Raw genomic sequence first — 56,493 nt, 5'->3', positions numbered from 1 at the left:
CGCTCGCGGAGATCAAGGCCCTGCTGGCGCAGAACAACCAGATGCTCGCCTTCGAGCCCCCGGACCTCGGCCCTCTGCTCGGCGAAGCACCCGAGCGGGGCAGCATTGGCGGCGTGTTCGCCTGCAACCTCGCCGGCCCCCGCCGCCTGAGCCATGGCGCGGTGCGCGACCATGCGCTGGGTGCCCGGGCGGTGTCCGGGCGGGGCGAAGTGTTCAAGAGCGGCGGACGGGTGGTGAAGAATGTCACCGGCTATGATCTTCCGCGCTTCCTCTGCGGTTCCTTCGGCACCCTCGCTGTCCTCACCGAAGTGACGTTGAAGGTTCTCCCCCAGCCTTCCACGCAGGAGACCCTGCTCCTGTTCCTGCCGGAAGACGGAACGACGGCGCGCCTGATGAGCCAGGCGCTCAGCGCCGCCATGGGCTCCTCCTGCGAGGTCTCCGGCGCCGCGGCGCTCGCAGGACCCGTCATGAAACGCCTCGCCCTCAACGGCTTCCACCAGCCGGTCGCGGCCTTTCGGCTGGAGGGGTTTCCCCCCTCGGTGCGGGCGCGGCGCGGCATGCTGATCTCCGTTCTGGCCCCGTTCGGCGGGGTGGAAGTTCTGGAGGGCAACGAGTCCGAGCTTTTCTGGGCAGGGGTGCGGGACGTGACCCCCTTCGTGGGCACCGGGGACCGTGCGGTATGGCGCCTCTCCACCGCCCCGACCGCCGGCCCGCTGCTGGCCGAAGAACTCACCCGGACGCTGGGCGCCGAAGCCTTCTGCGACTGGGGCGGCGGCCTCGTCTGGGTGCTCATGCCCCGTGAGGCGGCGCAGGCGGAGGCGGTGCGCGCGGCGCTCGCCCCCCATGGCGGGCATGCCACCCTGGTCCGCGCCAGTGCTGCCGAGCGGGCGGGAGCCGTCTTCCAGCCGCTGGAAGGCGCCCATGCGGCCCTGAGTCGCCGGGTGAAGGAGAGCTTCGATCCAGCCGGCATCCTCAATCCCGGCCGCATGTATGCGGGGATGTGAGCGCGCCATGGCCTCCTCCCTCCCCCGCCCCTTCGCCGCAGGAGCGATCCGCGCATGAAGACCGAATTCTCCCTGGCCCAGCTGGCCGATCCCCGCATCGCGGAAGCGGACAAGATCCTGCGAACCTGCGTCCATTGCGGCTTCTGCACCGCCACTTGCCCCACCTTCGCCCTCCTGGGGGACGAGTTGGATTCGCCGCGCGGGCGCATCTATCTCATCAAGGACATGCTGGAGAATGAGCGGCCGGCGACGCAGGAAGTGGTCAAGCATGTGGACCGCTGCCTCTCGTGCCTGTCCTGCATGACCACCTGCCCCTCGGGCGTGCACTACATGCACCTGGTCGACCATGCGCGGGAACACATCGAGCAAACCTATCGCCGGCCCTTCTTCGACCGTCTGAACCGCGCCATGCTGGCGGCCATCCTGCCCTATCGCCAGCGCTTCCGCCTGGCGCTGCTGGCGGGCGTGGTGGCCAAGCCCCTTGCGCCCCTTTTTGCGGTCATCCCGCCTCTGAAGCCCGTCGCCGCCATGCTGCGACTTGCCCAGCCGCCCCATGGCCGCGGTGCCTCCGAGGAGCCTGGGAGCCATCCCCCGCAGGGCGAGCGGACGGGGCGCGTGGCGCTGCTGGCTGGATGCGCCCAGCCCGCCCTGCGCCCGGAGATCGACGAGGCGGCCATCCGCCTGCTGACCCGCCACGGCGTAGAGGTGGTGCGCGTGAAGGGCGAGGGCTGCTGCGGCTCACTGGTGCACCATCTGGGCCGCGAGGAACAGGCCAACGCCCTCGCCAAGGCCAATATCGACGCCTGGATCGCGGAGATGGACGGCCCCGGCCTCGACGCCATCGTGGTGACCGTGTCGGGCTGCGGCACCTCCATCAAGGATTACGGCCACGTCTTCCGCCTCGACCCCGCTTATGCGGAGAAGGCGGCGCGGGTCTCCGCCATTGCCATGGACATCACCGAATATGTGGCGGGCCTCGGCCTGCCCGCCGCGCCCGCGCCTATGGGGCTGAAGGTGGCCTATCATGCCGCTTGTTCGCTCCAGCACGGCCAGAAGATCAAGGGGCCGCCGGTGGCGCTGCTGAAGGCAGCAGGATTTACCGTGGTGGAGCCGTTCGAGAGCCATTTGTGCTGCGGCTCGGCGGGCACCTACAACATGCTGCAATCGGATCTCGCCGTCCGGCTGCGGGACCGCAAGGTGGGGCATCTGGAAAGCCTCTCACCCGACCTCATCGCGGCCGGTAATATCGGCTGCATGACGCAGATCGGATCGGGCACGCAGGTGCCCGTGGTCCATACAGTGGAGCTGCTGGACTGGGCCCATGGTGGTCCCCGACCTGCCGCCCTCGCCCATGTGAAGGCGGCGGCCTGATGCGCCGTCCCCATCGACCGACCCGGATCTGACCCATGGCCCGCCCCTTTGATCTCTCGCTCTATCTCGTCACCGATCCCAAGCTCACCGCCCGGCGCGGGCTGGTAGAGACGGTGTCCCAAGCGGTGGCGGGCGGAGTGACCATCGTTCAGTTGCGCGATCCCGAAGCCAAGGGGCGCGCGCTGGTGGAGGCGGCGCGGGCGCTGATTGCGCTGCTGCGGCCGCTGGGCATCCCCCTCATCGTGAATGACCGGGTGGACGTGGCCCTGGCGGCGGATGCGGACGGCGTGCATCTGGGCCAGGACGACATGGAGCCCGCCCCCGCCCGCGCCCAATTGGGGCCGGACCGCATTCTCGGCCTGTCCGTGGGCACGCCGCAGGAGCTTGCGGTGTCCGACCTCACCAGCGTGGACTATGTGGGCGTGGGCCCTGTGCGCGCCACCGGCACCAAGGCGGATGCGGGCAGCGCCATAGGCATTGAAGGCCTCGCCGACATGCGCGGGCGCATCTCGCTGCCTTTGGTGGGCATTGGAGGCCTTGACACCAGCCTCGCAGCGGACGTGATCCGGGCGGGCGCGGAAGGGATTGCGGTGGTCTCGGCGCTCTGCGCCGCATCGGACATAAACGCTGCCGCGCGCCGTCTCAGGGCAGAGGTGGACGGCGCGCGCCGCTGACGGCTCGCCGAGCCTGACGTAACGTTAAGAAAATTTCATGTGGGGCGCCCTTCCGCTGCCTCACGGGCGTTCTCATATGCAGACCGGATCGCAAGACGCTGACCGCCATCGCGGGAGCCTGCGGCCACGGAACGTCAGCCGGCGGATGACCCGTCGGCCCCATGGCGAGCCGGAGTGGTGACCAACCGGAGGCAAGGATGACCCCCGAAGAACGCGCCCTCATCGACGGCCTGTTCAACCGCATGCGCGAGGTGTCCAACCAGCCGCGCGACGCGGAGGCCGAGGCCCTGATCGCGCGCAATGTGTCCCAAATGCCCTACGCGCCTTATGCCTTGGCGCAGACCGTGCTCGTGCAGGAGCATGCGTTGCAGCAGGCCAGCGCACGGATCGAGGAATTGGAGGCGCAGGTGCGCCAGTCTCAGCCGGCCCAGAGTTCCGGCGGCTTCCTCGGCGGCCTTCTGGGTGGACGCGGCACGTCTGTGCCGTCCGCTGGAGGCCGCGTTTCCTCCATGAGCGGCGGAATGGGGGGCACCGCGGGCGGCGCCATGCCCCTCCCGTCCCAGGGGCAGCCTTATGGCCAGCCTTATGGGCAGCCCGCCAACATGACCCCGCCCGCCAGCGGCCCGTGGGGCGGCCAGCCCGCGCAGCCCTCACGCTTTGGCGGCGGCTTCGGCGGCGGCGGCTTCCTGCAGGGCGCCATGGCTACCGCGGCGGGTGTTGCGGGCGGCATGCTGCTGGCGGACGGAATTCGCAACCTGATGTCGAGCGGCACCGGCCCGCTGGCAGAGCAAGCGGCCTTGCTTGATCCTGCCACTCCGGCAGCGGCCGTTGAGGATCTGGGCAACCAGGCGCAGGACGCGCTGGGCGGGGCCCCGGCAGCCGATCCCTGGGCGCCCGAACCCCAGGATGCCAGCTTCGATCCCGGCGGCAATGGCTGGGACGGCGATGCCGGCTGGGATCCGGGCGGCGGCGACGATGGCGGCGGCGACTGGACCTGATTTGTCGGCCGGAGCGCACCCGCGCTTCGGTTGACCTTTATTCCTCCCCGGAACCCCTGGTGGGCGCAGCCTTTGGCTCGCGCCCTTTTTTTTGCTGCCGAGAGGCGCTTCAATCGCCCAGGCAGGCGTGCCCGGCAATGCGGTAGGTGCGCTCTGCCCCCAGAAGGTGCGCCTCGAACCTGGCGCCGAACAGACCCTGGAATGCACGATCCCGCACATTGAGCCCGCCCGTATAGGCGCCGAGCGCCGGCAGGATCATGCGCGTGCCGTCGCCCGCGAAGCAGCGGCGACGGAGAGACCGGCCGCGCACCACCAAGCGCGCGACGGGGTGGAGATGGCCGGCCACTTCCCCTTCATGGCCTGCCCGCGCAGGCTCATGCCGGAACAGGAGGGGGCCCGTGCGCCATTCGCGCGCCCATTCCCCGGCAAGAGTGTGCGCCGGCTCGGGATCATGGTTGCCGGCGATCCAGATGAAGGTGCGGCCCGCCTGGAGGGCGCGCAGGCGCGCGCGGGCATGGGCATCGAGACGCTCGCTCGCCCAGCGATCATGGAGGCTATCGCCGAGGGAGACCAGGATGCGGGGGCGCCAGCGTTCCACCACGCGTTCCAGGTGGGTCAGGGTTTCCGCTGTGTCGTAGGGAGGCAGCATCTGGCCGCGCCGGGCGAAGGCGGAGCCCTTTTCCAAGTGCAGGTCCGCCACGGCCAGCAGGCGCTCCTGCGGCCAATAGAGGGCACCCGCCGGGTCGAGCACGACCTCGGCTCCGTTCAGGTCCACGGCTGAGAGCGGAACAGAATCAGAACGCGCGAGCATGAGCCCATATGGCCCATCCCGCATTTTCCCACAAGCACCCGGCCGGAGACGGACTCCGGCCGGGCTCGTCCTCACTTGAAGAGCTGGCGCAGGCCCGAGGGCTGGCAGCGCAGATACTGGGGCGCCGCCTGCACGGACGCGCCGAGCGCCGCCGCCGCATGCCAGGGCCAGCGGGGATCATAGAGCGCGCCGCGGGCGATGCCGATGGCATCCGCCTTGCCGGCCACCAGCAATTCCTCTGCAAAGGCCGGCTCGGTGATGAGGCCGACCGCGATCGTGGGCACGCCGGTCTCCGCCTTGATGCGCTCGGCGAACGGCACCTGGTAGCCCGCCGAGAGCGGGATTTTCTGCTCCATGGACAGGCCGCCGCTCGACACATGGATGGCGTCGAGGCCGCGCGCCTTCAGCGCGTTCACGAAGGCCACCGACTGCTCCACGTCCCAGCCGCCCTCGACCCAGTCGGAGGCGGAGATGCGCACCACGACCGGCTTGTCATCCGGGAAGGCCGCGCGCACCACGTCGAACACTTCCAGCGGGAAGCGCATGCGGTTTTCCAGGCTGCCGCCATAATCATCGGTGCGCTGGTTGGAGAGCGGGGAGAGAAACTGGTGGAGCAGATAGCCGTGGGCGGCGTGCACCTCCACCATGTCGAAGCCCGCCCGCGCGGCCCGCGCCGCAGCCGCGCCGAAGGCGGCACGCACCCGGTCGAGGCCGGAGGCATCCAGCGCCAGAGGCGCGCGGTCCTTCGGATTGAAGGGCACGTCCGAGGCCGAGACGGTGGTCCAGCCGCCATCCTCAACGGAAAGCTGCGCCCCGCCCTTCCACGGCACCGCCGAGGACGCCTTGCGGCCGGCATGGGCCAGTTGCACGCCGAGGGGCATGGGCGACCAGGCCCGCACGCGGGAGACCACGTCGGCCAGCACGCCTTCGGTCTCCTCGTCCCAGATGCCGAGGTCGCCGGGCGAGATGCGGCCCGCCGGCTCCACGGCGGTGGCTTCCAGAATCAGGAGGCCGGCGCCGGACAAGGCCAGGTTGCCCAGATGAATGAGATGCCAGTCGCTGGCCCGGCCATCCTTGGCCGAATACTGGCACATGGGCGCAATGATGATGCGGTTGTCGAGGGTGAGAGAGCGCAGCGCAAGCGGCGTGAAGAGAGCGGACATGAGATGATCCGGTGAAGGGATAATATGGCTCCCTTCATATCCCAGGGTTTTCCTCCCGGCGAGCCGCCCCAGGTGAAGGCGAGGTCACGTTTCCGACAAGGATACCGCCACAACCACCTGAAGCCGTGAGTAATTTTCTGCCTGACCCGCTTTTGGCGTGGCGCGCTGCGCCAAGTTCGCACAGATTGCGGTCTCGTTCGCCCTCAGCCCGCGGAAGCCTACGTGCCGACGAGCAGCCCGACCCTGCGCCTGCCCCCGACCGGCTTCAGCTTCAGTCGCCTCGCGCCCCTTCCCGCCTCCATCCTGTTTGCGGTGCGCACCTCGCTCACCGCGCTCCTCGCCTTGCATATCGCCTTCGCCGCCGGGCTGGAGCGTCCCGCCTGGGCCATGGTGACGGTCTTCATCCTGTCGCAGCCCATTTCCGGCGGGGTGATCGCAAAGAGCCTTTATCGCGCCTGCGGCACTCTGGTGGGCGCGCTCTTCACCGTGCTGATGGTGCCGGCACTGGTCTCCATGCCCGGCCTGCTCATCCTGGCCTTTTCGCTCTGGATGGGCCTGTGCCTTTATCTGGCGGTGCGCGACCGCTCGCCACGCGCCTATGCCTTCACGCTGGCGGGCTATACCTCGGCCATCATCGGCTTCGGCGACCTGGACACGCCCTACCACGTCTTCGACACCGCGCTCTCGCGCATCGAGGAAATCGGCGTGGGCCTCACCTGCGCCACACTGGCGTCGGCGCTTCTCCTGCCCCAGACCGCCCAGGCCGCCGCCCTGGCCCGGCTGGACACCTGGCTGGGCACCGCTGACGCCCATCTGGCGCGGCTGCTGGCGCAGGATAACGACCGCAATGGCTTCGACCGAAAATCCATCGCTCGCGACGAGCGCAAGCTCGCCGCCGAGATCGCCGCGCTCCATGGCCTGATGATCTTCGTGTCCTACGAACCCGCGGCCTCCAAGGCCATGCGCGAGACCCTGCGGCAGGTCTTCGACCGCATGCTGATCCTGCTGGAGGCCATGGCGGAGGTGCGCGATCGGCTGGTCGTCCTGCGAGCGGACGGCGGGCTCGACCCCGCCCTTGCGGCGCTCAGTTCCCAGATGGCCCGATGGCTCCAGACGATGCCGGGGCGGGACTCGGCCGACGGGCGGTCGCTGGCGCTGGCGCTGGACGCCTATACGCCCAGCGCCAGCGACCCCGTCGGCGCCACCTCGCTGAACCTGGCTGTGCGGCTGCGTGAAATCGTCGACCTGAGAACCGATTTCGCAACCCTTTGGCAGGCGCTCGCAGAGGACGTGCCTGTGGCCGAGGGGGACCTGCTGGTGGCCGCCCCCCGTAGCAACCGGGCGCTGCCCGCCATCGACTTCTCCTATGCCTTGCGAACCGCCGCCGCGCTGGTTTTGGGGCTATGGCTCATCGGCGCGTTCTGGATCTTCTCCGCCTGGCCCGCGGGCGCGCAGGCCATGACCATGGTGTCGATTATCACCTGCGTCACCGCCGCCCAGCAGGATCAAGTGCAGGCCACGCTGGGCTTCGTGCGCGACACGCTCATCGCCATGGTGGGCGTCTTCATCTACCAGTTCGCACTGCTGCCGCTGGCCACCGACTTCCTCCAGGGCGCGCTCCTGGTGCTGCCGGCCTTGCTGACCATCGGGCTGATGGTGGGCACCCCCGCCTGGAACGCCCAGGGCGTGCGCGTCGCCATTACCTTCACGGCCTTGCTGGGGCTGGAGAACATCTTCTCCACAGACCTTTCGGCCTTTCTCAACAACAACCTCGCCGTCCTGATCGGCATGGGCGTGGTGGCCGCCATGTCAAGCCTGCTGCGACCCCGCTCACCCAGGGATGCCGCAGCGCGGCTGCTGCGCGCCGGATGGTCGGATGTCTCCGCCATGGCCACTGCGAGCGAGGGGACGGCGCGCGACGGCCTGATGCGGCGGATGGTGGACCGGCTCGGCTTGATGGCGCCGGTGAAGGATCCCAGCCACGCAGACGAGGCGGAAGCGGCCTTCGCCGCTGCCTTCGCCGCCCGCGCCGTGCTGGACCTCTCACGCCTGGCGCCGCGCCTTGGGGAGGCAGACCGGGCGCGGATCGAGGCCGTGCTGGGCGACGTGAGGACATATTACCGCCAGCTCGCAACCCGAGCGCTTGCGGACGAGGCGCCGCTCCTCTCGCGCCTGGACGGCTTGCGGGCATCCTCCCCGCCTTCGCCGGGCAGCGCGGAGCGGGAGACCTTGGTGGCGCTCGTCACTTTGCGCCGGGGGGTGTCTCTGGGGGCACAGACCCTGCGGGCAGCGCGGGAGAGCGCGTAATGGGCACCATCGACATTCTCGGGATCTATGTCCCCACTTTGCTTGTCGAGGCGCTCGCCGCCCTGCTGGCGACCCTCCTTCTGACGCGGCTGCTTCAGCGCATCGGCTTCTACCGCCTCGCCTGGCACCCTGCGCTTGTGAACATTTCGCTGTTCGTGCTCCTGCTGGCGGCGATCTCCCTTTCCGGCGGCTTCAGGGGGTGGTGGCCATGACGTCCGTGTTCGCAAATATGGGTCGCGTCCTGCTGACGCTGGTCATCGTGGCTGCAGCCGGCGGCGCAGGCCTCGCCCTGTGGCGCTATTACATGGACGCGCCCTGGACCCGCGATGGCCTTGTCCATGCGGACGTCGTGACGCTCGCACCGGATGTGTCCGGGCTGGTGACGCAGGTCCTGGTGCGCGAAAATCAGGCGGTGAAGAAGGGCGACGTGCTGTTCCACATCGACCCCTCGCGCTTCGAAATCGCGCTGCGCCTCGCGGAAGCTCAGGTGCAGAGCCGCCAGGCCGCGAGCGAAGAGGCTGCCTCCATCCTCGCCCGCTTCGTGGGAGCGGGCGACCTTGCGGTGACCGAGGAGGCGGTGGCCAACCAGCGCTACGCCACCGCCATCGCGAAAGCGGCCTATGACGAGGCCGTGGCGGATCGCGACCTCGCCAAGCTCAATCTCGACCGCACCCAGGTGCGCGCATCGGTGAATGGCGTCGTCACCAATTTCGACCTGAAGCCAGGGGATTATGTGGCCGCAGGCAAGGGGGTGTTCCCGCTGGTGGACACCGACAGTCTCGCCGTGGACGGGTTTTTTGAGGAGACCAAGCTCGCCCGCATCAAGGTCGGGGATACGGCCCGCGTGACGCTCATGGGCGGCGGCACCTATGGCGGCACCGTCCAGGGGATTTCCGCCGCCATCTCCGGCAATATCCCGCAGGATGCGCGGCTGCTTCAGAACGTTAACCCCGTCTTCAACTGGGTCCGCCTCGCCCGACGCATTCCGGTGCGCATCACGCTGGATCCCCCCGTCGACCGGACGCAGCTGATTGCGGGACGGACCGCCACCGTTGAGATCCTCGGCACGAAATAGCCCTACCCCACCTGGGGGAGGAGAACGGGGTCGTCATCCCGGAAGATCCGGCCCCGCCCGAGCAGCTTGGCCGCATAGAGCGCCCGGTCCGCCCGCGCATAGAGCGAGATCACCGTGTCGTCGGGCAGCGCCGCGGTGACGCCGGCGGAAAAGGCATAGGTAAAATCCGGCCGCTCCGGCAGCGGGCGGGAATGGCGGATGACGGCGAGAATGCGTTCCGCCACCAATGCGGCTTCCTGCGGCCCGGTACGGGGCAACACGAGCAGGAATTCCTCTCCACCCACCCGGCCGAAGCTGTCGCCTCGCCGCAGGAGGGGCAGCACCCGCACGGCGAAGTCCCTGAGCACCGCATCGCCCGCCATGTGGCCGAAGCGGTCATTCACCACCTTGAAATGGTCGAGGTCCATCACGCAGATGCAGCCTCCGGACCGGCCAGCGGCAGCCGAGGCGAGCACCAGGTCCTCCATGCGCTCGGTCACGAACCGCCGGTTCGCGATGCCCGTCAGCGTATCCGTCTGAGCCGCGCGGATGGCGAAGTCGCGATCCTGCCGGATGGAGCGCTCGTCCGCCCGCATGGCGGTGATGTCGCTGGCCACGCACAGCATCCATCCGTCCGCCTCCACGGTCTCGGTCATCCAGAGCCACCGGCCATCATGGAGATCGGTTTCAAATGCCCGGAAGGGTGTCTTGCCGCGCCTGGCCTGGGTGGAGACGAGCCAGGCTTCCAGGTCCGGCGCGCGAATCACCGTGCCCCGCTTCAGTTCATGGTTGCGGCGCATGATGTCCGCCCATGTGGGGTTCTCGGTCTGGGATAAAAAGAAGGCCGAGCGGAACGCGCCGTTGGCATAGCGCAGCCGGTCATGGCCATCATAAGCAGCCATAAGGACGGGGGTTTGCTGACAAAGTCCGGCAAGCCGCTGCGCGACTTGTTTCATTCGGGCTGCCCTCCAGGCGGTCCGAGATGTATCGAGCCCGGCATTGCCCCCGCGAGCGCCACCGGACGCATTCAAATTATGACATCGCCCGATCGCGCGGAAGCAGGAAGGGCAAGAATTTGAAAGGGGGGCGCATGCCTATTCCATCGCCTCGCGCACCAATTCCTCCTCCGCCTCGGCGAGCAGCGCTTCATTGGTCTCGACGCCCCCGACGGTCTCCCGCCCGATCTCCAGCAGCACCGGAACGGAGAGGGGCGACACGCGCTCCAGAGGCTGATGGACGATATGGCCCCGGATGCGGGTCAGCAGGTCTGAAAGGCGGCGAACGTCCAAGAGGCCGGTGGCGGCATCGGCCCGGGCGGCGCGCAGCAGCAGATGGTCCGGCTGATGCCGGCGCAGCACGTCATAGATGAGGTCGGTGGAGACAGTGACCTGCCGCGAGGTTTTCTCCTTGCCTGGAAAGCGTCGCTCGATCAGCCCAGCCACCACCGCGCAATAGCGGAACGTGCGCTTCATCAGCGCGCTTTCTGCGAGCCACGCCTCCAGATCGTCGCCCAGCATGTCCGCATCGAACAGCGCTTCGAGCGAAAGGCGCCCGCCCGAGACCGCCGCGCCCATGTCGCCGGCGGCGAAGACGGCGATGGCATAATCATTGGCGACGAAGCCCAGCGGCTTCAGCCGCGCCCGCTCCAGCCGACGGGTGAGCAGCATGCCCAATGTCTGGTGGGCGAGGCGCCCCTCAAAGGGATAGGCCACCAGATAATGACGTCCGGCGCGGGCGAAGGTCTCCACCAGGAGGTCGGACCGCCCCGGCAGGCGGGAGCGGGCCTGCTGCAATTCCAGCCAGTGCCGCACCTGCCCCGGCAGATGCGCCCAGCGCGCGGGCTCGGCCAAGAGCGCCCGCACGCCCGCCGCCAGGAAGGTGGAGAGGGGAAACTTGCCGCCCTCATAGGAGGGCACCTTGGGCTCGGTGGCGGTGGAGCGGGAGACATAAATCTCGTCCTCCACCATGGCCTCGTAGCGCAGGATTTCTCCCGCGAAGACAAAGGTGTCGCCGGGCACCATGGTCTCGACGAAATATTCCTCCACCTCGCCAAGCACCCGCCCGCCGAAGCGCACCCGCCCCGCCGGGCCGGACTTGGCCCCGCCGCGGGAGGTGACGAGGCGCACCTTGATCATGGTGGCTTCCACGATGGTGCCCACATTCAGCCGGTAGGCCTGGGCGATGGCGGGATTGGCCACCCGCCACAGCCCGTCCTTGGTGCGGCGGATCTTGGCGTAGCGCTCATAGGCGCGCAGCGCGTAGCCGCCGGTGGCGACGAAGTCCACCACCGCGTCGAAATCCTCGCGGCTGAGGTCACGATAGGGCGCGGCCGAGCGCACTTCCGCATGGAGGGCGTCCGCGCAGAATGGATCGGCGCAGGCCATGCCCAACACATGCTGGGCGAGCACATCGAGGGCGCCGGTGCGCTCGGGCGGGGTGTCCTGCGCCCCCGCCCGCACCGCCTCCAGCGCCGCGCGGCATTCCAGCACCTCGAACCGGTTGGCGGGCACGAGGACCGCATGGGAGCTTTCGTCCAGGCGATGATTGGCGCGGCCGATGCGCTGCATGAGGCGGGAGGAGCCCTTGGGCGCGCCCACATTGATGACCTGGTCCACATCACCCCAGTCGATGCCGAGATCGAGCGAGGACGTGCACACCACCGCCTTCAGCCGTCCCGCCGCCATGGCCGCTTCCACCTTGCGGCGCTGCTCCACGTCGAGCGAACCATGATGGAGAGCGATGGGGAGATTGTCGTCGTTGATGCGCCAGAGCTCCTGGAACAGGAATTCCGCCTGCCAGCGCGTATTGACGAAGACGAGGCTCATGCGCCGCGCCTTGATGAGGGCATAGACCTCCGGCAGCGCATGGAGCGCCGTATGGGTGGCCCAGGGCATGGCGACCTGGGTCTCCAGCATGGACAAATCGGGCGCCGCGCCCCCTTCGGCGACCACCAGGTCCGCCAGCGGGCCGGTGCCGTCCTGCGCCACCAGATAGCGGCGCAAATCATCCGGCTCGGCCACGGTGGCGGAGAGGCCGACGCATTGCAGGCCCGGCGCCAGGGTGCGCAGCCGAGCCAAGGCCAACGCCAGCAGGTCGCCGCGCTTGGAGGTGACGAGGGCGTGCAATTCGTCGAGCACCACCCGCTTGAGCCCCGAGAACAGGTGCGCGCCGTCCTTGGAGGCGAGCAGCAGCGAGAGCTGCTCGGGCGTGGTGAGGAGAATGTCCGGCGGATCGCGCCGCTGGCGCTGGCGGCGGGAGGACGGCGTGTCGCCGGTGCGGGTCTCCACCCGGATGGGCAGGCCCATCTCGCCAATGGGGGTTTCGAGGTTCCGTGCGATGTCCACCGCCAGCGCCTTGAGCGGCGAGATATAGAGCGTGTGGAGGGGTGAGAGCTTGTCGGGGGGCGCGCGGTCCGCCGCCTCGCTCTTTCGCTTGTGTTTCCGGCCGGCGCTCAGTTCCACAAGGCTCGGCAGGAAGCCCGCCAGCGTCTTTCCGGCGCCGGTGGGAGCGATGAGCAAGGTGGAGCGGCCGAGCCGGGCGCGCTCCAGGAGCGCCAATTGGTGGGCGCGCGCCTGCCAGCCGCGCGCGGCGAACCAATGGTGAAAGGCCTCCGGGAGTGCCTCGGCGATGAGGGCGGTGCGATCGGACACCGCCCTTTATAGCATGGCCCTGCGGGATTTGAGCGGGCGGGCCACGGCCTCAATCGGCCGCATCCGGCGCAACACGCGCGACATAAAGGGCCTCCAGCTCCTCGAAAAACGGCCAGAAATCCACCGTCCGCCGTTCCGCCAACACATCGGCGAGCACCGCCAGATGAGTGTGCCAGCCAGACGACACCATGACGGTCTCGCGCGCATCGGGCAGCCGCTCATGGGTGACTGTGAGCCTCGTGCCCGCCCCTGCGGCTTCAAGCTCGAAGGTCACGCGGGACCGGGGCTCCCGCCGCCCGCCCCAGGAGAAAGCGAGTCGCCGGGGCGGGTCGATCTCGAGAAGAACGTGGGAAGAGGAGATCGGGCCATCGAAGGCCTTGAGGCGGCCCTGGCGGGGCGGCGTGCCTTGCGTCAGCGTGCCGTTGGCGAAGCGCAATTCGAAGGCGGCCCCCGGTTCCGTGGGCATGTCCCCGGCGGCGAGCCACAAAGCGCGCTTGTCGGACTGCGTCAGAAAAGCCCAGACGCGCTCGGGCGGAGCTGGCAGGAAACGGTCGAACCGCACGGCGCGGGGACCGGCAAAACGTCCAGGTTCGTTATCCAGACCCTGGCCGAGGCCCTCCAGCATGCGCGTCCAGCCGCCTTCGGTGCGCTCCACATAGGCCTCGAAGCCGGCACCAAGGGCGTGGGTCACGCACACCAGCGTGCCGCCCTTATGGGGCGCGAAGTCGAGGCTCACCTGGCTGGTCCCGCCGGCGCCCTCCACCTGCCAGGTGAAGACCAGTTCGCGCGGCCGGTCGATGACCTCGTAGGTGCCAAAATGAGCGGCCACGCCACTCTCACGGCGCTGGTCGAGATGGAACCGACCACCTGGCCGGGCATCCACTTCGACCCGCGTCATAGGCCCGAGGCCGGGGGCGAACCACAGGGGAATGAGAGCGGGATCGAGGAAGGCATCGAACACGCGCTCCGGCGGGGCGAGGATCAGGCGATCCACGCGCGCGCAGACATCGTCGGCGTCGATCGGGGTGGCAAGGCTCATGGCGTTTCTCCCTTTTGGTGGGTGTCGGACGGGTCAGGCTCTGCGCCCTCCCCTTCCGCTTCGGCGCGCAGCGCGGCGTCCAGGGCATCGAGGCTGTGGTCCCAGAAGCGCTCGTAGAAGCGCAGCCACGTGCCGATCTCCGCCAGCGGCGCCGGGTCTAGCCGGCACAGATGGGTGCGGCCGGAAATGCGCCGCCGCACGAGGCCGGCCCCCTCCAGCACCTTCACATGCTTGGAGGCCGCCGCCAGCGACATGCGCAAGGGCGCGGCCAGGGCGCCGACACTGTGCTCGCCCGCCGCGAGGCGGTGGACCATGTCCCGGCGGGTGGGATCGGCGAGGGCGTGGAAGACGCGATCGAGGGCTTGATATTCAACCATTCGGTTAAATTACTCGAACACGAATGACAGTCAACCATCTGGTTGAATATTTCGCCTTAATGGCCCGTCAACCAAGCTGGGCGAAGCTGCACGCCTGACTGGATGCCGCCCCTGGCCGGAGTTTGCCCCGATGATGTCGCGCGCCGATCGCACCGTGCTCAGCGAGTGGTGGTGGACGGTTGACCGCCTGCTGCTGGGTGCCCTTTTCACCCTCATGGTGATCGGGGTGGTGCTCTGCCTTGCCGCCAGCCCGCCGGTCGCCGCACGCCTCGGGATCAACGACCCCTTCCACTTCGTGAACCGGCAGGTCTTCTTCCTCATCCCGGCCGCCATCGTCATGGTGGTGACGTCATTCCTGACGCCGCGCACCATCCGGCGGGTGTGCGTGGTCATCTTCGCGGTCTTTCTGGCGCTGCTGTTCGCCACCCTGGTGCTCGGGCCGGAGGTGAAGGGTGCCCGGCGCTGGCTGGTGCTGGCGGGCGTGACGGTCCAGCCCTCCGAATTCATCAAGCCGGCCTTCGTGGTGCTGGCGGCCTGGCTGTTCTCCGAGAGCGGCAAGCGGCCGGAAATGCCGGCGCAGACGCTGGCCATCGGGCTGCTGGGCATTGTGCTGCTGCCGCTGGTGCTCCAGCCCGACTTCGGACAGACCATGCTCGTCTGCCTCGTCTGGGGTGCTCTCTTCTTCCTGGCGGGCCTGCGCTGGATCTGGATGGTGGGCTTGGTGGGCCTCGGCGTCAGTGGCCTCCTGGTGGCCTACCAGGTGGTGCCGCATGTGAGGAAGCGCATCGACCGCTTCCTGGACCCGGCCTCCGGCGACACTTACCAGATCGACACGGCGCTGGAGAGCTTCCGCCATGGCGGCTGGTTCGGCCAGGGGCCGGGCGAGGGCACGGTGAAGCGCATCCTCCCCGACGGCCACACCGACTTCGTCTTCGCCGTGGCTGCGGAGGAGTTCGGCATCATCTTGTGCCTCATCCTCCTGTCGCTGTTCGCCTTCATCATCCTGCGCAGCCTCACCCGCGCGCTGGACGAGCAGGACCCCTTCGCCCGCTTCGCCGCTACCGGCCTTGCGCTGCTGTTCGGCCTGCAGGCCTGCATCAATATGGCGGTGAACGTGCACCTCATGCCCGCCAAGGGCATGACGCTGCCCTTCATCTCCTATGGCGGCTCCTCACTCATCTCCATCGCCTTCGGCATGGGCATGCTGCTGGCCCTGTCCCGCCGCCGTCCCGGCGCCGCCGCGCTGGCGGCGCTCAGCGAAGGCTCCCATGAGACAGCCCAGCCCCGTGGCGCCAGCCCGGCGGGCGCGGCATGAGCGCAGGTCCCGTTCTGCTGGCCGCCGGGGGCACCGGCGGCCATCTCTTCCCCGCCGAGGCGCTGGCCGCCGCGCTCGCCGCGCGCGGCTTGGCCGTGGATCTCGTCACCGATACCCGCGCGGCCAAATATGCCGGGCATTTCCCCGCCCGCGCGCTCCATGTGCTGCCCGCCGATACGGTGCGCGGGCGCTCGCCCATCGCGCTCGCCCGCACCGCCTTCACCCTGGCGTCCGGCTTCCTGGCGGGCCTTGCCTTGCTGCGGAAGGTGCGCCCCGCAGTGGTGGTGGGCTTCGGCGGCTATCCGACCCTGCCCCCCGTGCTGGCCGCCACCGTCCTGCGCATTCCCACCCTCATTCATGAGGCGAACGGGGTGATGGGCCGGGCCAACCGGCTGCTGGCCGGCCGGGTGACCGCCATCGCCACCGGCTTCGACGGGGTGACGGACGCCGATCCAACGCTCGCCGCGAAGACCGTGCGCACCGGCAATCCGCTGCGCCCAGCCGCCATCGCCGCCGCGTCCATCCCCTATGTGGCGCCGGAAGCGGGCGGCCCCATCCATCTCCTGGTGTTCGGCGGTAGCCAGGGTGCCCGCGTCATGTCCGACGTGGTGCCGCCGGCGCTGGAAATGCTCGACCCGGCCCTGCGGGCGCGCCTCCATGTGGTGCAGCAGGCCCGCGAGGAAGACCTCCCCCGCGTGCGGGACACCTATGCCCGCATCGGCGTTGCCGCCGAGGTGGCGCCCTTCTTCCAGGATTTGCCGGCCCGCATGGCGGCGGCGCAATTGGTCATCTCGCGCTCGGGCGCCTCGACGGTGGCGGAACTGGCGGCGCTGGGCCGGCCCGCCCTTCTGGTGCCCCTGCCCAATGCCCTCGACCAGGACCAGGCGGCCAATGCCCGCTCCCTGGAGCGCATCGGCGGCGCCCGCGTGATGCCGCAGGCTAATTTCACCCCGGACACGCTGGCGCAGGCCCTTGCGGAGCTGGCAGGCAACCCCGCCGCATTGACAGCCATGGCCGGGGCGGCCAGAAGCGCCGGCGCGCTCGATGCCGCCGAACGGCTCGCCGACCTCGTGGCGCGCCTGGCGGAGGGCCAGCTGGCCCCCGCCTCTCTTTAAGCCGGGGCACCCGCCCCCGGCACCGGATTTCAGGCGAAAGCGGCCCGCGCCGCCGGCGCCGGCACCAAGGACACGCAGGATGAAGCTCCCCCAGGCCCTCGGCTCGATCCACTTCGTCGGCATCGGCGGCATCGGCATGAGCGGCATTGCCGAGGTGCTGCACAATCTGGGCTATCAAGTGCAGGGCTCGGACGTGTCCGAGAGCGCCAATGTGAAGCGTCTGCGCGAGAAGGGCATCACGGTCCAGATCGGCCATGCGGCTGAAAACGTGGCCGATGCCGGCGTGGTGGTGGTGTCCTCCGCGATCAAGCGCGACAATCCCGAGCTCATGGCCGCCCGCGCCCGCCGCCTGCCGGTGGTGCGCCGCGCCGAGATGCTGGCCGAGCTGATGCGGCTGAAAAGCTGCGTCGCCATCGCCGGCACCCACGGGAAGACCACCACCACATCCCTGGTGGCCACCCTGCTGGACGCCGGCGCCATGGACCCCACTGTCATCAATGGCGGCATCATCAATGCCTACGGCACCAATGCGCGCCTCGGCGATGGCGAATGGATGGTGGTGGAGGCGGACGAGAGCGACGGCACCTTCCTGAAGCTGCCCGCCGAGGTCGCCATCGTTACCAATATCGACCCCGAGCATCTCGACCACTTCAAGACCTTCGACAAGGTGCAGGACGCCTTCAAGGCCTTCGTGGAGAACGTGCCCTTCTATGGGTTCGCCGTCATGTGCATCGACCATCCGGTGGTCCAGGCCATGGTGGGGCGCATCGAGGACCGCCGCATCATCACCTATGGCGAGAACCCGCAGGCGGACGTGCGCCTCGTGGACGTGGACCTGAAGGGCGGCATCACCAAGTTCGGCGTGGTGTTCCGCGACCGGGCGGGAAGCGTCGTTCACCGCATCGAGGGCCTGCGCCTGCCCATGCCGGGCCGGCACAATGCGCTCAACGCCACCGCCGCCATCGCGGTCGCCCATGAGTTGGGCGTGTCGGACGCGCGCATCGTAGAGGCGCTGTCCCAGTTTGGCGGCGTCAAGCGGCGTTTCACCCGCACGGGCGAGTGGAACGGCGTCACCATCTTCGACGATTACGGCCACCATCCCGTGGAGATCGCCGCCGTGCTGCGCGCCGCCCGTGCGGCCACCGACGGGCAGGTGATCGCCGTGGTGCAGCCCCACCGCTATTCCCGCCTCGCCTCTTTGTTCGACGACTTCTCCACCTGCTTCAATGACGCCGACCACGTGATCGTCGCACCCGTCTATGCGGCCGGCGAGGCACCCATCGAGGGGGCGGATCGGGACCATCTGGTGCAGGGCCTGCGGGCGCGCGGCCATCGTTCGGTGATGCCGCTGGAGGGCCCGGAGGCGCTGGCCGCCATGGTGGGCAAGCTGGCGCGGCCGGGCGACTATGTGATTTGCCTCGGCGCCGGCACCATCACGCAATGGGCCTATGCGCTGCCCGAGGAGCTGGCCAAGCTCCCGCCGGCCTGATCCACCGACCAGAAATCCCGCGCCCCCGCCGGCAGGCAGTCCAGCACCGCATCGAAGGCGGCTTCATCCACGTGAAGCCGCAGCGCGCGCGCCATGTCGGAGATGCAGGTCTGCGGCGCGAAATTGTGGTGCCGCCGCAAGCTCTGCGCCTCTCGCGTCCAAGCCGCGCGATCGCCGAACGGCGCGATAGGAGCATCCGGGTCCCAGTCCACGACAAAGATGGCGCGCAGTACCGGCGGCAGCACCCCGGCAAAGCGAATGGCATCCGTCAGCGACAGCCTCCGCCGGAAGGTGAGCAGCACCGCCTGCACCAGGGTGTAGACTTGGTTGCGGGTGGTGAGGCCGGAGGTCTCGCGCGCATCGGCGAGAAAGCGCTCGAAATCCTCCGTGGTGTGCTGGTACTCCAAGGGCATCGGCATGAGCGGCTCGCGGACATCAGGCTCGGACCCGGCCAGAGAGACGACGAGGCGCACAACCCGTCAACCGGTCACGCACACGCAGCCCTCAGAGGCGGCGTGGATGCTCAGTTTTCCGCCTCCCTCCTCCCCGCTGTCCACCGCATGCGGGAGCTTCGCCCTTGCAACAGTTGCACTGGGGGGCGCGAGGGGATAGGTCAAAGGCCGTTTCAACGACCTGGGCGCGACCACCATGAACCGTACCCTTGTGGTGGCGGCGGCGAGCGTCGTCATCGGGATCCTCGTGCTCGCGCTGAAGGGTGCGGCCTGGTGGGTCACCGGCTCCGTGGCCCTTCTGTCCGACGCGCTGGAGAGCATCATCAATGTGGCGGCCTCGCTCGCCGCCCTGGTGGCGCTGAACATCAGCCAGCGCCCAGCCGACGACAACCACCAGTATGGCCACCACAAGGCGGAATACATCTCCGCCGTGCTGGAAGGTGTGCTCATCGTGGTGGCCGCAGGGTCGATCCTGCGGGAATCCTATTACGGCCTGCTGGACCCCCGTCTTCCAGAGCAGCCCTATCAGGGCATGCTGCTGAACGGCATCGCCACCGTCATCAATGCCATCTGGTGCGTGGTGCTGCTGCGGTCGGGGCGCAAATGGCGCTCGCCGGCCCTGGTGGCGGACGGCAAGCATCTGATGACCGACGTGGTCACCTCCGGGGGCGTGCTGGCGGGCTTCGTGCTGGTGCCCATCACCGGCTGGCCCATCCTCGACCCGCTGCTGGCGGGCATCGTCGCCCTCAACATCCTGTGGACCGGCTGGGCGCTCATGCGCGATTCGGTCGGCGGCCTCATGGATGCCGCTCCGCCGGCGGACGTGGTGGCGCGCATCCGCGAACTGGTCTCGCTCCATGCGGACGGCGCGCTGGAGGCCCATGATCTGCGCACCCGCCATGCGGGACGGATGACCTTCGTGGAATTCCACCTGGTGGTGCCCGGCGAAATGACGGTGGCCGCCGCCCACGAGATCTGCGACCGCATCGAAAGCGCCTTCGAGGCGGACATGGAGGACATGGTCATCACCATCCATGTGGAGCCGGAAGGCGAGGCCAAGCACAAGGGCGTGGTGGTGCTGTGACGGCCAATGCGCGGCAGTGCTTTCCACCGGCCTCGCGCTGCCCTAAGGCTTGAGTCATGTCCGCTCCCGCCCCTGCTCCTGCCTTTCCCGATCTCGTCCCGGCCCTTGCCGCCGCCTTGCCCTCGCTCCGGGGCAAGCTGACCGCCAACGAGCCTTTGGCGAACCTCACCTGGTTTCGTGTCGGCGGGCCGGCGCAGGTGCTGTTCGCCCCGGCGGATGAGGCGGACCTTGCCTATGCGCTGGCCGGCTTTCCCGCCGACCTTCCGGTGACCGTGATCGGCCTTGGATCCAACCTCATCGTGCGCGATGGCGGGGTGCCGGGCATCGTCATCCGGCTCGGGCGCGGCTTTTCCGACATCGCCGTCGAAGGCACGCGGGTCCGCGCCGGAGCCGGCGTGCCCGACGTGAAGGTGGCGCGGGCGGCGGCGGATGCGGGGCTAAAGGGCCTCGCCTTCCTGCGCGGCATTCCCGGCGCCATTGGCGGGGTGCTGCGCATGAATGGTGGCGCCTATGGCGGGGAGACCAGGGACGCCCTCGTCTCCTGTCGCGCCGTCTCCCGCGATGGTCGCGTCCGCACCCTCACCAATGCCGAGATGGGCTTCACCTATCGCCATTGCGACGTGCCCGACGACTTCATCTTCACCGAGGCCCTGTTCCGGTGCGAGCCCGGCGATCCGGCGGAGATCGCGGCGGAGATGGAGCGCATCACCTCCGCCCGCGAAGCCACCCAGCCCATCAAGAGCCGCACCGGCGGTTCCACCTTCAAGAACCCGCCCGGCCAGAAGGCCTGGCAATTGGTGGATGCGGCCGGCTGCCGGGGGCTGACGCTGGGCCGGGCACAGGTGTCGGAGCTGCACACCAATTTCCTCATCAATCTGGGCGGCGCCACCGCGGCCGAGATCGAGGGCCTGGGCGAGGAGGTGCGCCGACGTGTCCTCGACACCTCGGGCATTCGCCTCGAATGGGAAATCAAGCGCATCGGCCTTACCTGACGCGCTCCGCCGAAAGATACCTGCAAATCTCCCCGATCCCGCTCTCCTCTTAGGGAATTGGAAGCAAGCGCTCCGCTCTAATGGCGCCCGACCTGCCGCGACTCGTGGACTCCGTTCCGCACCAGAGACGCGGCGCGGGGGTGATTCGAAGGGCGATCATGGCGAAGCATGTGGCGGTTCTGATGGGCGGATGGTCCGCCGAGCGTGAGGTCTCCCTGCGCTCCGGCGAAGCCTGCGCCAAGGCGCTGGAAGGCGCCGGCTACAAGGTCACCCGCGTGGACGTGAAGCGCGATGTCGCCGAGGAACTGGCCCGCCTGAAGCCCGATGTCGCCCTCAACGTGCTGCACGGCCGCCCGGGCGAGGACGGCACCATCCAAGGCATCCTGGAAATCCTGCGCATTCCCTATTCCCATTCCGGCGTGCTCGCCTCCGCCCTCGCCATGGACAAGGCCCAGGCCAAGATCGTGATGGCGGCGGCCGGCGTACCTGTCGCCGCCGGCCGCGTGGTCTCCCGCGCCGAGGCCGCCAAGGCCCATGTGATGGAGCCGCCTTATGTGCTGAAACCCGTGGCGGAAGGTTCCAGCGTCGGCGTCTTCATCGTGCGCGAGGGCCAGGAGCACCCGCCCCAGGAGCTGTTCCGGCCCGACTGGAAGCACGGCGAAATGCTGCTGGCGGAACGCTTCATCCCCGGCATGGAGCTGACCTGCGCGGTGATGGGCGACGAGGCGCTGGGGGTGATCGAGATCGAATCCACCCAGGCCTTCTACGATTATGAATCCAAATATGCGCCCGGCGGCTCGCAGCACATTCTTCCGGCTCGGATTTTACCTGAAATTTACCAACAAGTGCGGATACTTACATTGAAGGCGCACAAGGCGCTGGGATGCCGGGGCGTCTCCCGCGCGGACTTCCGCTTCGATGATCGCACCGGCGATGCGAGCGGGCTGGTCTGCCTGGAGGTGAACACCCAGCCCGGCATGACGGAAACCTCCCTTGTGCCCGATTTGGCGGTCCATGCGGGCCATACGTTCAGCGAGCTTGTGACATGGATGGTCGAGGACGCGTCCCTGGACCGGTGAGCGGCCCCCGCGCCGACGCACCGACCCGCCGGCCGGCACGTCCGGCCCCAGTCCGCGAACCGGCACCTGCCAGCCGCACGGCTCTCTTCCTGCGGCGCATGACGGTGCGCCTCTCCTCCTCCCGGCTCGGCCGGCGCGGCGCGAGCCTGCTCGCGACCCTCGTCATCGGCGGCTTCACCGCCTATGGCGTGGTGCTGGGCGGCCATGTGGAGGAAGCCCGAGAATTCGTGGTGGATATCGGCGACGCGGCGGCGAACGTGGCCGGCTTCAAGGTCAAGCAGGTCAATCTGTCCGGCCAGAATCACGTGACCCCCCAGGAGATCCTGGCCACCGCCGGCATCAAGCCCACCACATCCATCCTGTTCGTCGACGCGGACGCCACCCGCGCCGAACTGGAATCCCTGCCCTGGATCGCCAGCGCCTCGGTGCGCAAGATCTATCCCGACCGTATCGACATCGCGATCGTGGAACGCGAGGCCTATGCGCTCTGGCAGATCAATGGACAGATCAAGGTGATCGCCCGCGACGGCATGCCCATCGCGCCCTATTCGGATGATCCGCGCTACGTGAACCTGCCCATCGTGGTGGGCGAAGGAGCCGAAAAGCGCGTGGTGGAGATTGTCGAATCCCTCGCCCGGGTGCCGGCGCTGCGCGACCAGGTGCGCGCCGCCATCCTGGTGGCGGACCGGCGCTGGACACTGAAACTGCGCAACGGCATCGACGTGCGCCTGCCTGAGGAGGGCCTGGACAAGGCCCTTCTCCAGCTTGCCGACCTCGACCGGGACAAGCGGCTTTTGACCCGCGACATCACCATCGTCGACTTGCGCCTGCCCGACCGGGTGGTGGTGCGCCTGTCTGACGCGGCGGCGGAAGCCCGCAATCAGATGCTGAAAGCCAAGGCCAAGGCGAAGAAGGGAGGACCGGCGTGAGACATCGTCTGGCTCAGGGTTTCGCGCCGAAAATGCGCCCGATCGCCCCCAAGAAGAGCGGCATCATCGCGGTCCTCGACATCGGTACCAGCAAGATCGTCTGCGCCATCGCGCGGCTGAAGCCCCGCGGCGCCTCCGACGTGCTGCGCCGGCGCACCCATTCCATCGACGTGCTCGGCATCGGCCACACCCGCGCCCATGGCGTGAAGGGCGGCGCCATCGTCGACATGGCGCGCGCCGAAATGGCCATCCGCCAAGCCGTGGACATGGCGGAGCGCGCGTCGGGCGTGCAGATCGCCTCGGTGATTCTCGGTGTCTCCGGAGCCCGCCTCGCCTCCCAGCATTACGAGGCGGCGGTGCGCCTGACCTCGCCAGCGGTGGAGGAGTTTGACATCCGCCGCGTTCTGGAAGCCGCGTCCACCTATGCGGTGGGCGACGGCCGGGCGGTGATGCACGCGCTGCCCGTGGGCTATTCGCTGGACGGGCGCGCCGGCATCGGCGAGCCGTGCGGCATGCTGGGCCGTGAGCTCGGCGTCGACATGCACGTGGTCACGGGCGACCTGACCTCCTTGAAGAATCTCGTGCTCTGCGTGGAGCGCTGCCATCTGGGCATCGAGGCCATGGTGGCCGCGCCTTATGCCGCAGCCCTCTCCTCGCTCACCGACGATGAGATGGAGCTGGGCGTCACGCTCGTCGACATGGGCGCCGGCACCACCACTTTCTCCATCGTGTCCGGCGGCCACTGCATCTATGTGGACGGGATCGCAGTGGGCGGCCAGCACATCACGAACGACGTGGCGCGCGGCCTGCCCGCCCGCCTCGCCGATGCCGAGCGTCTGAAATGCCTGCACGGCGCCGTCGTCGCGGTGTCCTCCGACGACCACGACATGCTGACCATTCCCCCGCTTTCGGGCGATGAGCGCGACCAGCCCAACATGGTGCCCAAGGCACGGCTCGTGACCATCGTGAAGCCACGGGCGGAAGAGATCGTGGAACTGATTCGCGATCGCCTGAAGGCCTCTGGGCATGCAGGCGACGCGGGACGGCGGCTTGTTCTCACGGGCGGAGCCGCACAATTGCAGGGACTTGCAGATCTGATGGGACGAATCATCGGTCCTCAGGTCAGAATCGGACGTCCCCTCGGCGTCTCCCGGCTGCCGGAAGCGGCGCGTGGCGCCGCCTTCGCGGTGGCGGCGGGCCTGATGGTCTATCCCCAGGTGGCGGGGCTCGAGCATTTCGAGCCGCGGCGCCGGCAGGCGGTGGGCGCGGACGGGGGCACCTATTTCGGCCGCGTTGGACGCTGGCTGAGGGACAGCTTTTAGAGATGGTTAACGAGATTCGCCTTAACTGTTCGGCGAGCCTCGGATTCGGACGGCGGCACGGCGCTTCGGGCGCGACGGAGTGAGAAAATGTCGATCAACCTTCAGATGCCCGACATTCGGGAGTTGCGGCCCAGGATCACCGTGTTCGGCTGCGGTGGCGCCGGCGGCAACGCGGTGAACAACATGATCACCGCCGGTCTTACCGGCGTCGAGTTCGTGGTGGCCAACACCGATGCGCAGGCCCTGTCCCTCTCCAAGGCCGAGCGCCTGGTGCAGATGGGCGTCGCCGTGACCGAAGGTCTGGGCGCGGGTTCGCAGCCGGAAGTCGGCCGCGCGGCGGCTGAAGAGGTGATCGACGAGATCCGCGACCACCTGTCCGGCTCCCACATGGTCTTCATCACCGCCGGCATGGGCGGTGGCACCGGCACCGGCGCCGCCCCCGTCGTCGCCCGGGCCGCCCGCGAGCTCGGCATCCTGACGGTGGGTGTGGTGACCAAGCCCTTCCACTTCGAGGGCCAGCGCCGCATGCGCGTCGCCGAGCACGGCATCAACGAGCTTCAGAAGACCGTCGACACGCTGATCGTCATCCCGAATCAGAACCTGTTCCGCGTCGCCAACGAGAAGACCACCTTCGCCGACGCCTTCGCCATGGCGGACCAGGTGCTCTATTCGGGCGTGGCCTGCATCACGGACCTGATGGTGAAGGAAGGCCTCATCAACCTCGACTTCGCCGACGTGCGCGCCGTGATGCGCGACATGGGCAAGGCGATGATGGGCACGGGCGAAGCCTCCGGCGACAAGCGCGCCATCCAGGCGGCCGAGGCGGCCATCGCCAATCCGCTCCTGGACGAGACCTCCATGCGCGGCGCCGGCGGGCTGCTCATCTCCATCACCGGCGGCAACGACATGACGCTGTTCGAGGTGGACGAGGCGGCGACCCGCATCCGCGAGGAAGTGGACCCCGACGCCAACATCATCCTGGGCGCCACCTTTGACCAGTCGCTGGACGGCATCATCCGCGTGTCCGTGGTGGCCACCGGCATCGACCCGGCTGTCATCCCCGAGCAGATCCAGTATCGCGGCGAGAGCAGCCCTGACCTGCAGGGCCGGAAGATGTCCAATGCCGGTCGCGCCGCGGTGGAAGCCGCCCGCGAAACCCAGATCCGCAACGCAGTGGCGTCGATCTCGGCCGAGGACCTGATGGCCCTCGACAGCCTCGCCGCCTCCGCGCCCGCCCCCACCACCCAGCGGCCGATGGCTCCCGAGCCCGCGCCCCAGCAGGCCGTCGCCATTGACGACGTGACCATCCGCGCGGCGGCGCCGAAGCCCTCTTTTTTCGCCGAACCTGAGCCGCAGGCTCCGCCTCCACCGGCCCCGGTGGAAGACGAGTTTGCGCCTTACATCCCCCCGCAGGCCCAGCGGCCGCGCGCGCCCCGCATGCCCCGCGTGGACGAGTTGCCCATGCCCGCCCAGAACCAGATCCGCGCCCAGCGCGGCGAGCCGCCGGTGGAGCAGAAGCGCATGACGCTGCTGCAGCGCCTCGCTCATGTGGGCATTGGCCGCCGTGAGGAGGAGCCGGCGCCGGCCCCGCAGCAGGCGCCCCGTCGTGACCAGCCCAGCATGCGCGGCCCGGATCCCCGCACCGCCCAGCGTCCGGCCGGCCGTCCCGGCGACCCGGTCTCCGAGTTCGCCAAGCGCCCCCCGACCCGCCCGGCGGCGGAGGTACCCACACGCCACGCGCCCCAGGCCGGCCATGACGACGACCAGCTGGAGATCCCGGCCTTCCTGCGTCGCCAGGCCAACTGACCGCACTGCAGCGATTCGCTCACGCGGCCTGTAACAAGGCCCTTGCGCCCGGACGAACATCCGGGCGCAAGTGTTTGATAACTAAAAATAAACGAAGTTTCTGCGTCGGTAACAGCCGGTAAGCAAGCGTGATTTGGCGCGACGCAACAAGGCGACTAGGTTCACCCTCGAACCGATCAGTTCGCCGGCAGGGATCACATCCGGTGGGATGACACCCATCAAGCACGGCGGATTTGGGATGGTGCGGTGAAACTTTAGGGGCGGAAGTGCGACGGCGAAGGCCGCGGCGGCTTCCGAGGCGGAATGGCTCGCGAGATGCAGACGACCCTGGCCGGAGAGGCCATGCTCAAGGGCGTGGGCGTGCACGGCGGCATCGAGGCCACCTTGACCCTCAAGCCCGCCCCCAGTGACACCGGTCTCGTCTTCGTCCGCACCTTCGCCGATCAGGCTCCCCGCAAGGTCGCCGTCTCCCGCCAGTCCGTGCAGGCCACCGAATTGGCCACCGTGCTGGGCGACAAGACCGGCATCCTCGTCTCCACCGTCGAGCACGCCCTTGCCGCCCTTACAGGCCTCGGCGTCGACAATGCCGTGATTGAGATCGACGGGCCCGAAGTCCCGATCCTGGACGGCAGCGCCGCCCGCTTCGTGGATGCCATCGAGCGGGCCGGAATGGTGGAGCTTCCCGCCCGCCGCAAATATCTCAAGGTGCTGAAGCCCATCCGGGTCGAGGCTGGCGCCTCGTTCGGCGAGCTGCTCCCCTATGATGCGGGCTTCCGCCTCGAAGTGGAGATCGAGTTCGCCAACGCGCTCATCGGCCGCCAGCGTTTCGCCGCCAATCTCACCCCTGCCGTGTTCCGCAAGGATTTGGCCGCCGCCCGCACCTTCGGCTTTCTGAAGGATGTGGAGCGCCTGCGTGCCGCCGGCTATGCCCGCGGCGCCTCGCTGGACAACACCGTCTGCGTCGGCGACGACGGCATCCTGAACGAGGACGGCCTGCGCTTCTCCGACGAGTTCGTGCGTCACAAGGCCATGGACGCAGTGGGCGACCTCACCCTGGCCGGCCTGCCCCTGCTGGCGCGCTACCGCTCCTTCCGCGGCGGTCACAAGCTGAACTTCCAGGTGGTGGACGCCCTGCTGGCTGACCGCTCCGCCTTTGCCATCGTCGAGGCCCCCGCCCGCAGCCGCCGCGAGGGCGCGGAGCTGGCCATTGGCAGCCCGGTCCTGGCTTTCGCCCCCGAGCTTTGATCGCCGATCGCGTTTTCCCAAGGGGCACGATTTGCATCGACCGGCCGGACCTCTCCAGGTTCCGGCCGGTTTTGCGTTTCGGCACCCACAGTGGACTTTCGCGGCGGCGGATTCCCGCGTATTTGCCTTCTCTTCATGGATGGGCGCCACAATGCCGTCCGAAAGCCCCGTTAGCGGGCTAGATGTGCGAGGCGTGTGGGACAGCTGAGCTGTGTCGCCGCGCGCATCTGGACTGCGGGCTGGTCGGACCCCTGGCGGGTGCGCCCGGGTTGCGGGTTCTGGATGGGGTGAGAGACGGCTCGGCCGCCAGCCTGGCGGGGTCTGGGCCGGCTCGATTTTGAGGCGGACCACCCGGCGGCCCCAAGCAGGGTTCGCGCGCCGGACGGCAGCCAGCGATTGGGATTGGATCTTCACGTGATGCGCCTGTTCTTCGACGCCGCCTCCCTGCGCACCCTGCACCTTCGTAACGTTAGCCAGCGCGCCTTCGGCCTAATGGGCGCCCTCCTGGTGGCGGCCAGCCTTTCGGCCTGCGCCAGCAACAAGGACGAGATCATTCCCCCCGATGAGCCGGCGGAGAAGATCTACAATGAGGGCCTGACCCTCATGAATAAGGGCGACCTCGCGGGTGCGGCCAAGCGCTTCGAGGACCTGGACAAGACCCATCCCTATTCCGAATGGGCCCGCAAGGCGCTCCTGATGGACACCTATGTCTATTACGAGGCGGGCAAGTACGATGAGGCGATCTCGGCCGGGAAGCGCTACCTGACGCTCCATCCCGGCTCGGCAGACGCGGCCTATGCCTCTTACCTGGTGGCCTCGGCCTATTTCGACAACATCCCCGACGTCACCCGCGACCAGCGCGCCACACGGCAGGCGCTGGACGCGCTGGAGGACGTGATTCGCAAGTATCCCAACACCGAATATGCTGCCGCCGCCCGCAAGAAGGTGGAGGTGGCGCGCGACCAGCTGGCCGGCAAGGAGATGGTGGTCGGGCGCTATTACCTCGAGCAGCGCAACTATGTGGGCGCCATCAACCGCTTCAAGGTGGTGGTGACTCAATACCAGACCACCCGCCAGGTGGAAGAGGCGCTGTTCCGCCTCACCGAGGCCTACATGGCCATGGGCATCGTCAACGAGGCCCAGACGGCAGCTGCGGTTCTGGGCTACAATTTCCCGGACAGTCCGTGGTACAAGGACGCCTACAAGCTGGTCCAGGCCGGCGGCGTGCAGCCGCAGGAGAACAAGGGTTCCTGGATCAGCCAGGCATTCAAGAAGATGGGCCTCGGCTGACCTGCCATGCTTTCCTCTCTCTCGATCCGGGACATCGTTCTGATCGAGAAGCTTGATCTTGTCCTGTCGGACGGCCTCACCGTCCTGACCGGCGAGACCGGCGCCGGCAAATCCATCCTGCTGGATTCGCTCTCCTTGGCCCTCGGAGGCCGGGGCGATGGCGGCCTCGTGCGCCATGGCGAGAGCAAGGGACAGGTCACCGCCGTCTTCGACCTGCCGCTCGACCATCCCGCCCGCGCCTTGCTGGCGGAGGCGGAGATTCCGGCCGACGAGGGCGAGATTGTCATCCGCCGGGTGCAGATGGCCGACGGGCGCACCCGCGCCAGCATCAACGAGCAGCCGGTGAGCGTGCAGACCTTGCGGGTGCTCGGCACCCTGCTGGTGGAACTGCATGGCCAGCATGCGGACCGCGCTTTGGTGGAGCCCGCGAGCCACCGCGCGCTGCTGGATGCCTTTGGCGGACTGGCGCCCGCCGCGGCCGAGGTGGGCCGGCTCTGGCGCGCCTGGCGGGAGACCAGCGAGGAGGCGGAGGCCGAGCGGGCACGGCTGGAGGCGGCGGCCCGCGATGCCGACTATATCCGCCATGCGGTGGAGGAATTGACCACGCTCGGCCCCGAGGCGGGCGAGGAGGCAGCCCTCTCCGCGCGGCGCACCCATATGATGCGCTCGGAAAAGATGGCGGCGGACCTGTCCGATGCGCTGGAGGCGGTGGGCGGCCCCGGCTCGCCCATTTCGGGCCTCGCGGCCGCCGTGCGGCGGCTGGAGCGGCGGGCGGGCGAGGCGCAGGAGCTGGTGCGCCCGGCGGTGGAGGCCATCGACCAGGCGCTGGACCAGCTGGAGACCGCCCGGGCCCATCTGGAAGCCGCCCTCGCCGACGCGGATTTCGATCCGCGCGAACTGGAACGCATCGAGGAGCGGCTGTTCGCGCTGCGCGCCGCCGCCCGCAAATATGGCAGCACCATCGAGGACCTGCCGGGTGTTGCCGAGCGCTTTTCCGCCCAACTCGCGGCCCTCGACCGGGGCGCGGCCCGGCTCGGGCAGTTGGAGAAGGCGGTGGCTGAGACGGAAGCCGCCTTCCGCACCGCCGCCGCCCGGCTCTCCAAGGCCCGCCAGGCCACAGCGAAGCAATTGGGCGAGGCGGTAAATGCCGAATTGCCGCCGCTGAAGCTGGAGCGGGCCACCTTCTCCGTGGAGGTGCAGGCGGAGACGCAGACGCCCGGTCCCGATGGCTATGACCGGGTGGAATTCTGGGTGCGCACCAATCCCGGCACCCGTCCCGGCCCCATGATGAAGGTGGCCTCCGGCGGCGAACTGGCGCGCTTTCTCCTGGCCCTCAAGGTAGTGCTGGCCGATCGCGGATCAGCCCCCACCCTCATTTTCGACGAGATCGACACCGGTGTCGGCGGCGCGGTTGCCGATGCCATAGGCCAGCGCCTCGCGCGCCTGGCCGGCCGCGTCCAGGTGCTGGCGGTGACCCATGCGCCGCAGGTGGCGGCCCGCGCCGGCCATCATCTGCTTATCACCAAGGGGCACGACCAGGCCAAGGGCGCCAAGGCCAGCCGCGATGCGCCGGTGGCCACCCGCGTCACCCGCCTCGACAGCCCGAGCCGGCGGGAGGAGATCGCCCGCATGCTGGCGGGTGCCGACATCACCGACGAAGCCCGCGCCGCGGCGCAGCGGCTGTTGGGGGCGCAGGGCTAGAGGCGGCTCCGAGCCTATCGAATCCGCGCCTTTTCAAAGAGATAGAGAGTGGTATTGCGCTCCCCTCCGCGCGATCCGAAGGATCGGACTCTCAGAGCCCGTCCACAGTCAGGATGCGCAGACCCTTTCCGTCCCGTGAGACGTCACGCCCGGGATTGGCCCGGGCATGACGGCCGAATAGGGCGCGCCCGCCTGATCGTCCGGCCGGGCATTTCCTTGGCCGGTCTGCGCTGAATGCTACATTTCAAACAGCTTTAATGGTCTTCGTGCCGGGGGCTCACCAGCCGGCGACCTTTGACCGAGCGCGCCTGACTTTTGTTCTCAACGTCACCCGCCTGTCCCCCTCCCTAACCCTCCCCCGCCCTTTCCCCCTCCCTAACCCTCCCCCGCCTTGCGGGAGAGGGGATTTTCGTGCGCCTGGGCGGGGTGGTGGTTCTGGTCTGCGCCGGCCTCCCTAAACTGGGCCTCTCCCCGGCGCGACAGGCCCCCCTCCCTAACCCTCCCCCGCTTTGCGGGAGAGGGGACTTTGGTGCGCCCGGTCAGGGCGGGGGTTTGCCCGTCATGGCGGCAGTTATCCGGACCTCTCCCCCAGCGCCACAGGCCCCCCTCTCCCGCAAAGCGGGGGAGGGTTGGGGAGGGGGCAAAGACCCAACGCCAACAGCCTGCGCGCCCCTCTGACGCCCCCAGCACCAACATCCCCGCCAGAGGCGAGGTGGAGGGATGCGGGAGCGGCCGGCGCGCGGCGGCGCGCCAGGGGTAAATTGGGTTAGACGTCGGAGCCGGGCTCCGTCCGCTCCCGCGCGGGGATTTATGGCCTCGGCCCTGCGCCGCGTGGGCAACAGGTTCTCCCATCAGCACCGGCCGAACCAGAACCGGATCGGTGCGCCTGGGCCTTCAGCCTCCTCTGCTAACGGGCGCGAGGTGCGTTACTCCCCGTCCCGTCGGACACCCGCCCCCGACACCACCCGTCAGGCCGCTCCGGACGCGCCCCTCCTTGGTGCCAGGTGAGACCACCATAGCAGACCCTCGCGAGAATAGGAATATGATCTAGGATATATTTCTTATAAACGGATGTTGGGGCCGACCTTGCCCCCTCCCTAACCCTCCCCCGCTTCGCGGGAGAGGGGACTTTCGTGCGCCCGGTCGGAGCGGTGGCTCTGCTCAGCCTCGGCGTCCGTCAGCCCGACCTTCCCCCGGCGCCACAAGCCCCCTCTCCCGCGGAGCGGGGGAGGGCTGGGGAGGGGGAAATGGGGGGAAGGGGGCCGGGCGGGGGAAATGGCCAGAACGCTCCCCCGAACGCAAACGGCCGGGCGAAGCCCGGCCGTCGCACACCATCCAGAATCCAGGAAGGCTCAGGCCTCGCCGGCCTCGCCCGCATCACCCTTGGCGTCGGCCTTCTCCTCGCGGGGCGGCTTGGGGCCGCCGCGGGAGACGCCCACCATGGCGGGGCGCAGGACGCGGTCGCCGATGACATAGCCGGCCTGCACCACCTGGAGCACCGTGCCGGAGGGGACGGTCTCGTCGGGGATCTCGAACATGGCCTGGTGGAGATGGGGGTCGAACCGCTGCCCCTTGGGCTCGATCCGGCGCACGCCATACTTTTCCAGCGCTTTCAGGAGGCTGCGCTCGGTGAGTTCGAGGCCGTCCAAGAGCGACTTCACGCCGCCCTCGGCCTTCTCCTTTACGTCCGCCTCCACCGCGCCGAGCGCCCGGGCGAGATCGTCAGCCACGTTCAGCACGTCGCGGGCGAAGGAGGTCACGCCATAGGTCTTGGCGTCGGCAATCTCGCGCTCGGCGCGGCGGCGGATATTTTCCGCCTCGGCGAAGGCGCGCAGATACTTGTCCTTGAAAGCCGCGACCTCGGCCGCCAGACGCTCGCGCTCGGCATGGAAACCGTCGGCGGCCGCGGATGCCAGTTCCTGCATGTCGGCAATTTCCGGGTCCGCAGCCGGATTGGTGCGATTGTTGTCGCTCGCGCCACCCTGCTCGCTCATCACGCTGTCCTCGTCACGTCACATGCCAGCCCGCCGGGGCCGGCCTCCATTTCAACCGCATATCGGCATCGCGGTGGCAAAAATCAAGCGGAGTCGGACCCGGGCGCCCCCAGAATGCGGCTGACCACCCGCGCGGTGAAGTCCACCATGGGGACGATGCGGCCATAATTGAGCCGCGTCGGGCCAATGACGCCCAGCACGCCCACCACCCGGCCCTGCCCGTCGCGATAGGGCGCGACGATGGTGGAGGAGCCCGACAGCGAGAACAATTTGTTCTCCGAACCGATGAAAATGCGCATGGATTGCGCCTCTTCCGCCCGGCCCAGCAGGTCCACCACCTCGCTTTTCGCCTCCAGATCGTCGAACAGCAGGCGGATGCGCTCCAGGTCCTCCAGCGCCCGCAAATCCTCCAGGAGCTTGGCCTGCCCGCGCACGATGAGGCGGCGTTCGGACGCATCCCCGCCGGACCAGGAGGCAAAGCCCTCCTCCACGACCCGGGCGGTGAGCTCGTCCAGCTCCCGGCGCAATTGCGCGGTCTGCGCCTCCATCTCGGTGCGCGCCTCGCCCAGCGTGCGGCCGCGCACCCGGGCATTGAGGAAATTGGTCGCCTCCACCAGCGCAGAGACGGGCAGGCCCGCCGGCAAGGGCAGGACGCGGTTTTCTACCTGTCCGTCCTCGGACACCAGGATCACCAGTGCCCGGCGCGGGTCGAGGGCCACGAATTCCACATGCTTGAGGCGCGGGTCGCTCTTGGTGGCGGTCACCACGCCCGCCCCGCGCGAAAGGCCGGACAGGAGTGCGGACGCCTCGCTGAGGATGCCCTCCACCGAATAGCCCTTGGCGGCGGCGGCCACCTGGGTCTCGATGCTCTTGCGGTCGCGCTCGTTGACGTCGCCGATCTCCAGCAGCGCATCCACGAAGAAGCGCAGGCCCTGGTCAGTGGGCAGGCGCCCGGCGCTGGTGTGGGGCGCATAGATGAGCCCGGCCGCCTCCAGGTCCGCCATCACATTGCGCACGGAGGCGGGGGAGAGCGTCATGGGGATGATGCGCGAGAGATTGCGCGAGCCCACCGGTTCGCCGGTGGCGAGATAGCTCTCCACGATCTGGCGGAAGATTTCCCGCGAGCGCTCGTCCAGCTGGGCGAGGGCGGCGGAATTTGGGGGAATGAACGGGTTCAGGGGCACGGCGGTCATTCCGGGTTCAAGAACAGGGAGATGGTGCGGACGGTGGTGCCAGCGGCTGGCGGGTGAGGACGGGCCGCCCGCTATTCAATTCCGGCGGAGCCTGCTGGATGCGGGCGTCGTCCACCAGAGGCGGGCGCTGGCGCCGCACCATCCAGGCGATCCAGTCCTTCCAGGTCTTTTCACTGATCTTGTGGAGATAGGCAGCGAGCAGCGCGCCGCCAAGGATCAAACCGAGCACAAAGATGGCATCGCAGACCGCTGCGGCGAACTGGACGGGATCGTCGTCAAGGGTGATCCAGGTCCTGTGCCCGCGCGGGCCGCCAAGGATGGCGCCGTGAAGCAGCGCCGGCCACAATTGGCGACCGACGGCGAGAATGGCGACCAGCAGCACGGCCGATGCATAGACCAAGACCACACGCCGGACCCATTTGCGCTCGAACATCGGCTCCCATTCCCGCAGGGTGCGAACGCCATCCTAATGGCTGCCCTGCGCTGTGCTCAATGCCTGAAACGCGGCTCCCCCTTGCCGCCCCCTTGCTCCCGCGCCTCCCCGCCCCTACAACCGGCGCCCGGTTTCACCACGGATTGGACAGACGAATGCGCCCCAGCCGACGCGCCGCCGACGAGATGCGTCCCGTTTCCTTCGAGCGGGGCGTGATGCGCCATGCGGAAGGGTCCTGCCTCGTCAAGTTCGGCGACACCCATGTGCTGGTGGCCGCGACCCTGGAAGAGCGCCTGCCGCCGTGGCTGAAGGGCCAGGGCCGGGGCTGGGTGACGGCGGAATATTCCATGCTGCCCCGCGCCACCCTGGAGCGCACCCGCCGCGAGGTCACGCAGGGCAAGCCCTCCGGCCGCACCCAGGAAATCCAGCGCCTGATCGGCCGCTCGCTGCGCACGGTCACCGACCTCGTCGGCCTCGGCGAGCGCCAGATCACGCTGGACTGCGACGTGCTCCAGGCCGATGGCGGCACGCGCACCGCCGCCATCACCGGCGCCTGGATCGCCCTTTATGACTGCCTTGCCTGGATGCATGCCCGCTCCATGGTCAAGGAGATCCCGCTGCGCCAGCATGTGGCGGCGGTGTCCTGCGGCATTTATAACGGGACGCCCGTGCTTGACCTCGACTATGCCGAGGACAGCAAGGCGGAGACCGACGCCAATTTCGTCATGACAGGAACCGGCGGCATCGTGGAGATCCAGGGCACGGCCGAGAAGACCCCCTTCAGCCAGGACGAACTCCTGTCGCTCCTGGGTCTCGCCCGCACCGGCATCGACCGCCTGGTCGCGCTCCAGAAGGAAGCCATCGCCTGATGTCCCACCGCCGTCTCACCGGTCGCCTCGTGGTCGCCACCCACAATCCCGGCAAGCTCATCGAAATGCGCATGCTGCTGGAGCCATACGGCGTGGAGGCGGTGTCGGCCGGCGAGCTCGGCCTGCCCGAGCCGGAGGAGACCGGCCTGACCTTCGCCGAGAATGCGCGGCTGAAGGCGGTGGCGGCGGCGAATGCGGCAAACCTGCCCGCCTTCGCCGATGACAGCGGGCTGTGCGTGGATGTGCTGGGCGGCCAGCCCGGCATCTACACCGCCCGCTGGGCCGGTCCCGACAAGGACTTCGAGCTGGCCATGCAGAATGTGCAGGCGCTCCTCATCACCCGCGGCGCCGTCACGCCCGAGCAGCGCACGGCCAGCTTCGTCTCGGCCCTGTGCATCGCGTGGCCGGACGGGCATCTGGAGGAGTTCGAGGGCGTGGTGTCGGGCACGCTGGTCTGGCCGGTGCGCGGCGCCAAGGGGTTCGGCTACGATCCCATGTTCGTGCCGGAGGGCCATGACCGCACCTTCGCGGAGATGACGGCCGAGGAGAAGCATTCCATGCCACCCTTGGGCTTCGGCCTCTCCCATCGCGCGCGGGCCTTCCGCAAGCTGGCGCAGGCGTGCCTGGAAGGGTGAGCGCGCTCTCCCTTCACCCCGCGCAGGATACGGCCGGCGGCTTCGGGGTCTATGTGCACTGGCCCTTCTGCCTGGCCAAATGCCCCTATTGCGACTTCAACAGCCATGTCCGCCACGCCCCGCCCGACCAGGCGCGCTTCGTCGCCGCCTTCCGGCGGGAGATCGCGCACATGCGGGCGCTGTCCGGCCCGCGGGCGGCGCAGAGCGTGTTCTTCGGCGGCGGCACACCCTCCCTCATGGCGCCGGCAACGGTGGTGGCGATCCTGGAGGCGGTGAACGCCGCCTGGCCGCTCACCGATGACGTAGAAATCACGCTGGAGGCCAATCCCACCAGCGTGGAGGCGGAACGCTTTGCCGGCTATCGAGCGGCCGGGGTGAACCGCGTCTCGCTGGGCGTGCAGTCCTTGGTGGCGGAGGATCTTAAGAAGCTCGGCCGCATGCATTCGGTGGAGGAGGCGCTCAAAGCCGTCGCCATCGCCCGTGCCGCCTTTCCGCGCGTGTCGTTCGACCTCATCTATGCCCGCCCGGACCAGACACCGGAGGACTGGGCGCAAGAGCTCAGACGCGCCATCGCCGAGGGCTGCGAGCATCTCTCGCTCTACCAGCTCACCATCGAGCCGGGCACCATGTATGAGAAGCTCTATTCCGCCGGAAAGCTTCTCATCCCCGACGACGACCATGCCCGCGCTTTGTGGGACGTGACGCAGGAGATCACGGCGCAGGCGGGTCTTCCCGCCTATGAGATTTCCAACCACGCCCGGCCGGGCGCGCAAGCGCGGCACAATCTGGTCTATTGGCGCTATGGCACCTATGCCGGCATCGGCCCTGGCGCCCATGGCCGGCTGTCCGTCGAGGGCGCCCGCTTGGCCACCTTCACCGAGCGCCTGCCCGAGCGGTGGCTGGAGGCGGTGGAGCGGGACGGCCATGGCCTGGTCTCGCAGGAGACCTTGGACCAGGCCGAGCAGGCGGACGAAATGCTGCTGATGGGCCTGCGCCTGTCAGAGGGCATCGACCTCAAGCGCCACGCGCGCCTCTCCGGCCGGCCGCTGGACGAGAGGCAGATCGCGCTCCTGGCGTCCGAAGGGCTGGTGCGCCGGAACGGCGACCGGCTGGCGGTGACCCCAGCTGGCTTCCCGGTGCTCAATGCGGTGATCGCGGCGCTGGCGGGGTAGAGCGCTTCAGCGTTTCATCGAACCGCTGAAACGCTCTATCTCCTTGTTTTAAAGCATTTCCTTCACGCGAACCGGTTCCCACGTCGCTCGGACATGCTGTCGCCCCTCAGAAGCTGCGCGGCGCCGGGCTCACCACCTGGACGCTGCCCGCCTTGATCTCCATCACCGCCAGACCCCGCTCATTGGTGCCGTCGGGGCGGAAGCGGAAGATGCCGTCGACGCCATTGAAGCCGGAGGGATTGGTGAGCGTCACGTCCGTGAGGCCCTCCGCGCCCTGGGAGCGGACGATGGCGGAAACCAGCGACACCGCGTCATAGGACAGCGTCGCCGTGCGCACGGGATCGGTGCCGTAGCGGGTGCGGTAGCGCTGGGAGAAGGAGCGCCAGCCATTGGCATCGGCGCCGGCATATTGGGCGCCGTCCATCTGCGGGTTGGAGAACAGGCGCGGATCGTCCCAGAGGCCCGTGCCCAGCGGGCGCACCTTCTTCAGGTCGACCCCGGCGGCGGCCAGTTGCTGCACCACCTGGGGCACATTGTCGGCGGTGTCGGGAATGAAGACCGCATCCGCCTGCCCGGCGGCGGCGGCCACCTTGCGCACGGCATTGCCGAGGCGCGTTGCGTCCATGGAATAGCGCTCCAGCGCCACCACCCGCCCACCGGCGGCCGAGGCCGCCTGCTGCAGCGCGCCTTCCGCCACCGAGCCATAGGCATTGTCGGGAATGAGGCCGATGAAGGAGCGCCGGCCCTGGGAGGCGGAATAGCGGATGATGCGGTCCACGTCGCTCTGCGGCAGGAAGCTCAAGAGATAGACGCCGGCGGTGGCCACGTTGGTGTCGGTGGAAAAGGCGATGACGGGAATGCCCCGCGCCCGCGCCACCTGCCCCGCCGCGCCCACCGAATGGGCGAAGAGCGGGCCGAGAATGATGCGGGCGCCCTCATTCACCGCCGCCTCGGCGGCGGCGCGGGCGCCCTGGGCGGTGCCGCCGTCATCCTTCACCAGCAACGTGATGGGCGGCTGGCCGGTTTCCGCCAAGGCGAGTTCCGCCGCATTGCGCATGGATTGGCCCACCGCCGCCGCATTGCCTTGCGCGCCCAAGGGCAGGATGAGGGCGACGGGCGGACCGGAGGAAATGGGCTGGGCGGCGACGGGAGCCGCCAATTCGGCAGCGCTGGGCGGGGGAACGGGCGAGCCCATGTCGCCGGCGCAGGCCGCCAGCAGCGCGGCGCTCGCCACTGAGCCGCCCAGTTGCGCCGTTCGGATGAGGAAGGCGCGGCGGGAAGAAGAATGGCCTTCGGTGTCCAGCTCCTCGCGCGTGACGCGAACCGAACCTTGCGCGAGATCGTCCACCCGTTCTTCTCCCTCTGGCTGGGGCGCTGTGCGTGGGGTCCACGCATACCGTCCCTGCGTCCTTTTGGCGAGAGAAGGAGGCCGCACCGCGATCAACTTCAGCCGATCAGGCTGCGCGCCAGCACATAAAGGCCCACCGAGAAGACGATGACGGCGAAGGCCACGTTCAGCCGCCCCTTCTGCCCCGCCAGCCGCTTGGACAGGCGCATGCCCACCAGGCTGCCCGCCGTGCCGCCGCCCACCACCATGGCCGCCAGAGGCCAGGAGACGAGGCCCGAGACGGCATAATTGACCGAGGTGGTCAGCCCGAAGGCGGTGACCGCCACCAAAGAGGAGCCCACCGCATTCAGCATGGGCATGCCGGTGGAGATCACAAGGCCCGGCACGATGAGAAAGCCGCCGCCAATGCCGAAGAAGCCGGAGAGCGCTCCGCTCCCCATGCCAACGCCAACCACGCGCGGGAAGGATTCCCGCGACAGCCGTACGCCGGGATCCCCCGCCGCACCCCGGCGTTTCAGCATGACGAGCGCGATGACCATCATCACCCCCGCGAACAGGGCGAGGAGGTGCTGGCCATTGGTCGCCTTGCCCAGGGTGGACCCGGCGAAGGCCCCGAGAATGCCGGCGGTGGCGAAGGTCAGCGAGCACGGCCACTTCACCTGTCCCGCGCGGGCATAGGCGGCAAGGCTCAGGGCGGCATTCACCGTCACCGCCACGGCGCTCGTGCCGATGGCGAGATGCGGGTCATGGAGGCCGACAAAATAGACGAGGAGCGGCACCGCCAGCACCGAGCCGCCTCCGCCCACAAGGCCGAGAGAGAAGCCCACCAGCGTTCCGGCCAGGAGGCCGAGGAGGAGCTGCATCAGGGAAATCATGGCCGCAGGCCTTCTGTTTTCGCGCTGGCGCGACGGGCAAAGCGCACACGGGCGACAGCGCACCGCGGAAGCCGAGAGAGGGACATCGGGATCTTTATTTTAGTATTTCATATATTGCTAAATTAAAAAAACACGTTAGCTTTGTCAAATGCATTCGGGGTGCGGGACCGGGGAAAACCCAGGCCCACCCGCCCCGTCCCAACACGCAAGCAGGAGATGAACGCCATGTCCGCGAACGCCACGCCCGCTGAGACAAAGCCGGTGATCCGGGCCTTCTTCGACGAGCCCACCAACACCATCAGCTATCTGGTGGCGGACCCCGCGACCAAGGATGCGGCGGTGATCGACCCGGTGCTGGACTATGACCACAAGGCCGGAACGGTGGACACGCGCTCGGTGGACGCCATCCTCGCCGCCGCCCAGGAGGCGGGCTATCGCATCGTCTGGACGCTGGAGACCCACGCCCATGCGGACCACCTGTCCGGCTCGCCTTACATCAAGGGCAAGACCGGCGCGCGCATCGGCATCGGCGACCATATCGTCGACGTGCAGCGCATCTTTCGCCCGGTCTTCAACGCCACCGACCTGAAGACCGACGGCAGCGATTTCGACCATCTGTTCAAGGATGGCGAGCACTTCACAATCGGATCGCTCACCGCCGAGGTGCTCTATACGCCCGGCCATACGCCCGCCGACGTGTCCTACAAGATCACCGATGCGGTGTTCGTGGGCGACACCCTCTTCATGCCCGATTATGGCACCGCCCGCGCCGACTTCCCCGGCGGAGACGCCCATCAGCTCTATGGCTCCATCCGCAAGCTTCTGGCCTTGCCGCCGGAAACCCGCCTCTTCATGTGCCACGACTACAAGGCGCCCGGCCGCGACACCTATGCCTGGGAAACAACGGTGGCCGAGCAGCGCGCCGCCAATGTGCATGTGCATGAGGGGGTGAGCGAGGACGCATTCGTGGCCATGCGCACCACCCGCGATGCCAAGCTGGCCGCCCCCGTTCTGCTCCTGCCGTCCATCCAGGTGAACATCCGCGCCGGCAAGTTCCCGCCGGCCTCGGCCAACGGGGTGCACTACCTCACCATCCCGGTGAAGACCAAGAGCGGCGTGCCGGTGGAGAAGATCGCCTCCTGACCCTCCGCCGCCGCCCGCGCGGATTTTGAGACGCGCGGACGGGCGCAGGGGGTGCGTGGATTGAGCGGGCGGGCCGGCGCGGGGATCTGCTATAAGGCGGGCATGAACGCCTCGCCTCCCGCGCCCGACCGCCCGCGCGCCTATGTCATCGCCGGAACCCGCCTGCCCGCCGCCCGCCTCGCGCCGGGCCTGCATGTGGTGGCGACCCCCATCGGCAATCTCGGGGACATCACGCTGCGCGCCCTGGAGACGCTGGCCGGGGCGGACGTGATCGCCTGCGAGGACACGCGCATGTCCCGCCGGCTCCTGGACCGCTACGGCATCGAGGCGCCGCTCGTGCCCTATCACGACCATAACGGCGCCAGCATGCGCCCGCGCCTGCTCGCCCGCCTTGCGGCCGGGGAGGCGGTGGCGCTCATTTCGGACGCGGGCACGCCCCTCGTGTCAGACCCCGGCTTCAAGCTGGTGGTGGAGGTGGCGCAAGCCGGCCACCGCATTCATCCCCTGCCCGGCGCCTCCGCCTTGCTGGCGGCGCTGGTGGCGGCGGGCCTGCCCACGGACCGGTTCCTGTTCGACGGCTTCCTGCCGCCCAAGGCGGGCCAGCGGGCCGGACGCATCGCCGAGCTGAAGGCTTTCCCGGCGACCCTTGTCCTCTATGAGACCGGCCCCCGTTTGCCCGAAAGCCTTTCTGACCTCGCCGAGGGCCTCGGCGACCGGCCGGCGGCAGTGTGCCGGGAACTGACCAAGGCCTTCGAGGAAGTGCGACGGGGCACGCTCCCCGCGCTTGCCGCCCATTATGCCGAGGCCGGCCCGCCCAAGGGCGAGATCGTGCTCGTCATCGGACCGCCCCTTGAGGAAGCCGCCGGCGATACCGACGTGGACAGCGCCCTGCGCACTGCGCTCGCCGACCATTCCTTGAAGGATGCGGTGGCCGCCGTGACCGCCCTCACCGGCCGCCCCAAGCGCGACGTCTATGCCCGCGCCCTCGCCTTGACGCGCGGGCCCGAGGACAGCGATGGCTGAGCGCCGCCCGGGCGCGCCCAAGCCGCCCCACTCGCCGGCCCGCTCCACGGCTCACGCCGCCCGCACCTATGCGCGTGGGCTCCAGGCGGAGGACAAGGCGGCGGGGCTGCTGATCGCTCTGGGCTTCGAAATCCTCGGCCGGCGGGTGCGCACCAAGGCGGGCGAGGTGGACCTCATCGCCCGGCTGGGCGACCTCCTGGTGTTCTGCGAGGTGAAGGTGCGCGCGGATCTCGCCACCGCCGGGGAATCCCTCCTGCCCCGCCAGCGCCGCCGCATCGCCGCCGCCGCCGAGGCCTATCTCGCGGATCATCCCGAGCTTGCCGCCCTCAACATGCGCTTCGACGCCGTGCTGATGACCACTGCCGGCGAGATGGAGCACCTGCCCGGCGCGTTCGACGCGACGTTCTGACGAACGCAAACGCCCCCGCTCTGGCGGCGGGCGGTTCGCGGTTATAGATAGGGGGAACCCTCCTCCCTGGCGTTCGCCGGAGACCCCTTATGACCCTTCAGGTCGCGGTCCAGATGGACCATATCGCCCGCATCAACATTGCCGGCGATTCCACCTTCGCCTTGCTGCTGGAAGCCCAGAAGCGCGGCCACAGCCTCGTCCACTACACGCCCGACCAATTGGCCATGCGCGACGGCACGGTGTTCGCCACCGTCGAGCCGCTGACCGTGGCGGACGAGGCCGGCGCTCATTTTCAACTGGGCGAAAAGCGCCGGGTGGCGCTCTCCGACTATGACGTGGTGCTGCTGCGCCAGGACCCGCCCTTCGACATGGCCTATGTGACCACCACGCACTTGCTGGAGCGCATCCACCCCAAGACCCTGGTGGTGAACGACCCCGCCCATGTGCGCAATGCGCCCGAGAAGATCTTCGTCACCCACTTCCCGGATTTGATGCCGCCGACGCTGATCACGCGCGACCTTGCCGAGATCAAGGCGTTCCGGGCCGAGTTTGGTGACGTGGTGATGAAGCCGCTTTACGGCAATGGCGGCGCCGCCGTCTTCCGCCTGACGGCGGACGACCTGAATTTCGGCTCGCTCTATGACTTCTTCGCCGCCACCTTCCGCGAGCCCTGGGTGATCCAGCGCTTCCTGCCCGAGGTGAAGCATGGCGACAAGCGCATCATCCTGGTGGATGGCGAGGCGGCGGGTGCGGTGAACCGGGTGCCCTCCGAGGGCGACCTGCGCTCCAACATGGTGCGCGGCGGCGCCGCCCGGCCCACCGACCTGACCGACCGCGAGCTGGAAATCTGCGCCCGCATCGGCCCGGCCCTGCGCGAGCGGGGGCTTTTGTTCGTGGGCATCGACGTGATCGCCGGCAACCTCACCGAGATCAACGTCACCTCGCCCACCGGCCTGCGCGCCATCAAGCGCCTGGACGGCCCCGATATCGCCGCGCAGATCTGGGACAAGATCGAGGACAAGCGCCGGGCGGCCTGAGCCGCCTCGCTCCCCCTGAACCGGACCGGCGCCCGCGCGTTATCCAAGCGCGCAGCAAGGCGCCCGCATGGAAAGCTGAAGCATGGCCCAACCGCTCACCGTCTCCATCCCCCACCGCCTCGGCAAGGAGGAAGCCACCCGCCGCCTGCAGAAGGGCCTCACCGCCGCGCGCGGGCGCTTCGCCGACAAGCTGGTGGTGGAGGAAGAGACCTGGACCGACAGCCACCTGGCCTTCCGCATCGCCGTGCTCGGCCAGAAGGCGCAGGGCGAGATGAATGTGGCAGAGGATGCCGTGCATCTGAGCGTGGAACTGCCCTGGTTCCTGCAGATGATGGCGCAGAAGGCCAAGGACATGATCCAGAAGCAGGGCCACCTGCTCCTGGAGAAGAAGAGCTAGGCTCCGTCAGGCGCGCGAGAGCGTCAGGCTGGCATTGTCCAGCATGAAGGAGCCGTCCTCCTCGATGGCGAAGTGATCGCGCACCAGGTCCGCCGCCAGGGCCTGGAGTGAGCGGATGGCGTCCACATGGAGCGCATCGGTGCGGATGCGCGTGACCCAGGGCTGGAATTCCAGGCGGATGCGCCGGGCTTCCACCCGCTCCACCTTGAAGCCCGCCTGCTCGGCCATGGCCTTCCACTGGGCCACCGAGTAGTCGCGCACATGGGAGGGGTCGCGCAGCAATTCCACCGTCTGGAGGAAGGTGTCCAGCAGCGGATGGGCGGGCGCCACCGCATCCATGAAGATGGCCGTGCCGCCGGGCTTCAGCACGCGGTGCGCCTCGGCGAGGCCCGCCGGCACGTCCGACCAGTGATGGGCGCTGTAGCGCGAGGCGACGAGATCAAAGGCGCCGTCCGAGAAAGGCAGCGCCTCGGCAAAGCCCACCTGCGTGGTGATGTTGGCAAGCCCCCGCCGGCCCGCCTCCGCCGCTACCGCGCCCAGCATGTCGGCGGACAAATCATAGGCCGTCACCTGGCCCACATGGGGGGCCAGCGTGAAGCTCACATGGCCGCCGCCGCAGCCCAGATCCAGCGCCGTGCCCAAGCCCTTGCCCTCCACCGCAGCCGCCAGCGCCGCCAGATCCTCGCCGGAGGCATGGACCGCGCTGGCCACATAGGCGGCCGCCTGGGGACCGAACTGGCTTTCCACCAGGGCCTGGATGCCGCGGACATCGGCGCTGTTCGTGCTCATGGTGATCTCCCGGACGCCGTTTTCATTGCGTGATGAAGGCGATGTCCCTCATGCCCCCGTTCCGGGACCGGAGCAAGCACCGGCGCCGCACGCCTCCCGCGCCCGCCATGCGCAGGGGCACCCGCCGCGCGCACCTGCGCCCTCTGCCACGGCCGCACGTTCCCATTTCGTTCTTGTGCGCGGAAAGGTGCCGGGTTACGCTGGCAACCTTGGGATGTGCGGACGGTCCGGGAGGGGGACGTGATCCAGCGTGTGGCGACGGTGGCCTTCGCGGGTGTGGATGCGCGCCCGGTGGACGTGCAGGTGCATGTGGCGGCGGGACTGCCCGCCTTCACCATTGTCGGCCTGCCGGACAAGGCGGTAACGGAAGCCAAGGAGCGCGTGCGCGCCGCCCTTATCGCCTCCGGCCTCGCCTTGCCGGCGCGGCGCATCACCGTGAACCTTGCCCCCGCCGATTTGCCCAAGGAAGGCTCGCACTACGACCTGCCCATCGCGCTCGGCCTCATGGCGGCCATTGGCGCGATCCCCTCCGATTGCCTTTCCGGCTTCACGGTGGTGGGCGAACTGGGCCTCGACGGCACCATCGCCGCGGTGGCGGGCGTGCTGCCGGCGGCCATCGGCGCCAATGCGCGCGGCCATGGCCTGGTCTGCCCCGCCGCCTGCGGGGCGGAAGCGGCCTGGGCGAGCCCGGACATGGCGATCCTCGCTCCCGACAGCCTGATCCAGTTCGCCAATCACGTCACCGGCCGGCAGATCCTCGGCCGGCCCGATCCGCGCATCCGCGCGGGCGCGCAGGGCCTGCCGGACCTGAAGGACGTGAAGGGCCAAGAGACCGCTCGCCGGGCGCTGGAGGTGGCCGCCGCCGGCGGGCACAACCTGATCTATGTGGGCCCGCCCGGCGCCGGCAAGTCCATGCTGGCCCAGCGCCTGCCCTCCATCCTGCCGCCGCTCTCGCCCGCCGAAATGCTGGACGTGTCCATGATCGCCTCGGTGGCCGGCGCCATCGAGGATGGCGCGCTGATGGACCGTCGGCCGTTCCGCGCGCCCCACCATTCCGCCAGCATGGCGGCCATGGTGGGCGGCGGCATGAAGGCGCGGCCGGGGGAGGTGTCGCTCGCCCATCATGGCGTGCTGTTCCTGGACGAATTGCCGGAATTCTCGCCCCAGGTGCTGGATTCGCTCCGCCAGCCGCTGGAAAGCGGCGAGGTGCTCATCGCGCGGGCGAACCATCGGGTAAGCTATCCCGCGCGGTTCCAATTGGTGGCGGCCATGAATCCGTGCCGCTGCGGGCGCGCGGGGGAGCCGGGATTTACCTGCAAGCGCGGCCCGCGCTGCGCGGACGAATACCAGGCGCGCCTCTCCGGCCCGTTCATGGACCGCATCGACATCCATCTGGAAGTGCCGGCGGTGCGGGCAAGCGACCTCGTCTCGCCGGCACCTTCCGAAAGCTCGCGGGACGTGGCGGCGCGCGTCACCAATGCCCGCGCCGTGCAGCGGGAGCGCTATGCGGCGCTGGGCCGCCCGGATGTGACCATGAATGCCCACGCCTCCGGCCCCCTGCTGGAGCAGGTGGCGGTCCCCGACGGGGCGGCGCTGGCCTTGCTGCGCGATGCCTCGCAGGCCATGAACCTGTCCGCGCGCGGCTATCACCGGGTGCTGAAGGTGGCGCGGACGCTGGCGGACCTCGCCGGGGCCGAGACGCTCGGCCGCCAGCATCTGGCCGAAGCACTCGCCTATCGGGCCATGGCTGACCGTCCCCGGGCCGCCGCCTGAAACCGGCGGCCGCCCGGTTCGGGTTGGCTTCAGTAATTGGCGGTGACGGTGAGGCCTTCGTAGTAGCGGATCTCGCAGAGGTCGCCGAGCTGCACCTGCTGGAGGTCCGCCAGCACCTGGGCGTTCGCCGCCTTCACCGTGCGCACCAAGCCTTCCGGCCCCTCGAACGAGATGGTGCCGTTGGCCTTGTCGATATTGACGAGGATGTTGGTGACGGTAACTTCCCGGAAGCCGAAATCCTGCGGCCAGCCGGGCAGGCCGTCCTTCAGCACCACTTCGGCCGAAACGCGGCCGGGCGTGCCCTGGTGGGCCTTGCCGAGATAGGTGACGGTGCCGGGCAGCACGCGCACGGTGACGGAGCGGCTGTTGGCCATGGCCATCACGTCGCCGAACAGCGGAGGCACCAGGACCGACCAGCGCTTGCCATTGGCGCCTTCCAGCACCACCCGGCGGTCAGCCGGATCGGCGGAGACGAAGCGCGCCTGATAGGTCAGGACGGTCATGGGGCCGACGCCGGGGACGTCGATGGTGGTGACGGCGGAGGGCACCGGGCGCGGCTGGGCGGCGGCCTCCTCGGCGCCGAACAGGGCGCCGGCCCCCAGAAGCGCGGCGGTGAGAGCGGTTGCGCGCATCCGGGCGCCGGTGCCGCGAGAAATGCCAAGCATATGTGACCCCCTATGAGTGTCCCGCGCCCCCGGCGCGGCCATGCCGCCCGCCACCTGCGGCGGGCCTTGGCCTCTCATGGCACGGCTTTTCCTCCAAAAGCGTGAACGCGGCCGCACGTGCCCGCCACCTTGGCGCGTGGCGCCAAAAGCCTGGCCGGGCACAGCACCTTACCTAAGGTGACGAAGTGTGACTGTCGCATTGTCACATGCGCGTATGAATCTTATGGTGGTGTCCACGGTCATGCGGAAAAGGTGACGCCGCCGGGCTCGGTCTGCGGTGGCAAGCGCCTGAACCCGTGGATCGCGACGGCCCAGGGAGGGGTCGGCCTATGAAGCGCCAGGTGCCGGAAACCCAGGTTCAGCCCGCCTTCAACCTGCCCGCCTTGCTGGGCAAGGGCATCGATGTGGCGCGCGTGAACTTCGCCGATCCGCTCGCCTGGGCGGAGCGCGGCGTGCCCGGCATTCCCGGCTCGCAGAAATTCGTCAGCGACCTGCGCGCCTATTCCGGCATCCGCCACCGCGAAGTGCGCCCGCTGGGCGAACCCGTCGTGCTCGGCCGGCTCGGCTCGCTGGAGGTGCGCCTCGCCCGCACCGCGCGCGACGTGCGCAAGGCGCAGAAGCTGCGCTACAAGGTCTTCTACGAGGAAATGTCGGCCCTGCCGGACGGGCCCGCCCGCCTCGCCCGGCGCGACATGGACGCCTTCGACGCCATCTGCGACCACATGCTGGTGCTCGATTATGACGAGGCCAAGATGGTGCTCGGGCGGGTGAAGCCCAAGGTGGTGGGCACCTATCGCCTGCTGCGCCAGGATGTCGCCCGTCGCCATGGCGGCTTCTATACCCAGGCCGAATTCGACGTGAACCGGATCGTGGATGCCCATCCGGACCTGAAATTCCTGGAGCTGGGCCGCTCCTGCGTGCTCAAGCCCTACCGCAACAAGCGCACGGTGGAGCTGCTCTGGCACGGCATCTGGACCTATATCCTGCGCAACGACATCGACGTCATGTTCGGCTGCGCCAGCCTGGAGGGCACGGACCCGTCCGCCCTCGCCCTGCCGCTCTCCTTCCTGCACCACAATGCGCTGGCCCCGGAAGAATGGCGCGCCGCAGCCATCCCCCAGCGCTACGTGTCCATGAACCGCATGGCGCCGCAGGACATCAACCTGAAGGCGGCCATGCAGTCCCTGCCGCCCCTGGTGAAGGGCTATCTGCGCCTCGGCGGCTATGTGGGCGACGGCGCCGTCGTGGACCACCAATTCGGCACCACCGACGTGCTGGTCATCCTGCCCCGCGCCGTCATCAGCCCGCGCTATGTGGAGCATTTCGGCCCGAGCGCGAACCGCCACGCCATCTGAGGGCGGACGCGAGAGCGACTGCACCCTTGCGCGGCGGCGCAAGCTGCCGCATGTGGACGGCATGACCCGCCGCGAGCCGCGCTCATGATCGCGATCACCCACCGCATCGCCCTCCAGGAGGACGAGCTGGACTTCGCCTATGTGCGCGCCTCCGGCCCCGGCGGACAGAATGTGAACAAGGTGTCCACCGCGGTTCAATTGCGGTTCGACGCACTGGCCTCCCCCAGCCTGCCCGAGGGGTTGAAGTCCCGCCTGCCCGCCATCGCCGGCAGCCGGATGACGCAAGACGGCGTCGTCATCATCCACGCCCAGCGCCACCGCACCCAGGAACGCAATCGCGAGGATGCCATCGGCCGGCTGGTCGAGATGCTGCGCGAGGCGGCCTATGTGGCCCCCATCCGCCGCAAGACGCGGCCGACTTTGGCCTCCAAGGAGCGCCGGCTCGCCGCCAAGGAGCGGCGCGGCAGCGTGAAGAGCCTGCGGCGGGGGCGGGTGGACGTGGACTGACGGATCGGGATGGGACGCGTACCGGCGCGCGGCCGTGCATCCGGGGAACACTGCTAAGCCGGCTTATCGCTCGGTGCGGGCGAGCACGTCCATGAGCTCGGCCACCTTCTTGCGCTGCTCTTCCGCATTGCCCGAGCGGATGGCGTGCTCCACGCAATGGGCCACGTGGTCCCGCAACACTTCTTCCTCCGCCTTGCGCAGCGCGGCGCGGACAGCGGCGATCTGCGTCACCACGTCGATGCAGTAGCGGTCCTCCTCCACCATCTTGGCGATGCCGCGCACCTGCCCTTCGATGCGATTGAGGCGCTTGAGAACGGATGTCTTGGCTGTGGGTCCCATGCTTGCCATATACCCCCTATGGGTATATCAAACAAGTCAGCAGATACCCCCGTGGGGTTTCTTTCGCGGAATCTGAGCCAGCGCAAAGACGCTCCCCTCCCCTTGCCCTGTGGTGAGGCCATGATGGCAGACAAGACCGACCCCGCCCGCACGCCCGCTTCCGCGCCCCATCCGGCCAAAGGCCAGCCGGCGGAGGGGCATGGCAGCTGCTGTTCGAGCCCCGCGCCGCTGGACCTGTCCAAGCCGGCCTCGGGCGCGGAGTGCTGCGGCGGCGCGCCCCAGGCGGGGCCTGCCGCCCCAAAGGCGCACGTCCATAAGGAAGACGGCGGATGCTGCGGCGGAACCGGGCCGGCTTCGGCTCCGCCGCAGCACGCCGATTGCTGCGCGCCGCCGGCGCCGCTCGACCTGTCCGCCGCCCCCCGCGCGGCGGCGCCCAGATCGGCGCACGAGCCGGAGACCACGCCGGAGCCGTCCGGCCATGCCTGCTGCTCCGCCCCCGCGCCTTTGGACCTGACGCCGCCGGCCGCCTCCTGCTGCGGCGGGCATGGGGACCACGGCCACCCGCATGGGCACGACCACGCGGGCCATATGCATGCGGGTCACGCGCCCTCCCCGGCCGCCAGCCAGCTGGTGAAGGACCCGGTGTGCGGCATGGATGTGGACCCGCACACGGCCAAGCACCGCTCCACCCATGAGGGGCGGCCCTATTATTTCTGCAATCCCAGCTGCAAGACCAAGTTCGACGCCGATCCGGCCCGCTATCTCTCCGGCCAGCCCGTCCCCGCCGAGCCCGTGCCGGAGGGCACCATCTATACCTGCCCCATGGATCCGGAGATCCGCCAGGTGGGGCCGGGCACCTGCCCCATTTGCGGCATGGCGCTGGAGCCGGAACTGGTCAGCCTCGACGACGGCCCCAACGAAGAACTGGCGGACATGACCCGCCGGTTCTGGATCGGCCTTGCCTTGGCCCTGCCGGTCTTCGTGCTGGAAATGGGCCAGCACCTGTTCGGCCTGCATGTGCTGCCGCAGCAGGTGTCCAATTATGTGCAATTCGCCCTCGCCACCCCCGTGGTGCTGTGGGCAGGCCAGCCCTTCTTCGCCCGCGGCATCGCCTCGGTGCGCACCGGGCATCTGAACATGTTCACGCTCATCGCCATCGGCACGGGCGTCGCCTATGCCTATTCGCTGGTGGGCACCTTCCTGCCCGGCCTCTTCCCCCACGGCCTGACGCGCCATGACGGCGCGGTGGCGGTCTATTTCGAGGCGGCGGCGGTGATCACCGTGCTGGTCCTGCTGGGCCAGGTGATGGAGCTGAAGGCGCGCGAGCGCACGTCCGGCGCCATCAAGGCGTTGCTGGGCCTTGCCCCCAAGACCGCCCGCCGGGTGCGTCCCGACGGCACGGACGAGGACGTGGCCCTCGACCTCATCGCCAAGGGCGACCTCCTGCGCGTGCGACCCGGCGAGAAGGTGCCCGTGGACGGGCTCATCACCGAGGGGCGCGGGGCGCTGGATGAATCACTCGTCACCGGCGAATCCGTCCCCGTGGCTAAGCGTGCGGGCGATGCCGTCATCGGCGGCACGCTGGCTGCCACCGGCGGCTTCGTCATGCGGGCGGAAAAGGTGGGCCGGGAAACCATGCTCGCCCAGATCGTGCAGATGGTCGCCACCGCCCAAAGGTCGCGCGCGCCCATCCAGCGGCTCGCCGACACGGTCTCGGGCTGGTTCGTGCCTGCCGTGGTCGCGGCGGCGCTCATCGCCTTTGCCGCCTGGATGCTGGTGGGGCCGGAGCCGCGCCTCGCCTATGCGCTCACCGCCGCCGTCTCCGTCCTTATCATCGCCTGCCCCTGCGCACTGGGCCTTGCCACGCCCATGTCGGTGATGGTGGGCGTCGGGCGCGGGGCCCAGGCCGGCGTCCTGGTGAAGAATGCCGAGGCGCTGGAGCGTCTGGAGAAGGTCGCCACGGTCCTGGTGGACAAGACCGGCACCCTCACGGAAGGCCGTCCGCGCATCGTCGAGATGCGGGCCATTGATGGCGACGAGACCACCCTGTTGCGCCTCGCCGCGAGCCTGGAGCGGGGCAGCGAGCATCCCCTTGCCGCCGCCTTCCTCCGGGAGGCCAAGGCCCGCGACCTGGATCTGTCCGACGTGCAGGATTTCGAGGCCATCACCGGCGGCGGCGTGCGCGGCCGGGTGGACGGCGTCGCGGTGGCGGTGGGCCATGCCGGCTTCATCGCCGAAGGCGGCCCGGAATGCCGGCCCCTGCTGGCCGAGGCGGACGCCCTGCGCCAGTCCGGGTCCACCGTGGTCTTCATCGCGCGGGAAGGCAAGCTCGCAGGCCTCGTTGCCATCGCCGACCCCATCAAGGCCAGCACCGCCGAGGCCCTGAAGGCGCTCAAAGCCGACAAGGTGCGCGTTGTCATGCTCACCGGCGACAACCGCACCACCGCCGAAGCGGTGGCGCGGCGCCTCGGCATTGCCGAAGTGCATGCGCAGGTGCGCCCCGAGGACAAGGTGGAGAAGGTGAAGGCCCTGCGCGCCGCCGGCCATGTGGTGGCCATGGCGGGGGATGGGGTGAACGACGCCCCCGCACTGGCTGCCGCCGATGTCGGCATCGCCATGGGCTCCGGCACGGACGTGGCCATGGAAAGCGCCGGCATCACGCTTCTGAACGGTGATCTGGCCGGCATCGCCCATGCCCGCTCGCTCTCGCGCGCGACCATGGCGAACATCCGGCGCAACCTGTTCTTCGCTTTCGCCTACAACGCGGCCGGCGTGCCGCTGGCGGCGGGGGTGCTCTATCCCGCCTTCGGCCTCCTGCTTTCGCCCATGGTGGCGGCGGCGGCCATGTCGCTCTCCTCGGTCAGCGTCATCGCCAATGCGCTCACCTTGCAGCGCTGGCGGCCCTGATCGGCACGGCGCATCCTTTGCCGTTTGCGCCGCTGCCTGCCCTTGCAGCGCCAAAGGGGCGCGCGCATCCTGGACCTGATCCGGCTTGGGCCGGCCAGCGGGGATGCCATGGACGAGGCCCCACGCCCCTCCGACACCAGATGGCGCACACGCCTTGCCCCTTTCGGCCGCCTTGCGGTCGGCGCTGCAGGAATGATGGCGGATCTCGTCCTTCCGCCCACCTGCATCTCCTGCCACGGGGTGATGGCCGGAAAGGGGGGCCTGTGCGGCACCTGCTGGCCGCGCCTGACCTTCATCGCCCGGCCGTTCTGCGAGCGGCTCGGCACGCCCCTGCCCTTCACCCCGCTGGGCGATGCCGGCCCCTATCTGAGCGCCGAGGCCCTGGCTGATCCCCCCGCCTTCGCGCGGGCGCGGGCGGCTGTGGTGTTCGGCGACATTTCCCGCGACCTGGTGCATGGCCTGAAATATGGCGACCGGCTGGACCTTGCCCGGCCCATGGCCCGCCTCATGGCCCAGGCCGGGCGGGACGTGCTGGCGGATGCCGACCTCCTCCTGCCCGTGCCGCTGCACGCCTTCCGGCTGTGGCGGCGGCGCTTCAACCAGGCCGCGCTTCTGGCCCGGCACCTCGCCAGCGGGGCGGAAAAAAAATGGAGGACAGACACCCTCGTACGGGTGCGCGCGACCCCCTCCCAGATATCCCTGAGCCGGCTTGAACGGCACCGCAATGTGTCGGGCGCGTTCGCCGTTCGCGCGGCCGCCGAGGCGCATGTTTACGGGCGCCGCATCCTGTTAGTCGACGATGTGCTGACCACCGGCGCCACCCTGGACGCCTGTGCCCGGACCCTGCGGCGCGCGGGCGCGGCGCATGTGGATGCCCTCACCTTCGCCCGGGTTGTGGAAGCCGGCTGAAAACCCATATTATGCAACACTTCCGTGACGGCGTTCCCCGTCTCTAACTTATTGTCGGATCACGCTTGGCTTGGATTGCGCCGCAGTCCGAGCCGGACGTGCTCTAGGGGCTTTCATGAAATCCATCGTCATCTACACCAAGAGCTGGTGCTCCTACTGCCACGCGGCCAAGGAGTTGCTGCGCCGCAAGGGCTGGACCTTCACCGAGATCGACGTGACCACCGACCCCGCCGGCCAGGCGGACATGTCCCAGAAGGCCGGCGGGCGGACCTCCGTGCCGCAGATCTTCATCGGCGACACCCATGTGGGCGGCTGCGATGACCTTTATGCCCTCGAGCGCGAGGGCAAGCTGGACGCGCTGGCGGCATGACCTCACGCGCGCCCGCGCCTGGCGCGCAGACCTCCCACGGTAGAGAAAGCGTGACCCGTCTCGATTGCGGTGCCATCGGACCGGCGCCTGCTCTAGACTGATGCGAGAACCGGAAAGCCTGCGAGACCCCATGAGCTCCTCAGCCTCCTCCCAGACCCTGCGCGTCGGCCTCGTCCAGCTGCGCTCCGGCCGCGATGTCGGCGCCAATATCGACATTGCCAGCGCCCTCATCCGGCAGGCCGCGGAGGCGGGCGCGCGCTATGTGCAGACGCCCGAGACCACCAATCTCATGGAGCTGGACCGGTCCATCCTGTTCGAACAGCTGAAGGAGGAAGAGAGCGATCCCGCCCTCGCCGCCTTCCGCGACCTCGCGCGCAGCCTCTCCATCCACCTGCATGTGGGCTCGCTGGCGCTGAAGGTCTCCGAGCAGCGGGCTGTCAATCGCGGCTTCCTGATCGCGCCCGACGGCGAGATCGCCGCCCGCTACGACAAGATCCACATGTTCGACGTGGACCTCCCAAACGGCGAGAGCTACCGCGAATCCACCGCCTACAAGCCCGGCGAGCGGGCCGTGCTCGGCCATGTGGAGGGCATCGGGCTTGGCATGACCATCTGCTACGACCTGCGCTTCCCTGCCTTGTACCGGGCGCTGGCGGAAGCCGGGGCGCAGGTGCTCACCGTCCCGGCCGCCTTCACGCGTCCCACGGGCGAGGCCCATTGGCATGTGCTGCTGCGCTCCCGCGCCATCGAGAACGGCGCCTATGTGCTCGCCGCGGCCCAGGGCGGTCGGCATGAGAATGGCCGCGAGACCTATGGCCATTCCCTGGTGATCGACCCGTGGGGCCGCGTTCTGGCGGAAGGCGGGAGCGATCCGGGCGTCATCCTCGCCGAGCTGGACATGGCCGAGGTGGACGCCGTGCGCCAGCGCATCCCCTCCCTGCGCCACGGCCGCCGCTTCGAGATGGCGGAGGGCCGGCCGGCGGGCCACCTGCACCTGGTGGGAGCCCCCACGTGATCCGCTACACGCTCCGGTGCGACCAGGACCACACGTTCGAGAGCTGGTTTCCCTCGTCCGACAGCTATGAGAAGCAGAAGGCGCACGGCTTCGTCGCCTGTCCCACCTGCGGCAGCGTGGCCGTGGAGAAGGCGGTAATGGCGCCCTCCGTTGCGCGCACCGATCGCGCCCGCGCGCCCGAGCCGCGCCCGGCCGAGGCCACGGAGCCCGCTCCGAACGCCCCTCCGGCCGCCGAGCAGATGGCCCTCATGTCCGAGCCGGAGCGCGAGCTGCGCCGCCTGCTGCGCGCCGTGCGCGACCATGTGACCAGCACGGCGGACTATGTGGGCGACCAGTTCGCCGACCTCGCCCGCAAGATGCACCAGGGCGAGGTGGAGCACCGCTCCATCTATGGCGAGGCGACACCCGAGGAGGTGCGCACGCTGAAGGAGGACGAGGTGGAGGTCTATGCGCTGCCCGTCCTTCCCGACGAGCGCAACTGACGGGTCCTTGCCGCGCGCCAAAAGGCACGCCCATCCCGCACAAACTTGCCCTGCGTTAACCCCGGCGCAACCATATTCGCGGCCCATTAGAGCCGGATCCGCTTCCCTTGAACCGCATCGCGATTCAAGGGGAGGGGCTTATCCGTCTCTACGCGAAAAGGTAGGGACCGAGCCGCCCGCACCCGCCGGGGCGCGGACGCAGATTGGGGCATGGCCGCCGCCCCGGCTTCCCGCACGGCGAACCGCCCCAGGTTCGCGCGGAGGCTGGCGGGGCCCGAAGATGTGGCGGCTTTGTCCGCCAGGATGAGGCGCACATGGCACACACACTCCCCCGCCCCCTTCGCGTCGCCGCCTGCGGCCTCGCGCTCGCCGGCAGCTTCGTGGCTGGCGCTTGCGGGCAGGTGACCGCGCAGGTGACCGGCTCCGTCGTCGATGCGCCTGCAACGCCCGCTCCCGCGCCCGCCCGCTCCAGTCATCCCCTGATGGCGCCGCAGGCGATCGCCGCTGCGGAAGCCAATTTCAACAGCTGCATCGCCGGCATGTGGCCGCAAGCCCAGGGCAAGGGCGTCTCGCGCCGCACCTTCGAGCGCTACACGTCGGACCTCACCCCCGACATGAAGATCATGGATTTCCTGGACCAGCAGCCGGAATTCTCCAAGCCCATCGGCGATTATGTGAACATGCTGGTCACCGAGCGGCGCATCACGCGCGGCAAGGAGATCCTGGCCAAGTACAAGCCCATCTTCGACCATGCGGAGAAGGCTTTCGGCGTGGATCGCTATGCGGTGGCCGCCATCTGGGGCATCGAATCCGACTATGGCAGCCCCTCGGGCATGGGCAATCGCTCGGTGCTGCGCTCCACCGCGACGCTGGCTTGCATCGGCCGGCGGCAGGAATTCTTCCGCGACGAATTCCTGGCCACTCTCCAGATCCTGGAGAAGGGCGACGTTCCGGCGGACCATCTGAAGGGCTCCTGGGCCGGCGCCTTCGGCCCCACCCAGTTCATGCCCACCTCGTTCCAGCGCTTCGCCGTGGATTTCGACGGCGACGGCAAGCGCAACGTGGTGGATTCCATCCCCGACGTGATCGGCTCAACGGCGAACAACCTGAAGCTGGACGGCTGGGAGTTCGGCCGCACCTGGGGCTATGAGGTGGTCCTGCCGGCCAATTTCGACTACCGCTATGTGGACCGCTCCCGCAAGATGACGCTCGGCCAATGGGCCGCGCTGGGCATCAAGCGGCCGGGCGGGCGCGACTTTCCGCGCGGCAACGACACGGCCTTCCTGCTGCTGCCTGCGGGCGCCAAGGGTCCGGCCTTCCTGATGCTGCCGAACTTCTCGGCCATCCTGAAATACAATCCCGCCGATGCCTATGCCCTCGCCATCGGCCACCTGTCCGACCGCCTGCGCGGCGGCGGCGCCTTCGCCCAGAACTGGCCCGACGAGCGCGCGCTCAGCCGCAGCGAGCGCGTGGAATTGCAGAACCTGCTGATCCAGCGCGGCTATGACATCGGCACCGTGGACGGCATTCTCGGCCAGAAGACACGCGTGGCGGTGCAGGACTTCCAGGTCCGCGCCGGCATGCTGCCGGACGGCTACCCCTCCGTGGCCGTGCTGGATCGCTTGCGGCGCTGAGGAGGGTTGGCGGGCCGGGTCTCGCGTCCGCCGAACGCCCCGCGCTTGGTCGAACCCCCTTGCGCGGGAGGTCCCCGACGACACCGGCATGACGAGCAAGCGCCCTCGTCCCGGAGCGCGTTCGGGCAAGATGTGGCCTCGGACCTAGAGCATGCGCCGATCAGATTGGTTCAATCTGATGGGATCGCGCTCTAGGTGCGGGGCTGGTGGGATGCGGCTTCTCCAGCTGCCTGCCAGCCGCCCAGCGGCCGCAAGGTGGCGCAGGCTGGGCCTCCCTTTCCATCCCGTCCGGGGAGACGTGCCTCCAGCACGGTGCCCCGCAGCGCCACCTCCAGAAGCGCCGGCGACAGGTCGTGAATGTCCACCTTGCCGCGACGGCTCCAGGGCGAACCGGGGTCTCCGGCCTGGGTCCCGATCGCGATATAGACGAACTGCCGTTCCTTCCCCTCTCGGCGCACGAACGGCCCGCGAAAGCGCGGCCCCTCCGCCACCTGAACCGCTAGGTCGAAGGCCAACGGCGCCTCCGAAGCGACGACGGGATCGACCGGCGTGTTCTTCGGGTCCTGAAGGCTGTAGGTCACGCCGGGAACAGGGTCCTGGATGATCAGGCGCAAGGTGATGGTCGAAGCGGTCATCTTCAGGGTGCCTGGAGGCCTGGGGTCTTGCCGTGGCAGTGTCTCACGGTCAGCAGGACGAGTGCCAGGCATCGTGCGCTCCTGGACGGGAGGGACGGCTCTGGTGGGGTTGCGACCGCCCCCGCACCTCCTTCTGGAGGCGTCATGAGGCCCCAGGCCCCACGGCCGAAGCCCGCGCGCGCAGCGGGCAACCGGCTCACGGTAGTCGTCATGGGCGGGGATTTGGGGGGTTGTGTCCAAACAAAAACCCCCGTTTGTCTTTCGACGCCCGGGGGTTTTTGTTTTGTTTATCGTGTTTAGAGCTTTGATGTCCTTTGC

The 56,493-nt window shown here is 68.9% G+C and carries 52 protein-coding genes (1 of these 52 only partly in view); 36 read left to right on the top strand and 16 right to left on the bottom strand.

What is annotated here, in order from left to right:
- The 4 genes from glcE to PV781_RS22755 all read left to right on the top strand — a co-directional run.
- On the top strand, positions 1-1,004 hold the 3' portion of the coding sequence (gene glcE / locus PV781_RS22770; RefSeq protein ID WP_274777913.1) for a glycolate oxidase subunit GlcE. Its footprint begins 217 nt before the window's first position; the window shows 1,004 of its 1,221 coding nt (coding positions 218-1,221); the start codon falls outside the window, past its left edge; the stop codon is at positions 1,002-1,004.
- 54 nt (positions 1,005-1,058) lie between these two features.
- Positions 1,059-2,375, top strand: a complete 1,317-nt coding sequence (gene glcF / locus PV781_RS22765; protein WP_274777912.1) for a glycolate oxidase subunit GlcF — start codon at positions 1,059-1,061, stop codon at positions 2,373-2,375.
- Between the two features lie 35 nt (positions 2,376-2,410).
- Entirely contained in the window at positions 2,411-3,049 is a 639-nt protein-coding gene (thiE, locus tag PV781_RS22760; RefSeq protein WP_274777911.1) for a thiamine phosphate synthase, read from the top strand.
- Between the two features lie 197 nt (positions 3,050-3,246).
- On the top strand, positions 3,247-4,047 hold the full coding sequence (locus PV781_RS22755; protein ID WP_274777910.1) for a DUF2076 domain-containing protein: 801 nt from the start codon (positions 3,247-3,249) through the stop codon (positions 4,045-4,047).
- Positions 4,048-4,156: 109 nt separating this feature from the next.
- On the opposite strand, the gene pdeM is transcribed toward PV781_RS22755, so the two are convergent.
- Together pdeM and PV781_RS22745 are read right to left on the bottom strand one after the other, a co-directional pair.
- Complete coding sequence (pdeM, locus tag PV781_RS22750; RefSeq protein ID WP_274777909.1) at positions 4,157-4,858, bottom strand: ligase-associated DNA damage response endonuclease PdeM; 702 nt, start codon at positions 4,856-4,858, stop codon at positions 4,157-4,159.
- Between the two features lie 71 nt (positions 4,859-4,929).
- Entirely contained in the window at positions 4,930-6,021 is a 1,092-nt protein-coding gene (locus tag PV781_RS22745; protein WP_274777908.1) for an NADH:flavin oxidoreductase/NADH oxidase, read from the bottom strand.
- 222 nt (positions 6,022-6,243) lie between these two features.
- Between PV781_RS22745 and PV781_RS22740 the strand changes: the two genes are divergently transcribed.
- From PV781_RS22740 to PV781_RS22730, 3 genes are read left to right on the top strand one after another with little or no spacing between them, the layout of a single operon-like run.
- Positions 6,244-8,328, top strand: a complete 2,085-nt coding sequence (locus PV781_RS22740) for an FUSC family protein (protein WP_274777907.1) — start codon at positions 6,244-6,246, stop codon at positions 8,326-8,328.
- A complete protein-coding gene (locus PV781_RS22735; protein WP_274777906.1) occupies positions 8,328-8,540 on the top strand; it encodes a DUF1656 domain-containing protein in 213 nt (70 codons plus the stop codon). Before PV781_RS22740 ends, PV781_RS22735 begins: the two co-directional genes overlap by 1 nt.
- Complete coding sequence (locus tag PV781_RS22730) at positions 8,537-9,403, top strand: efflux RND transporter periplasmic adaptor subunit (RefSeq protein WP_274777905.1); 867 nt, start codon at positions 8,537-8,539, stop codon at positions 9,401-9,403. Before PV781_RS22735 ends, PV781_RS22730 begins: the two co-directional genes overlap by 4 nt.
- A 2-nt stretch (positions 9,404-9,405) precedes the next feature.
- Here PV781_RS22730 and PV781_RS22725 read toward each other — a convergent pair whose 3' ends face one another.
- The 4 genes from PV781_RS22725 to PV781_RS22710 all read right to left on the bottom strand — a co-directional run bounded on the left by PV781_RS22725 (position 9,406) and on the right by PV781_RS22710 (position 14,448).
- On the bottom strand, positions 9,406-10,338 hold the full coding sequence (locus PV781_RS22725; protein WP_274777904.1) for a sensor domain-containing diguanylate cyclase: 933 nt from the start codon (positions 10,336-10,338) through the stop codon (positions 9,406-9,408).
- Positions 10,339-10,476: 138 nt separating this feature from the next.
- Entirely contained in the window at positions 10,477-13,032 is a 2,556-nt protein-coding gene (locus PV781_RS22720; protein ID WP_274777903.1) for a ligase-associated DNA damage response DEXH box helicase, read from the bottom strand.
- A gap of 49 nt (positions 13,033-13,081) precedes the next feature.
- Complete coding sequence (locus PV781_RS22715) at positions 13,082-14,071, bottom strand: SRPBCC domain-containing protein (protein ID WP_274777902.1); 990 nt, start codon at positions 14,069-14,071, stop codon at positions 13,082-13,084.
- The gene (locus PV781_RS22710; protein ID WP_274777901.1) at positions 14,068-14,448 is read right to left on the bottom strand and encodes an ArsR/SmtB family transcription factor; all 381 of its coding nucleotides are present in this window, start codon (positions 14,446-14,448) and stop codon (positions 14,068-14,070) included. Before PV781_RS22710 ends, PV781_RS22715 begins: the two co-directional genes overlap by 4 nt.
- A 130-nt stretch (positions 14,449-14,578) precedes the next feature.
- On the opposite strand from PV781_RS22710, the gene ftsW reads away from it, so the two are divergent.
- The 3 genes from ftsW to murC all read left to right on the top strand — a co-directional run bounded on the left by ftsW (position 14,579) and on the right by murC (position 18,367).
- Positions 14,579-15,763, top strand: coding sequence for a putative lipid II flippase FtsW (ftsW, locus tag PV781_RS22705; RefSeq protein WP_274777900.1), 1,185 nt, complete (start codon positions 14,579-14,581; stop codon positions 15,761-15,763).
- The gene (murG, locus tag PV781_RS22700) at positions 15,760-16,878 is read left to right on the top strand and encodes an undecaprenyldiphospho-muramoylpentapeptide beta-N-acetylglucosaminyltransferase (RefSeq protein WP_274777899.1); all 1,119 of its coding nucleotides are present in this window, start codon (positions 15,760-15,762) and stop codon (positions 16,876-16,878) included. Before ftsW ends, murG begins: the two co-directional genes overlap by 4 nt.
- A gap of 79 nt (positions 16,879-16,957) precedes the next feature.
- Positions 16,958-18,367, top strand: a complete 1,410-nt coding sequence (murC, locus tag PV781_RS22695) for a UDP-N-acetylmuramate--L-alanine ligase (protein WP_274777898.1) — start codon at positions 16,958-16,960, stop codon at positions 18,365-18,367.
- Here murC and PV781_RS22690 read toward each other — a convergent pair.
- The gene (locus tag PV781_RS22690) at positions 18,325-18,786 is read right to left on the bottom strand and encodes a DUF2267 domain-containing protein (RefSeq protein ID WP_274777897.1); all 462 of its coding nucleotides are present in this window, start codon (positions 18,784-18,786) and stop codon (positions 18,325-18,327) included. The genes murC and PV781_RS22690 overlap by 43 nt on opposite strands.
- A gap of 229 nt (positions 18,787-19,015) precedes the next feature.
- On the opposite strand from PV781_RS22690, the gene PV781_RS22685 reads away from it, so the two are divergent.
- From PV781_RS22685 to recN, 9 genes are all read left to right on the top strand, one after another.
- Entirely contained in the window at positions 19,016-19,903 is an 888-nt protein-coding gene (locus tag PV781_RS22685; RefSeq protein WP_274777896.1) for a cation diffusion facilitator family transporter, read from the top strand.
- A 56-nt stretch (positions 19,904-19,959) separates the two neighbouring features.
- The gene (murB, locus tag PV781_RS22680; RefSeq protein ID WP_274777895.1) at positions 19,960-20,895 is read left to right on the top strand and encodes a UDP-N-acetylmuramate dehydrogenase; all 936 of its coding nucleotides are present in this window, start codon (positions 19,960-19,962) and stop codon (positions 20,893-20,895) included.
- Positions 20,896-21,053: 158 nt separating this feature from the next.
- The gene (locus PV781_RS22675; protein ID WP_274777894.1) at positions 21,054-21,974 is read left to right on the top strand and encodes a D-alanine--D-alanine ligase; all 921 of its coding nucleotides are present in this window, start codon (positions 21,054-21,056) and stop codon (positions 21,972-21,974) included.
- A gap of 98 nt (positions 21,975-22,072) precedes the next feature.
- Positions 22,073-22,903 (top strand): cell division protein FtsQ/DivIB, encoded by an 831-nt coding sequence (locus tag PV781_RS22670; protein WP_274777893.1) that lies wholly within the window; start codon positions 22,073-22,075, stop codon positions 22,901-22,903.
- Between the two features lie 32 nt (positions 22,904-22,935).
- Positions 22,936-24,225, top strand: coding sequence for a cell division protein FtsA (ftsA, locus tag PV781_RS22665; protein ID WP_274777934.1), 1,290 nt, complete (start codon positions 22,936-22,938; stop codon positions 24,223-24,225).
- Positions 24,226-24,312: 87 nt separating this feature from the next.
- Complete coding sequence (gene ftsZ, locus PV781_RS22660) at positions 24,313-26,031, top strand: cell division protein FtsZ (RefSeq protein ID WP_274777892.1); 1,719 nt, start codon at positions 24,313-24,315, stop codon at positions 26,029-26,031.
- 303 nt (positions 26,032-26,334) lie between these two features.
- On the top strand, positions 26,335-27,276 hold the full coding sequence (gene lpxC / locus PV781_RS22655) for a UDP-3-O-acyl-N-acetylglucosamine deacetylase (RefSeq protein ID WP_274777891.1): 942 nt from the start codon (positions 26,335-26,337) through the stop codon (positions 27,274-27,276).
- Positions 27,277-27,768: 492 nt separating this feature from the next.
- The gene (locus PV781_RS22650) at positions 27,769-28,566 is read left to right on the top strand and encodes an outer membrane protein assembly factor BamD (protein WP_274777933.1); all 798 of its coding nucleotides are present in this window, start codon (positions 27,769-27,771) and stop codon (positions 28,564-28,566) included.
- 6 nt (positions 28,567-28,572) lie between these two features.
- Positions 28,573-30,267, top strand: a complete 1,695-nt coding sequence (recN, locus tag PV781_RS22645; protein ID WP_274777890.1) for a DNA repair protein RecN — start codon at positions 28,573-28,575, stop codon at positions 30,265-30,267.
- A 1,352-nt stretch (positions 30,268-31,619) separates the two neighbouring features.
- Here the strand turns inward: recN and grpE are convergent.
- The 3 genes from grpE to PV781_RS22630 all read right to left on the bottom strand — a co-directional run bounded on the left by grpE (position 31,620) and on the right by PV781_RS22630 (position 33,887).
- Positions 31,620-32,261 (bottom strand): nucleotide exchange factor GrpE, encoded by a 642-nt coding sequence (gene grpE, locus PV781_RS22640; protein ID WP_274777889.1) that lies wholly within the window; start codon positions 32,259-32,261, stop codon positions 31,620-31,622.
- An 83-nt stretch (positions 32,262-32,344) separates the two neighbouring features.
- Positions 32,345-33,454, bottom strand: a complete 1,110-nt coding sequence (gene hrcA, locus PV781_RS22635) for a heat-inducible transcriptional repressor HrcA (RefSeq protein WP_274777888.1) — start codon at positions 33,452-33,454, stop codon at positions 32,345-32,347.
- A gap of 7 nt (positions 33,455-33,461) precedes the next feature.
- Positions 33,462-33,887, bottom strand: a complete 426-nt coding sequence (locus PV781_RS22630; protein WP_274777887.1) for a hypothetical protein — start codon at positions 33,885-33,887, stop codon at positions 33,462-33,464.
- Positions 33,888-34,042: 155 nt separating this feature from the next.
- Between PV781_RS22630 and rph the strand changes: the two genes are divergently transcribed.
- The 3 genes from rph to hemW are packed head-to-tail and all read left to right on the top strand — an operon-like array spanning position 34,043 to position 36,563.
- The gene (gene rph, locus PV781_RS22625) at positions 34,043-34,756 is read left to right on the top strand and encodes a ribonuclease PH (RefSeq protein WP_209100552.1); all 714 of its coding nucleotides are present in this window, start codon (positions 34,043-34,045) and stop codon (positions 34,754-34,756) included.
- A complete protein-coding gene (gene rdgB / locus PV781_RS22620; RefSeq protein WP_274777886.1) occupies positions 34,756-35,391 on the top strand; it encodes an RdgB/HAM1 family non-canonical purine NTP pyrophosphatase in 636 nt (211 codons plus the stop codon). Before rph ends, rdgB begins: the two co-directional genes overlap by 1 nt.
- Positions 35,388-36,563 (top strand): radical SAM family heme chaperone HemW, encoded by a 1,176-nt coding sequence (hemW, locus tag PV781_RS22615; protein ID WP_274777885.1) that lies wholly within the window; start codon positions 35,388-35,390, stop codon positions 36,561-36,563. The genes rdgB and hemW overlap by 4 nt, the downstream gene beginning before the upstream one ends.
- A gap of 106 nt (positions 36,564-36,669) precedes the next feature.
- On the opposite strand, the gene PV781_RS22610 is transcribed toward hemW, so the two are convergent.
- Complete coding sequence (locus PV781_RS22610; RefSeq protein WP_425532456.1) at positions 36,670-37,824, bottom strand: penicillin-binding protein activator; 1,155 nt, start codon at positions 37,822-37,824, stop codon at positions 36,670-36,672.
- A gap of 185 nt (positions 37,825-38,009) precedes the next feature.
- Positions 38,010-38,786 (bottom strand): sulfite exporter TauE/SafE family protein, encoded by a 777-nt coding sequence (locus tag PV781_RS22605; protein WP_274777883.1) that lies wholly within the window; start codon positions 38,784-38,786, stop codon positions 38,010-38,012.
- Between the two features lie 225 nt (positions 38,787-39,011).
- Here PV781_RS22605 and PV781_RS22600 point away from each other — a divergent pair, with 225 nt between their 5' ends.
- The 5 genes from PV781_RS22600 (at position 39,012) to PV781_RS22580 (ending at position 42,795) form a co-directional block, all read left to right on the top strand.
- On the top strand, positions 39,012-39,929 hold the full coding sequence (locus PV781_RS22600) for an MBL fold metallo-hydrolase (protein ID WP_274777882.1): 918 nt from the start codon (positions 39,012-39,014) through the stop codon (positions 39,927-39,929).
- 102 nt (positions 39,930-40,031) lie between these two features.
- Entirely contained in the window at positions 40,032-40,952 is a 921-nt protein-coding gene (gene rsmI, locus PV781_RS22595) for a 16S rRNA (cytidine(1402)-2'-O)-methyltransferase (RefSeq protein ID WP_274777881.1), read from the top strand.
- Complete coding sequence (locus PV781_RS22590; RefSeq protein ID WP_274777880.1) at positions 40,945-41,361, top strand: YraN family protein; 417 nt, start codon at positions 40,945-40,947, stop codon at positions 41,359-41,361. The genes rsmI and PV781_RS22590 overlap by 8 nt, the downstream gene beginning before the upstream one ends.
- An 89-nt stretch (positions 41,362-41,450) precedes the next feature.
- On the top strand, positions 41,451-42,398 hold the full coding sequence (gene gshB, locus PV781_RS22585) for a glutathione synthase (protein ID WP_274777879.1): 948 nt from the start codon (positions 41,451-41,453) through the stop codon (positions 42,396-42,398).
- 82 nt (positions 42,399-42,480) lie between these two features.
- On the top strand, positions 42,481-42,795 hold the full coding sequence (locus PV781_RS22580; protein ID WP_274777878.1) for a polyhydroxyalkanoic acid system family protein: 315 nt from the start codon (positions 42,481-42,483) through the stop codon (positions 42,793-42,795).
- Between the two features lie 6 nt (positions 42,796-42,801).
- On the opposite strand, the gene PV781_RS22575 is transcribed toward PV781_RS22580, so the two are convergent.
- Positions 42,802-43,584 (bottom strand): class I SAM-dependent methyltransferase, encoded by a 783-nt coding sequence (locus tag PV781_RS22575; protein WP_274777877.1) that lies wholly within the window; start codon positions 43,582-43,584, stop codon positions 42,802-42,804.
- 240 nt (positions 43,585-43,824) lie between these two features.
- On the opposite strand from PV781_RS22575, the gene PV781_RS22570 reads away from it, so the two are divergent.
- Positions 43,825-45,357: a YifB family Mg chelatase-like AAA ATPase gene (locus PV781_RS22570; protein WP_274777876.1), complete on the top strand. Its 1,533-nt coding sequence runs from the start codon at positions 43,825-43,827 to the stop codon at positions 45,355-45,357.
- A gap of 29 nt (positions 45,358-45,386) precedes the next feature.
- Here PV781_RS22570 and PV781_RS22565 read toward each other — a convergent pair whose 3' ends face one another.
- Complete coding sequence (locus tag PV781_RS22565; protein WP_274777875.1) at positions 45,387-46,022, bottom strand: hypothetical protein; 636 nt, start codon at positions 46,020-46,022, stop codon at positions 45,387-45,389.
- Between the two features lie 329 nt (positions 46,023-46,351).
- On the opposite strand from PV781_RS22565, the gene olsB reads away from it, so the two are divergent.
- Positions 46,352-47,377, top strand: a complete 1,026-nt coding sequence (gene olsB / locus PV781_RS22560; RefSeq protein ID WP_274777874.1) for a l-ornithine N(alpha)-acyltransferase — start codon at positions 46,352-46,354, stop codon at positions 47,375-47,377.
- Positions 47,378-47,461: 84 nt separating this feature from the next.
- A complete protein-coding gene (gene arfB, locus PV781_RS22555; RefSeq protein WP_274777873.1) occupies positions 47,462-47,884 on the top strand; it encodes an alternative ribosome rescue aminoacyl-tRNA hydrolase ArfB in 423 nt (140 codons plus the stop codon).
- Positions 47,885-47,947: 63 nt separating this feature from the next.
- On the opposite strand, the gene PV781_RS22550 is transcribed toward arfB, so the two are convergent.
- Positions 47,948-48,223, bottom strand: coding sequence for a metal-sensitive transcriptional regulator (locus tag PV781_RS22550; protein WP_425532455.1), 276 nt, complete (start codon positions 48,221-48,223; stop codon positions 47,948-47,950).
- A gap of 588 nt (positions 48,224-48,811) precedes the next feature.
- Between PV781_RS22550 and PV781_RS22545 the strand changes: the two genes are divergently transcribed.
- The 6 genes from PV781_RS22545 to PV781_RS22520 all read left to right on the top strand — a co-directional run bounded on the left by PV781_RS22545 (position 48,812) and on the right by PV781_RS22520 (position 55,540).
- Positions 48,812-51,130 carry a heavy metal translocating P-type ATPase gene (locus PV781_RS22545; protein WP_274777932.1) on the top strand — a complete coding sequence of 773 codons (2,319 nt, stop codon included), beginning with the start codon at positions 48,812-48,814 and terminating at the stop codon, positions 51,128-51,130.
- Positions 51,131-51,238: 108 nt separating this feature from the next.
- A complete protein-coding gene (locus tag PV781_RS22540; protein WP_274777872.1) occupies positions 51,239-52,039 on the top strand; it encodes a ComF family protein in 801 nt (266 codons plus the stop codon).
- Positions 52,040-52,154: 115 nt separating this feature from the next.
- Positions 52,155-52,409, top strand: a complete 255-nt coding sequence (gene grxC / locus PV781_RS22535; protein WP_274777871.1) for a glutaredoxin 3 — start codon at positions 52,155-52,157, stop codon at positions 52,407-52,409.
- Positions 52,410-52,539: 130 nt separating this feature from the next.
- A complete protein-coding gene (locus tag PV781_RS22530; protein ID WP_274777870.1) occupies positions 52,540-53,424 on the top strand; it encodes a carbon-nitrogen hydrolase family protein in 885 nt (294 codons plus the stop codon).
- Positions 53,421-53,906, top strand: coding sequence for a DUF1178 family protein (locus tag PV781_RS22525; protein ID WP_274777869.1), 486 nt, complete (start codon positions 53,421-53,423; stop codon positions 53,904-53,906). The genes PV781_RS22530 and PV781_RS22525 overlap by 4 nt, the downstream gene beginning before the upstream one ends.
- Before the next feature lie 314 nt (positions 53,907-54,220).
- Entirely contained in the window at positions 54,221-55,540 is a 1,320-nt protein-coding gene (locus PV781_RS22520; protein WP_274777868.1) for a lytic murein transglycosylase, read from the top strand.
- Positions 55,541-55,731: 191 nt separating this feature from the next.
- Here PV781_RS22520 and PV781_RS22515 read toward each other — a convergent pair whose 3' ends face one another.
- Complete coding sequence (locus PV781_RS22515; RefSeq protein WP_274777867.1) at positions 55,732-56,175, bottom strand: DUF5990 family protein; 444 nt, start codon at positions 56,173-56,175, stop codon at positions 55,732-55,734.
- Positions 56,176-56,493 lie beyond the last annotated feature (318 nt).

The sequence above is a fragment of the Aquabacter sediminis genome (assembly GCF_028863665.1).
Taxonomy (GTDB): domain Bacteria; phylum Pseudomonadota; class Alphaproteobacteria; order Rhizobiales; family Xanthobacteraceae; genus L1I39.
Note: the sequence above shows the minus strand (reverse complement) of the source record. Positions and strands in the feature narration are given on the sequence as shown.

Bases quoted from the DNA above. Each gene is read 5' to 3' on its own strand.
- glcF (WP_274777912.1), top strand. From the start codon at position 1,059: ATGAAGACCGAATTCTCCCTGGCCCAGCTGGCCGATCCCCGCATCGCG.
- thiE (WP_274777911.1), top strand. From the start codon at position 2,411: ATGGCCCGCCCCTTTGATCTCTCGCTCTATCTCGTCACCGATCCCAAG.
- PV781_RS22755 (WP_274777910.1), top strand. From the start codon at position 3,247: ATGACCCCCGAAGAACGCGCCCTCATCGACGGCCTGTTCAACCGCATG.
- pdeM (WP_274777909.1), bottom strand. From the start codon at position 4,858: ATGCTCGCGCGTTCTGATTCTGTTCCGCTCTCAGCCGTGGACCTGAAC.
- PV781_RS22745 (WP_274777908.1), bottom strand. From the start codon at position 6,021: ATGTCCGCTCTCTTCACGCCGCTTGCGCTGCGCTCTCTCACCCTCGAC.
- PV781_RS22735 (WP_274777906.1), top strand. From the start codon at position 8,328: ATGGGCACCATCGACATTCTCGGGATCTATGTCCCCACTTTGCTTGTC.
- PV781_RS22730 (WP_274777905.1), top strand. From the start codon at position 8,537: ATGACGTCCGTGTTCGCAAATATGGGTCGCGTCCTGCTGACGCTGGTC.
- PV781_RS22725 (WP_274777904.1), bottom strand. From the start codon at position 10,338: ATGAAACAAGTCGCGCAGCGGCTTGCCGGACTTTGTCAGCAAACCCCC.
- PV781_RS22715 (WP_274777902.1), bottom strand. From the start codon at position 14,071: ATGAGCCTTGCCACCCCGATCGACGCCGACGATGTCTGCGCGCGCGTG.
- PV781_RS22710 (WP_274777901.1), bottom strand. From the start codon at position 14,448: ATGGTTGAATATCAAGCCCTCGATCGCGTCTTCCACGCCCTCGCCGAT.
- ftsW (WP_274777900.1), top strand. From the start codon at position 14,579: ATGATGTCGCGCGCCGATCGCACCGTGCTCAGCGAGTGGTGGTGGACG.
- murG (WP_274777899.1), top strand. From the start codon at position 15,760: ATGAGCGCAGGTCCCGTTCTGCTGGCCGCCGGGGGCACCGGCGGCCAT.
- murC (WP_274777898.1), top strand. From the start codon at position 16,958: ATGAAGCTCCCCCAGGCCCTCGGCTCGATCCACTTCGTCGGCATCGGC.
- PV781_RS22690 (WP_274777897.1), bottom strand. From the start codon at position 18,786: ATGCCGATGCCCTTGGAGTACCAGCACACCACGGAGGATTTCGAGCGC.
- PV781_RS22685 (WP_274777896.1), top strand. From the start codon at position 19,016: ATGAACCGTACCCTTGTGGTGGCGGCGGCGAGCGTCGTCATCGGGATC.
- murB (WP_274777895.1), top strand. From the start codon at position 19,960: ATGTCCGCTCCCGCCCCTGCTCCTGCCTTTCCCGATCTCGTCCCGGCC.
- PV781_RS22675 (WP_274777894.1), top strand. From the start codon at position 21,054: ATGGCGAAGCATGTGGCGGTTCTGATGGGCGGATGGTCCGCCGAGCGT.
- PV781_RS22670 (WP_274777893.1), top strand. From the start codon at position 22,073: ATGACGGTGCGCCTCTCCTCCTCCCGGCTCGGCCGGCGCGGCGCGAGC.
- ftsA (WP_274777934.1), top strand. From the start codon at position 22,936: ATGCGCCCGATCGCCCCCAAGAAGAGCGGCATCATCGCGGTCCTCGAC.
- ftsZ (WP_274777892.1), top strand. From the start codon at position 24,313: ATGTCGATCAACCTTCAGATGCCCGACATTCGGGAGTTGCGGCCCAGG.
- lpxC (WP_274777891.1), top strand. From the start codon at position 26,335: ATGGCTCGCGAGATGCAGACGACCCTGGCCGGAGAGGCCATGCTCAAG.
- PV781_RS22650 (WP_274777933.1), top strand. From the start codon at position 27,769: ATGGGCGCCCTCCTGGTGGCGGCCAGCCTTTCGGCCTGCGCCAGCAAC.
- recN (WP_274777890.1), top strand. From the start codon at position 28,573: ATGCTTTCCTCTCTCTCGATCCGGGACATCGTTCTGATCGAGAAGCTT.
- grpE (WP_274777889.1), bottom strand. From the start codon at position 32,261: ATGAGCGAGCAGGGTGGCGCGAGCGACAACAATCGCACCAATCCGGCT.
- hrcA (WP_274777888.1), bottom strand. From the start codon at position 33,454: ATGACCGCCGTGCCCCTGAACCCGTTCATTCCCCCAAATTCCGCCGCC.
- PV781_RS22630 (WP_274777887.1), bottom strand. From the start codon at position 33,887: ATGTTCGAGCGCAAATGGGTCCGGCGTGTGGTCTTGGTCTATGCATCG.
- rph (WP_209100552.1), top strand. From the start codon at position 34,043: ATGCGCCCCAGCCGACGCGCCGCCGACGAGATGCGTCCCGTTTCCTTC.
- rdgB (WP_274777886.1), top strand. From the start codon at position 34,756: ATGTCCCACCGCCGTCTCACCGGTCGCCTCGTGGTCGCCACCCACAAT.
- PV781_RS22605 (WP_274777883.1), bottom strand. From the start codon at position 38,786: ATGATTTCCCTGATGCAGCTCCTCCTCGGCCTCCTGGCCGGAACGCTG.
- PV781_RS22600 (WP_274777882.1), top strand. From the start codon at position 39,012: ATGTCCGCGAACGCCACGCCCGCTGAGACAAAGCCGGTGATCCGGGCC.
- rsmI (WP_274777881.1), top strand. From the start codon at position 40,032: ATGAACGCCTCGCCTCCCGCGCCCGACCGCCCGCGCGCCTATGTCATC.
- PV781_RS22590 (WP_274777880.1), top strand. From the start codon at position 40,945: ATGGCTGAGCGCCGCCCGGGCGCGCCCAAGCCGCCCCACTCGCCGGCC.
- gshB (WP_274777879.1), top strand. From the start codon at position 41,451: ATGACCCTTCAGGTCGCGGTCCAGATGGACCATATCGCCCGCATCAAC.
- PV781_RS22580 (WP_274777878.1), top strand. From the start codon at position 42,481: ATGGCCCAACCGCTCACCGTCTCCATCCCCCACCGCCTCGGCAAGGAG.
- PV781_RS22575 (WP_274777877.1), bottom strand. From the start codon at position 43,584: ATGAGCACGAACAGCGCCGATGTCCGCGGCATCCAGGCCCTGGTGGAA.
- PV781_RS22565 (WP_274777875.1), bottom strand. From the start codon at position 46,022: ATGCTTGGCATTTCTCGCGGCACCGGCGCCCGGATGCGCGCAACCGCT.
- olsB (WP_274777874.1), top strand. From the start codon at position 46,352: ATGAAGCGCCAGGTGCCGGAAACCCAGGTTCAGCCCGCCTTCAACCTG.
- arfB (WP_274777873.1), top strand. From the start codon at position 47,462: ATGATCGCGATCACCCACCGCATCGCCCTCCAGGAGGACGAGCTGGAC.
- PV781_RS22550 (WP_425532455.1), bottom strand. From the start codon at position 48,223: ATGGGACCCACAGCCAAGACATCCGTTCTCAAGCGCCTCAATCGCATC.
- PV781_RS22545 (WP_274777932.1), top strand. From the start codon at position 48,812: ATGCATGCGGGTCACGCGCCCTCCCCGGCCGCCAGCCAGCTGGTGAAG.
- PV781_RS22540 (WP_274777872.1), top strand. From the start codon at position 51,239: ATGGACGAGGCCCCACGCCCCTCCGACACCAGATGGCGCACACGCCTT.
- grxC (WP_274777871.1), top strand. From the start codon at position 52,155: ATGAAATCCATCGTCATCTACACCAAGAGCTGGTGCTCCTACTGCCAC.
- PV781_RS22530 (WP_274777870.1), top strand. From the start codon at position 52,540: ATGAGCTCCTCAGCCTCCTCCCAGACCCTGCGCGTCGGCCTCGTCCAG.
- PV781_RS22520 (WP_274777868.1), top strand. From the start codon at position 54,221: ATGGCACACACACTCCCCCGCCCCCTTCGCGTCGCCGCCTGCGGCCTC.
- PV781_RS22515 (WP_274777867.1), bottom strand. From the start codon at position 56,175: ATGACCGCTTCGACCATCACCTTGCGCCTGATCATCCAGGACCCTGTT.